Origin of the sequence: Actinomadura soli, assembly GCF_005889715.1 — a bacterium.
Classification (GTDB): Bacteria; Actinomycetota; Actinomycetes; order Streptosporangiales; family Streptosporangiaceae; genus Spirillospora; species Spirillospora soli.
In genome coordinates, this window is record NZ_VCKW01000012.1 from 1 (window position 1) to 57671 (window position 57671).

Here is a 57671-nt window from a genome sequence, read left to right on the forward strand (position 1 = left end):
GCGGGGGCGGCGAGGGCGGCGTTCTGCCAGAGGGTTCCGGAGAAGGCGACGGCTCCCGTCCCGATGACCGAGGTGCGCAGGAAGGTACGACGTTTCATCGGCGATGTCTCCTGACGACTGGGGGTGAGACGATCCGTTGCCGCGGCATCACCGAAGGTAAGGAGGCAGGGCAAAATCTACGTCCGTTCACGGTGAACAACCGCCAGCACGGAAATGGCCAATTTCCGCCCGGATATTGTTCGATCAATTAGTCGTCGTCGCCGATCATCGGCTTCTACGAAATGGTCTAGAAACCGAGGGTGCGGAGCCCTCGATTTCTAGACATTCGCATCGGGTATGGCGCCTCGATCAATTATTTGAATGGGGCGGGTGTGCGCCGGCGGCGCGGGTCGCGCGGGCCCGGAGCAGGTCCGCCACGTCGGTGAGGCCCGTCTGGACGCGCCCGTAGACGCGGGGGTTGAGCAGCACCGTCCCGTCGAAGTCCCCCGCGGACGCGAAGATCGCGACGGGCACGGTCAGCGCCTGGAAGAAGCCGAAGAGGGGCCGCATGGCGTGCTCCAGGACGAGCGCGTGGTGGTCCCCTCCGCCCGTCGCGGCGAGCAGTACGGGCTTGCCGGCCAGCGCGTACTGGTCGACGAGATCGAAGAAGTGCTTGAACATGCCGGGATAGGAGCCGCGGAACACCGGCGCCGCCGCGATCAGGAGGCCGGCGTCCTCGGCGAGCCGGAGCGCGGACTCGACGTCGGGCGGGACGTCGTCGCGCTCGATCGCGCCGGTGAACCCCGCCCCCAGGCGGTACACGTCGATCCGGGACGTCTCGATCGGGAGCATCCCTTTCAGCGTGTCGAGGACGACGTCGACGAGACCCATGGTCTTGGACGGCCGGCTCGGGCTGCCGTTGACGACGACGACCCGCAGGGCCGCGCCGTCCGCGGGGGCGGCCGACGGTTCCGCGTCGATGACGGTCATGCCGCCCTCCCCCCGCGCATGGCGGCCTCGCGGCGCACGACCGGCGCCACCTCGGTGCCGAGCCGCTCGATCGCGTCGAGGTGCTCCTTCTGCGGCATCCCGCCGAAGCCCATCTGAATGACGGCGCGGTTCAGGCCGTACAGCTCGTGGTAGGCGAGCAGCTTGTCGATGATCTCCTGCGAACTCCCCACCAGCAGACCCGACCTCGGCGACGACTGCGCGTCGAAGGCGGCCCGGGGCAGAAGGAGTCCTTTGCCCCGCTGGTGGTTGTTCTCCGCCATGCCTTTCGCGAAATACGGAAACATGACGTCTCTCGCCTCCCGGCTGGTGCGTCCGACGTACCCGTGCGTGTTGATGCTGATCGGCAGCGCGGCCGCGTCGTGCCCCGCGTCGGCGGCGGCCTCCCGGTAGAGGTCGACGGTCTGCTCGTGGAAGGTCAGCGGCCCCAGCAGCAGGGCGAGCGCCATGGGCAGGCCGAGCCGTCCGGTGCTGATCGCGGACGCGGGCGAACCGCCGACGCCGACCCAGATCGGGAGCGTGGCGCCGTCCGCGCGGGGCGCGATGTCGGCGTCCGCCAGCGGCGCCCGGAAGCGGCCCTGCCAGCTGAGCGGGTTCCGCTCGCGGATCTTGAGGAGCAGGTCGAGCTTCTCGCGGAAGAGGTCGGCGTAGTCGCGCAGGTCGTAGCCGAAGAGCGGGAACGACTCGGTGTAGGAGCCGCGCCCGGCGATGATCTCGGCCCGGCCGGCCGACAGCAGGTCGATCGTCGCGAACTGCTCCCAGACCCGGACGGGGTCCTCCGAGCCGAGCACGGTGACGGCGCTCGTCAGCCGGATGCGCTCGGTCGCCTCGGCCGCGGCCGCCAGCAGGATCGTCGGCGCCGACCCGACGAAGTCGCCGCGATGGTGCTCGCCGACGCCGAACACGTCCAGCCCCACCTCGTCGGCGACCCTCGCCTGCTCGATCGTCTCGCGGACGCGCTGCCGCGGGGACGGCAGGCCGCCGCTGACGGGATCCTCCGTGATCTCGCCGAATGTCATGATGCCGATCTCGAATGCCATGTCCGGTCCCTTCTCAGCTGCGGAACGACGCGAACAACCTGCGTGCGCAGACAAATATTCCGGGTTGGCGGCGGAGGGTGCCGTCCGGATACCGTGCCGCCATGGCGACCGATGGTCTGCGGGACCTTGAGCAGGAGGCGTGGGCGGGGTTCCTGTTCGCTCACGAACGGCTCTGGCGCGCGCTGGAGGCGGGGCTGGCTCCGCTGAACGTGAGCATGGCCGAGTACAGCGTGCTGTCCCTGCTCTACGAGGCCGGCCCGGACGGCATGCGCATGTCGGATCTCGCCCAGCGCCGCCTGATGTCCAGCGGCGGGTTCACGCGCCTCGCCGACCGCCTCCAGAACCGGGGGCTGATCGAACGGCGGCGGTCGGCCGCCGACGGCCGCGGCTTCGACGCGACGTTGACCGGCAGCGGCCGGGCACTGATCCGCCGGGCGCGCCGCCGGCACCACGCCGACCTGCGCGAACTGTTCTTCAACCGGCTCGACGACGACCACCTGCGCAGCCTCGCCGAAGTCTGGGCCCGCCTCGACCCGTCCGCCGAAACCGGCCGCGGCGACGGCACGGCACGCGAAAGCGGAAGGGCCTAGGCGTCTCCCCGGCTCCGGCCGGCGCCGGTCCGGCCCGGGTCGTCTACTCCGATCGGGCGGGACGGGCCGCGGGGTCCGGGTCGGGGGCGGTGCCGAGGATCTCCTTGGTGTGCTGGCCGATCGATGGCGGGCCCGTGGAGAACGCCGTGCCGACCACCGGGAGCGGCGAGCCCGGGACGATCACCTCGCCGTCCCCGCCCTCCAGCGGGATCGAGCGGACCATCGCGCGGTGCCGGACGTGCGGGTCGGCCGCCAGCGCGTCCACGGTGAAGATCGGGCTGCAGGGCACGCCGACGTCGCCCATCCGCGCGACGACCTCGGCCACCGGGTGCGCGCGGGTCCACGCCTCGATGGTGCGGTCCAGCTCGTCGCGGTGGTCGAGGCGGGTGTCGGCGGCCGGGGCGGCGAAGTACGGGAGCAGCTCCGGCGCGTCCACCACGCCCGCGAGCGCCGTCCACATCCGCAGGGTCATCGGCGCGAGGTACACGTAGCCGTCGGCCGCGGTGTAGGTGCCCGCGTAAGAGCGCCGCACCTTGCTGCCGACCCGCATCGGGCTCACACCGAGCTGGACCGCCTCGGCCAGGCACGGGCCCAGCAGCGACATCATGCTGTCGAGCATGCTCAGGTCGGTGAACGAGCCCTCGCCGGCGGCCCCCCGGCGGCTGAGGCCGAACATCACCGCGAGGGCGGCGTACAGGCCGGTGACGTGGTCGGGCACGAACAGGCCCGCCTGCATCGGCATCCCGTCGGGCTCGCCGGTCAGGTGCACCAGGCCCGACATCGCCTGGATGATGCCGTCGAAGGCGGGCCGCTTCGCGTACGGGCTGTCGTTGCCGAACCCGCTGGCATGGACGTAGACCAGCCGCGGGTTGACGTCCCTGACCTGCGCATAGCCGAAGCCGAGCCGCTCGGGGATGCCGACGGCGTAGTTGGTGACGACCACGTCCGCCGTGCGCAGCAGCGCGACCAGCGCCTCCTGGCCCGCGTCGGACTTCAGGTCGAGCATGACGCTGCGCTTGTTGCGGTTCAGCGCGTGGAAGTAGACGTCGTTGTAGGACAGGGTCTCGGTGCCGCGGCTGGCGTCGCCCTCCGGCGGCTCCACCTTGATCACGTCGGCGCCCTGGTCGGCGAGGATCTGGCCGCAGAACGGCCCGGCGATGTAGTGGCCGAACTCCAGTACGCGGATGTCGCTCAGGGGCGCGGCGTCCATGGGGTCCCCTCCCTTGTGGCGTGGCCGTTCCGGGGCGGCGCGGCGTTCAGGCTCGGCATCCAGATGCCCTGCTCGGCGGCGAACTCGACGGCGCGCTCGTAGCCGGCGTCGGCGTGGCGCACGACGCCGCTGCCGGGGTCGTTGGTCATCACCCGGTCCACGCGCAGCGCGGCGAGCGGCGTCCCGTCGGCGACCACCACCATCCCGGTGTGGACGGATCGGCCGATGCCCGTCCCGCCGCCGTGCTGCACGCCGACCCAGGTCGCGCCGCTGGAGGCGTTGAGCAGCGCGTTCAGCACCGGCCAGTCGGCGATGGCGTCGCTGCCGTCGATCATCGCCTCGGTCTCCCGGTAGGGGGAGGCGACCGACCCGGCGTCGAGGTGCTCGCGCCCGAGCGCGACGGGCGCGCTGACCTTCCCGTCGCGGACGAGGTCGTTGATGACCCGTCCGGCGCGGGCGCGCTCCCCGTAGCCGAGCATGCAGGTGCGCGCGGGCAGGCCCTGCACGCGGACGTGCTTCGCCGCCAGCCGCAGCCATCGGGTGACCGACGGGTTGTCGGCGAACTCGTCGAGCATCGCCGCGTCGATCACGGCGATGTCGGCGGGGTCGCCGGACAGCGCGATCCAGCGGCAGTGCCCCTTCGCCTCGCAGAACAGCGGGCGGATGTAGGCGACGATGAAGCCCGGGTAGTCGAGGGCCCGCTTGTAGCCGCCGAGGTCGGCCTCGACGCGGAGCCCGTTGCCGTACTCGAACACCTCGGTGCCGCGGTCGAGCAGCGCGCAGAGCGCCTTGACGTGGTCGGCCATGCTCGCGCGGGCGCGCAGGACGTAGGTCTTCTTGTCGTGGGCGCGCAGGTCGGCGGCTTCCTCTGGCGACATGCCGGGCACGGCGTACAGGAGCGGGTCGTGTGCCGAGGTCTGGTCGGTGGCGATGTCGACGGGGACGTCCCGCGCGACGATCTCGGCCAGGACCTCGGCGGCGTTGGCGCGCAGCCCGACCGACAGGGCGCGGCGCTCGTCCCGGGCCGCCAGCACCAGGGATAGGGCGTGGTCGAGGTCGTCGGCCTGGGTGTCGAGGTAGCCGAGCCGCATCCGCCTGGTGATCTTCGCCTGGTCGACCTCCACGCAGAGGGCCGCGCCGCCGTTCATGGTGATCGCGAGCGGCTGCGCGCCGCCCATGCCGCCGAGTCCGGCGGTGACGGTCAGCGTGCCGGACAGCGTCCCGCCGAAGCGCTTGGACGCGACCGCCGCGAACGTCTCGAACGTGCTCTGCAGGATGCCCTGTGACCCGATGTAGGCCCACGACCCGGCGGTCATCTGGCCGAACATCGTCAGCCCAGCGTCTTCGAGGCGGCGGAACTCCTCCAGCGTCGCCCACTCCGGGACGATCATCGCGTTGGAGATGAGCACCCGCGGCGCCCACTCGTGCGTGCGGAACACGGCCACCGGACGGCCCGACTGCACCAGCAGCGTCTCGTCGCCGGCCAACCGGCGCAGCGTGGCGACGATCGCGTCGAAGTCCCGCCAGGACCGCGCCGCGCGGCCGTTGCCGCCGTAGACGACGAGGTCGTCCGGACGTTCGGCGACGTCCGGGTCCAGGTTGTTCATGAGCAGGCGCAGGGCCGCCTCCTGCGCCCAGCCTTTGCAGGTCAGGTCGCCTCCGTGGGGCGCCCTGACCGTCCGCGGTCCCGCCATCGCCTCTCCTCCGATCACGTGGGATGCCACCTACTCGCCCGGCCCGGCGGACCTCGGCCCGAACGGCTCGGGCCGGAACGGGTCGTCGCGGGCGCCGAGGAACGCCCGCAGGCCGCCCTCGGCCTTCGCCGCGTTGAGCCGCTCGCGCTCGGGCCCGTAGGACGAGTGGGCCATCGCGTTGAGCGCGCCGTTGAGCAGCAGGCCGCTGTCGATGCCGGCCGCGCGCAGGCCCTGCATGGTGATGGCCTTGTTCAGCCGCACCGACGCGGCGGGGACCTGCGCGATGCGCCGGCCCAGCCGCCGCGCGGCGGGCAGCAGCTCCTCGGGCGCGACGACCTCGTTGACCACGCCGATGCGCAGCGCCTCGGCGGCGTCGAAGTGGTCGCCGGTCAGCGCGTAGCGGTTGGCGTTCTTCCAGCCGCACAGCGCCGCGAACAGGAAGATGGAGCTGGACGTCATCCGCACCTCGGGCTGCGCGAAGACGGCCCCGGCGGACGCGATCGTGATGTCGCAGGCGAGGGCGTACCAGAACCCGCCGCCCATGCACCAGCCGTTGACCGCCGCGATCACCGGCTTGGGCAGGCTCCAGATCTCCCTGAGGTGGTCGAGCTCCGCCTGGTTGCGCTCGTACCAGCCGCCGATGACGTCCGCCGGGTAGCGCGACGCCGGGTCGGACGCGTTCGCGCCGTCCGTCGTCCCTCCCCCGTCCACGGCCGCCATGTCGTAGCCGGAGCAGAACGCCCGTCCGGCCCCGGTCAGGACGATCGCGCGGACGTCCGGGTCGGCCCCGGCATGGTGCAGGGCGTCGTGCAGTTCCCGCTCCAGGTCGGACGACAGCGCGTTCATGACCTCGGGCCGGTTGAGGGTGATGGTGGCGACTGCGTCGTCCACCTCGTACAGGATCGTTGCGTAGTCCATGGCGGAGCGGTCCTAACGTGTCTGGGGCGGTTGGACGATCCTGAGGTCGAGCACGCGCACGCCCTGCCCGCGCGGCAGCACGGCGACCGGGTTGAGGTCGATCTCCACCGCGGCCTCGCGCAGGTCGGCGGCCAGGCGGGCGACGCGCGGGACGAGGTCGGCGAACGCGCCGGCGTCGGACGGCGGCGCGCCGCGATACCCGGCGAACAGGCGGGCCAGCGGCGTTCCGGCGATCAGCGCGCGTACCTCCGACGGCGATACCGGCGGCAGCGCCAGGGCGGGGTCGGGCTGGAGCTCGACGAGCGTCCCGCCGGCTCCGAGCGCGAGGACCTGCCCGAACACCGGGTCGAGCCCGCACCCGACGAACGCCTCCACGCCGCCGGTGATCATCTCCTCCAGCACGACCTGCGGCGCCGGTTCGCCCAGATGCCGCGCCACGGACGACGTGACGGTCTCGTACGCCTCGCGCACCTGCGACGGCGTGGACAGCCCGACCGCGACTCCCCCGGCGTCGCTCTTGTGCACGACCTTCGGCGACGCGGTCTTGAGCACGACCGGGAAGCCGATGGACTCGGCCGCCGCGACCGCCTCGGCGGCCGAGTCCGCGGCGGCCCGCTTGGGCAAGGGCAGCCCGTACTGCTCGGCCAGCTCCTCCAGCGCCTCGCCGGACACCTGCCTGGACGGCGACGCGTCCAACGCCCGCCGCACGGCCTGCAAGGAGGCCGTCCGGGGCTCGACCGGCTCGTGCTCATCGGCGGTGCGGGCCCGGTGCGTGGCGGCGGTGGTCACGGCGGCGATGGCGGCCATTCCGGCGCGGGTGCCGTGCACGACGGGGATGTCCGAACCGGCCAGCGCGTCGGCGGCGAACGGGTGGAGCCCGCCGCCGTAGTTCGACAGCACCATGACCGGAGTGCCGGAACGCTGCCGGACGCCCGGCAACGTCGCCAGCAGGCGGGTGTAGGACGCGGCCAGCCGATCGCCCAGCGACGGCGGCGCGTCCAGGACGACGGTGAGGAGATCGACCCCCGGATCAGCGGCGACGGCTTCCGCGAGCCGTCCGAACCGCTCGGGCTCGCCGACGAGCTGGCCGGTGCCGTCGAGGGGGTTGGCGATCGTGGCGAAGTCCGGCAGGATCCGCCCGAGGTCCGCGCGGGTGGCCGCCGACAGCTCGGCGAGCCGCACACCACCGTCGACGGCCATGTCCGCCACCAGCCCGATCTCGCCGCCGGACAGCCCGACGAACGCGACGCGGTCGCCCGCCGGGCCGGTGCGCAGTGTCGACAGGCCCACCAGCGCCTCGGTCAGCTCGTCGAAGTCGTCCACCGACACGATCCCGGCGCGGCGGCAGAACGCCTCGTACGCGCGGGCGTCCCCGGCGATGGCGCCGGTGTGGGACGCGACGTTGCGGGCGCCCAGCTCGGTCCGCCCGACCTTCAGGGCCACCACGGCGACGCCGTTGTCGTGCCCCTTCCGGACGGCCGCCATGACCCCGTCGGCGTCGCTGATGCCCTCCACCACGAGGCCGACCGCCCGGGTGGACGGATCCTGGACGAAATAGTCGAGGTAGTCGGCCAGCCCGGTCACGGTCTCGTTGCCGCTGGAGACGACGTAGGAGAACCCCAGCCGCCCGGAGCCCGCCAGCAGGATGCAGCCCGACCCCGACTGCGACACCACGGCGACCGGCCCCGCGGGCAGGTCCGCGCCGAAGTCGGTGCCGGTCAGCCACAGGGCGCGGCCGGGGTTGAACACGCCCAGGCAGTTCGGGCCGACCAGGCTCATGCCGTGGCGTCCGGCCAGTTCGCGCAGGCGGGCGGCCCGCGCGACGCCGCCGGCGGTCTCCTCGAACCCGGAGGCGTAGACGACCACGCCCCGGCAGCCCTTCTCGGCGGCCTCCTCGACCAGCGCGGGCACGGTGTCGCCGGGCGTGCAGACCAGCGCCACGGACGGGGTGTCCGGCACGTCGGCGAGCGTCCGGTACACCGGCACGCCGTCGACGTCCCGGCCGCCGGGGTGGACGCCGTGGACCGCGCCGCCGAAGCCCGCCCGCCGGAGGTTGCCGAGGATGCGGCGGCCGGTCGAGCCCGGACGCGGCGACAGCCCGACGATCACGACGCTCTTCGGGTTCAGCAGGTCGTCCAGCGCGGGCTGGCGGTAGGTCCGCCCGCTACCGCTCATGGGGCACCGCCGCGACCTGCGTCGTGTCGAGGTAGGCCGTCAGCGTGCCGCCGTGCCGGATCGACTCGCGGGCATCGCGGGACAGGGTGGCGCGCAACGTGACGCCCTCGCCCGTGCGCAGCGTGACGCGCACGCCGTTGCCCAGGTACAGGTCGTCGAGGACGTGCAGCTCAAGGCGTGCCGGGGCCGGCCCGGACGGCGTCAGGCTCAGTGCCTCCTCGGGGATGCTGAGCCCGACACGTCCGGCGGACGGCTCCAGCGGCTGCCCGCACAGGACCTCCATGTCGCACCCGGCGAACCCTACGCGCGCCCTGTCGCCGTCGAGCCCGTCCAGGGTGGCCTCGGCGACGTTGTGCCCGCCGAAGAAGCTCGCGACGAAGGCGTTGCGCGGACGGGTGTAGAGCTCCTCGGCGGTGCCGACGGCGTCGATGCGGCCGTCGTGCATGATGACGATCCAGTCCGAGAGCGTCAGCGCCTCCTCGCGGTCGTGCGTGACGTAGACGGTCGTCGCGCCCGCCTCCTTGTGGAGCCGCCGCAGTTCCACCGCCATGCGCATGCGCAGCTCGCGGTCGAGGGCGCCGAGCGGCTCGTCCATCAGCAGGAGCTGCGGGCGGAACGCCAGCGCGCGGGCGACGGCGACCCGCTGCTGCTGCCCGCCCGACAGCTCGCGCGGGAGCCGTCCGCCCAGCTCGCCGAGGCCGACCAGCTCCAGCATCTCGGCCACCCGCCGGTCGCGGTCGGCCTTCGGAAAGCGGCGCATCTTCAGCCCGTAGGCGATGTTGTCGGCGGCCGTCATGTGCGGGAACAGCGCGTAGTTCTGGAACACCATGCCGATCTCGCGCGCCGCCGGTGGCATCCGGGTGACGTCGCGGCCGTCGATGAGCACCTCGCCCTGGTCGGGCGCGAGGAAGCCCGCGACGACCCGCAGGATCGTGGTCTTCCCCGAGCCGCTCGGCCCGAGGACGGTGACGAAGTTGCCGTGCTCGGCGACGAGGTCGATCCCGCGCAGCGCCTCCGTACCGCCGAAGCGCTTGACCAGCCCCCGCAGTTCGAGCCCGGCCGCCGATTCGGCGGGGGCGTCCGGGGCGGGACGGGGTTCCGCCTCCGCCTCCTGCCGCGGTTCCTTCCGTGCCCTGACGTTCATACCTTCCTCCGCAGCAGAAACGCGAGCGAGCCGACGACGCCGGTGCCCGCCATGAGCAGGGTCGCGATCGCGGTGATGTTCGGATCGAGTCCCGTCTTGACGTTGTCGAAGATGGCCTTCGGGAGCGTCACCGTCCCGGGGCCGCCGAGGAAGTTGATGAGCACCGCCTCGTCGAAGCTGGTGATGAACGCGAAGATGTAGGACGCGCCGATCGCCGGCAGCAGCTGCCGCAGGGTGATCCCGACCATCGCGCGCGGCCGGGACGCGCCGAGCGTCATCGCGACCAGCTCGGTCTCCGCCGGGAGCCGGGCCATCGCCGAGCCGAGGATCAGCAGGACGAACGGCAGCCCGTGCACCGCGTACGTCAGCACCAGCGCCGCCATGTTGCTGGTCAGCCTGAACTGGACGAACAGGGTGTAGAGCGCCACGGCGTAGGCGACGCCCGGGATCACGAGCGGGCTCAGGCCGATGGCCTGGAGCAGCCCCTTCAGCGGAAGCCGCGACCGGTGCAGCGCGAACACCGCAGGGACGCCGATCAGCAGCGAGATCGCCGCCGACACGGTGGCCAGCTTGAACGACAGCACCATCGCGTCGATCCAGGTGTCCGAGCCGAAGAACGACCGGTACTGGCGCAGCCCCCACTCCTCCGGCGGGAACTGCAGCACCTCGGCGTTGGAGAACGACAGCACGACGACGCACAGGATCGGCACGCCGAGGAACAGCACCGCGAGCGCGCGGACCAGCAGGTCGGCGGCCTTGGCGCCGCGGGTGAGGGCCCGGCGCCCGGCCGTGTCGCGGACGGCCCGCGGCGCGGTCTCCGGCGGGGCGTGCGAGGTCAGGGTCTCGGTCGTCATCCCAGCGCCCTCCGCAGCCGCTCCCGGCCCACCAGGCGGAGCCCGCCGAGGATGACCAGGCCGGCGACGACCAGCAGCAGCACCGAGGCGACCGCGGCCTGCGCCGGTTCGAACAGGTTGAAGATGTCGTCGGCGATGAGGCTCGCCGTGAACGGCGCCGTGGCGCCGCCGAGCAGGACCGGCGTCAGGTAGTACCCGACGCAGATCACGTAGACGATCACCGTCGAGGCGAGCAGGCCGGGCAGCGCCAGCGGCGCCACCACGTCCCGCAGCGCCCGCACCCGCGAGGCGCCCATGCTCTCCGCGGCCTGGATGAGGTTCAGGTCGATGGTGACGTAGACCGCGTACAGCGGCAGCACCGCGTAGGGCAGCATTTGGTAGGTCATCCCGGCCACGACCGCGAACTGGGTGCGCAGCAGCTGCATCGGCTCGTCGATGACGCCGAGCGATGTCAGGGTCCGGTTGACGACCCCGAAGCGCTCCAGCAGGACGGTGAAGACGTAGATCTTCATCACCGCCCCCATCCACAGCGGCATGAACACGGCGAGCGCGATCACCATGCGGGTCAGCCGGCTCTTGGTCGTGCGCAGCGACCAGGCCAGCACGGCCCCGGCCGCCACGACGATCACCGTGACGATCAGCGAGGTGAGGCAGGTCGTCCAGAGCGTCCGGCGCGCGGCCGGGCTCTGGAAGAAGTCGCCGACGTTCCCGAACCCGTTGGGCTCGCCGAACGCCGTCCGCAGCAGTTCGACGAACGGGTAGACGATGAACACGCCGGCGGCGACGAGGAAGGGCGCGATCAGCCCCAGCCCGGTCAGGCCGGAGAACGTCGACTGCCATCCCCTTCTGCGTGTTCGGCGCGTCATCCGAAGCATGTGCTCATCTCCTGGTCATCTCCCATCCGTGCTCGCCGGGAGCGTGCCGGCGGCCTGGCTGCAAGGCCGCCGGCACGCCGCTCTCAGCCGACGAGGATCTCGCGCAGCGCTTTCCCGAGTTCCTGCTGCTGCTTGGCCCCCGCCTTGCCGTCGACGAGGGTGACGCCGGTCTTGTTGATGGGCAGGTTCTCGATCGCCTCAGGCGACAGGTACTTCTGCATGTCGCGCCCGCCGGTGCCGCTGTAGATCTTCTCCGTGAACTTGGCCTGGGCCTCGCGGTGCTCGGCGTACCACTTGATGAACTTGAACGCGGCCTCCTTGTTCTTCGCGCCCTTGGTCACGCACCAGCCCTCGTCGAAGAGCAGGCCGCCGTCCCAGTGGAGCTTCAGCTGGGGGACCTGCTTCATCGCCGAGACCAGGACGGTGTTGGGCGCCTGCATGATCGCGACCTCGCCGTCCACGACGGCCTGCTGCATCTGCGCCGGGCTCGTCGACCAGACCTGGACGTTCGGCTTGATCCGCTTGAGCGCGGTCATGGCGCGGTTCACGTCGACGGGGAAGTACTGCTGCGGCTGGACGCCGTCGCCCGCCAGCGCGAACAGGCTGGTGAAGATGGGGTTGTTCGCCGTGATGCCCCGCGTGCCCGGGAAGTTCTTCACGTCCCAGAACTCGCGCGGGTTCGTCGGGCACTTCTTGACCAGCTTGGTGTTGCAGCCGATCAGGTTCACCGTGCCGCCGTGGTCGAGGTAGTACGGCTCCGACGGGCCGGGACGGATCGCGCCGTCGGCCACCAGCGGCGTGATCTCCTTGATCAGCGACTCGGGGAACCTCTCCAGGTTGCCGTCCAGGACGAGCTTCGAGGTGTCGCCGCCGGGCGCCTCCAGGAGGTCCCATTCGATGTTGTTGCCGGCGCGCTGCGCGGCGACCTTGGCCGCGAACCCGCCGCCGGGCGTGGCGATGGTGACCTTGATCCCGGTGTCCTTCTGGAACTGGTCGTAGAAGAACTCCTTGTTCGCGGCCGTGAACGACCCGCCCCAGCCGGCGATGACCAGGGTGTCCGAGCCACCGCCCGAGTCGGAGTCCGAACCGCAGGCGGCCGTGACGGTCGCGACGGCCACGGCGACGGACAGCGCCGCCGCTATCCGGCCCCGCCGGCCCCGCCGGTCCCGCTTGACGCCGCTGGCGTGCGTTCTCTGGGAAGACATGTCATCCTGCTCCTTCTTCTGGGGTGGGCGTAGACCCTGCGAACCCCCGGTGCGCACCCCTCTGGTGAGCGGCTCTCGGGTGCGCTGCGTCGGCGGACGCGTCATCGGCGGACGCGGTGGGTGGCACGCGCAGGTGCCAGTCGGTGCGGCGCTGGTAGGCGTCGGCGACGCGCAGCACCGTGCTCTCGGCGAACGGGCGTCCGACCACCTGGAACGACAGCGGGAGCCCCGCCTCGGTGAACCCGCAGGGGACGGCGGCCGACGGGAGCCCGGAGGCGTTCCACGGGCCGTGGAAGCCGGGCCGGAACAGCGCCGCCGCCAGGTCCGCCGTCGCGATCGGCGCGGCGGCCGTGAACGACACCGGCGTGAGGAGCACGTCGACCTTCGCGAAGACGTCCGCCAGCCCGCGCCGGAACAGCGCCCGGACCCGCTGCGCCTGGACGTAGTCGGCGCCGGTGAAGAACGCCGCCCGCGCCAGCAGCTCGCGGGTCGTCCTCCCGTACTCGTCCCACCGGCCGGTCAGGTTCGTCCGGTGGTAGGCGAACGCCTCGGAGAGGAACGTGATGTTGTTGGCGTCGTTCGCCTCCTGCGCGTGCGGCACGACGACGTAGGTGAGCGTCGCGCCCGCGTCCGCCAGCTCGTCGGCGGCGCGCAGCACGGCGGTGCGGACCTCGCCGTCCAGCAGCGGCGAGTCCAGGAAGTACCGGGTCGGGACGCCGACGCGCAGCCCCTCGGCCCCGCCGTCGCGGGCGCCCTCGGCGTAGCGGTCGGGCGGGACCGGCGAGGAGTACGGGTCGCCGGGGTCGTGGCCGGCGATCGCGTCGAGGATCAGCGCGCAGTCGTAGGCGCTGCGGGCCATCGGGCCGACGGTGTCGAGGGTGAACGCGCACGGGACGACGCCGTTCTTCGGCACCCGTCCGAAGGAGACCTTCAGCCCCGTGCAGCCGTTCGCCCCGGCGGGGCCGCGCACCGACCCGCCCGTGTCGGTGCCGAGCCCGCCGAGGGCGAGCCCGGCGCTGACGGCGATCGCCGTTCCGGAGCTGGAGCCCATCGGCGTGTGCTCGGGGTTCCACGGGTTGCGCGGGAACGGGAAGCGCGCCGTGCGCTCGGGCAGGCCGCAGGCGAACTCGTTCGTCGTGGACTTGCCGAGCAGGACGCTCCCCGCCGCGCGCAGCCGCGCCACGGCCGGCGCGTCGGCGCCGCCGCCCCAGCCGGGGTCGAGGACCTCGCTGTTGGCCCGCGTCGGCGCGTCCCGGGTGGCGATGAGGTCCTTGACCACCAGCGGGACGCCCTGGAGCGGCGACCTGTCGCAGCCGCGCGCGAAGTCGGCGTCGGCGCCCGCCGCGGCGGCGAGCGCCTCGTCCTCGGTGACGGTGACGTAGGCGCCCAGCGCGGGGTCGAGCCGGGCGATGCGGTCGAGCATCGTGCGGGTCAGGGCCGTCGAGGTCGTGGCGCCGGTGCGCAGGGACGCGGCGGCGTCCTCGATGGTCAGCGGCAGGGCCGGTGTCGTCATGGGCGTGCGCTCTCGCCTGGTAGCGCGGCGGTCCGCGTCATGGCGACGGGGTCGATCGGCGGGTCGTCGCGCAGCTCCAGGGCCGACAACGCGTCGGCCTTCGCGCGCAGCGCGCGGTAGCCGGTGGCGAGCCGGACGATCTCGTCCTCGGAGAGCGAGAGCCCGGCCGCGCGCAGCGCGGACTCCGCCTCGTCCACGGCGGTGTTCGTGTCGTCCACCGGATGGCCGTCCCTTCGGTACCGTCTGACCTGGAGGGGAAGCTTGTGAGTGCCGAATCGCTGCGCGCCGACGTGACCGGCCGGGTCGGGGTGGTCGAGATCCGCCGGCCGCGCAGACGCAACGCCATCGACGCGGCGACCGCCCTGCTGCTGGCCGAGGCGGTCGCGCGCTTCGACGCCGACCCCGGCGTGACCGCGATCGTGCTGTGCGGCCAGGGCGGCGATCTCTCCTCGGGAGCGGACGTGAGCGAGCCCGCGCCCGACCCGGCGAGCGTCCCGTGGCGGCAGACCCCTCATGCGCGGATGCTCCGTGTCGTGCGCACCACGGCGCTGCCGGTCGTCGCCGCGGTCGAGGGCTGGGCGCTCGGCCTGGGGGCGGGGCTCGCCGGCGCGAGCACGTACGCGGTGGCGGGCGCCTCGGCGCGCTTCGGGTTCCCGGAGGCGCAGTTCGGATACTTCCCGATGGGCGCGGCGCCCAATGTGGTCCGCCGGGTCCGTCCGGACGTCGTGCTGCGCTGGGCGCTGACCGCCCGGCGGTTCGACGCCGCCGAGGCGGCCGCGCACGCGCTGGTCACCGATGTGGTGCCCGCCGGGCAGGCGCTTGCGGCCGCGCGCGACCTCGCCACCGAGCTCGGCTCGGCGCCCCGGCACGTGGTGACCGCGGGGATGGCGTGGCTGCGGCAGTGGGCCGACCACGCCGTCCGGCCGCTGGACGACTGGTCGGAAGAGCACATGACGTTCGGCCAGCCGCCGGTGCGGCCGGAGGATTGAGGTGCCGCCGGGGTCCTCATGACAGCCCCGCCCGCCATCGCCGAAGCGCCGGGACCAGCGGGCGCCCCTCCGCGCCCCGGTTGATCCACAGCCGCCGCAGGCGGCGCTGGTGGCCGGGGTCGGACGGGTCGTCGACGAACCCGGTCCGCGAGTGGATCACCGTGTGGTTGCCGACGAACTCCATGTCGCCCACCCGCAGGTTCACATGGACGGCGGTCCCCGGACGCCGCAGCAGCGAGTCCAGGTACATCAGGCAGGTCATCTCCTCGGCGCCGAGCCGCGGGACGTCCTCGAACCGCATCGCGCTGATGATCCGCTTGGTCGCCAGCGAGCAGGTCAGCACGCCGCCCGCGACGGAGAAGATCGGCCGCGGGCTCCAGCCGGGCTCGCCGTCCGGCTGCTCGCCCTCCCAGTCGGTGGCGTACTCCCGGTGGACCAGGTCGAGCCACTCCGGGTGCTCGCGGAGCAGCGCGTTGTAGACCGTCGCGGCGCTGGCCACCACCCGCGCGCCGCCGCTCAGGGCGGGCGAGAGGCAGAGGTAGCTCACGACGTCGGTGGGATCGGTGTGGAACGGCGCTCCCGCCTTGCTGGCGTAGGTACCGCCGCGCTGGGCGGGGTGGTGGGCGTCCTCAAGGACGCGCACCAGATCGCCCTTCCGGCTCTGCGGGACGATCTCGCCGATGTGCTCGGCGATCGTCCGGTGGATCCGGGACGCCTGCTCGGGCGTGTACCGCGTCCCCAGCGGCAGGCCGCGCAGGACGGCGTATCCGATGCCGTTCTCCAGCCGATCGACCAGTTCGGCGATCAGGTCGGCGTGGACCGTGGCGTCTTCGTCGAGCGCGTTCAGTTCGGCGCCGGTGAGATGCCGGACGTACGGCTCGCCCGACTCGAAATCGGCGGCGGTCCACACGCTCGGGCCCGTGACCGGCCGGGTCGATACCTCGGGGCTCATGCGGACCGCGCCCATTCCAGGCGGGAAATGCCGCTGCGCCAGTAGTGGTACTCAGGGCACACGACCCGTCCGGTGTCGGGGCGGCTGACCCACAGCCGCAGCAGGTGCCGCTGGAACGCCGGGTCGTCGGGGTCGTCCACGAAGCCGGTCCGGCTGTGCACGGTCACGAAGTTGTTGACGAACTGGATGTCGCCGGGCTCCAGCGTCATGTCCAGCGCGATCCCCGGCCGGGTCGGGATCTCGTCGAGGAACAGCAGGCACGCCACCTCGCGGGCGCTGAGGCGGGGGACGTCCGCGAACCGGGTGGCGCTGAGGATCCGGCCCGTGCGGTAGGCGGACGACAGCAGCCCGTCCACGTAGGAGTAGAGCCGCGAGTAGTACCAGCCGGGACTGCCCGGCGGCTCCTCGCTGACCCAGTCGGTCGGGAACCGTTCGTAGAGGATGTCGAGCCACTCGGGGTGCTCGTCCAGGACGATGTTGTAGAGCGCCATCGCGCTGGCGACCAGGCTGATCCCTCCGCTGCGGGCCGGGCGCAGGCACATCAGCCCGACGATGTCGGTCTGGTCGGTGTGGAACGCGGCGGCCGAGGCGGTGGCGTACCCGCGCGCGTTGTGGCCCTTGGCGCCGAGGTTCCGGATGTGCCCGATCAGCTCGCCCTTGCGGTTCTGCGGCACCAGCTCGCCCAGGTGCAGGCCGATCGCCCAGTAGATCTTGGCGGCCTCCTCGACGCTGTAGCGGTCGTGGACCGGCAGGCCCCGCAGCAGGACGAACCCGGTGCCGTGCTCAAGCTCGTCCAGGACGTCGCGGACCTTCTCCGAGAACGACGGCAACGGGAAGTCGCGCTTGGACAGCTCCTGCGCGGACTTCTCCTTGACGCCCGCCAGCGCCCGGTCGAACTCCTCGAGGTCGTCCTCGGTGAACCTGCGGGCGTAGGAGTCCTCGTCGCCGGTGTCGGCCGCCGTCCAGACGCTCCGCCCGGTCACCGGCTCTCTCAAAATGTCAACCATCACAGAACTCCGAACAGAACGATTGGTGATCACGCCGAGCCGCCCCCGGCGGGGGCGCACGGTGAGGACGGCCGTTGCGTGGACGGCCCGGGCGGTGGAGCTTGTGGCCGCCCCGGGCTAGACCACGGTTCCGCGCTCGTCGTGAAGGCGGCCGAGGAGCTTGGCGATGGTGAGCAGCTGGATCTGCGAGGTGCCCTCGTAGATCCGGAAGATCCGGCAGTCCCGGTAGAGACGCTCGATCTCGCTCTCCTTCACGTAGCCGTAGCCGCCATGGATCTGGAGTGCCTTGTCGACGGACTGGAAGCAGTTCTCGCTGGCCACGTACTTCGCGGCCGCCCCGGCCCGCCGGACGTCCCGGTCCTGGTCGCGCAGCGCCGCCGCGTGGTAGGCGTGCAGGCGCCCGGACTGGACGAGCGCGTCGATCTCGCCGAGCATCAGCTGGATCGCCTGCAGCTCGCGGATCGGCCAGCCGAACTGGACGCGCGCCGACGCGTACCCGGCCGCGAGGTCGAGCGCGCGCATGGCGACGCCGTTGGCGAGCGCCGCCACGTCGATCCGCGCGCTGTTGAGGACCTCCAGCGCGACGCGCCCGCCCCCGCCGGGCTCGCCGAGCACGGCGCCCCGCTCGACCCGGACGCCGTCGAAGGAGATCTCGTACGCGTGCTCACCGCGGATGCCCAGCTTCTCGATGGGTGAGGAGAAGGCGAGGCCGTCCGCGCCCGCGGGGACGAGGAACGCGGTGATGCCCTTGAAACCCGCCCCGGGTTCGGTCATGGCGAACACGACGATCTCGTCGGACTCCCGGGCGTTGCTGGTGAAGGTCTTGCCGCCGGTCAGGGTCCAGCCGTCCGGCCCGGCGGTGGCGCGGGTGCGGATGCGGCTGATGTCCGAGCCGGCGTCCGGCTCGGTCAGGGCGAAGGCTACCCGGAGGGAGCCGGTGGCGAGGCCGGGCAGGTACCGCTTGCGCTGCTCGGACGAGCCGAACTGGCGCAGCGTCTCCATGCCGAGGTAGTGGCCGGCGAACACCGACCCCAGGGACGCGTCGGCATAGGCGACCTCCTCCATCGCGAGGACCTGGGTCACCATGTCCAGGCCCAGGCCGCCGAACTCCTCGGGGATCGTGATGCCCATGAGCCCCATCGCGGCGAGCCGGGCGACGAGCTCGGCCGGGTACTCGGCCTCCGCGTCGCGCCGGGCCGCGCCGGGCATCACCTCGTTGCGGCAGAACTCCCGCAGGGTGGCGCGGAACTCCCGCCTCTGGTCGTCGAGCAGGTCAAACATCGCTTGCCTCCCGCCCGGCCCGGACGCGCGACCGTTCACGCACCGCGCCTCCCGTCCTGACGGAACGTTCCAGACCAGGCCGCCGAGCCGTGCGCGGACCGGCCGTGAACGCGATCCGGGGATCGGTGTTCGGCGGTGCTCCTGCGCTGGACAGCTCGACGCTCATCTGCAACCCTGTCATCTAGTAAAAATCGAAGGTCACTAGATGAAAGCATATGACCGGGGGCCTGGCAAGACTCGCTCCCGGGACGACCACGGAGGACAGACAGGGTGTCGACAGACAACGGTCCAGCGCCGACGCGCACGGTGGAGCGGGCCCTCACGCTGCTGGTGGAGGTCGCCACCAACGACGGCCTCGGCCTGGTGGACCTCGCGCGACGGGTCAACCTGTCGCCCGCGACCGCGTCCCGGCTGCTGCGCACGCTGGAGGCGACCGAGTTCGTGCGGCGGGACGAGGACGGCGCGTACCACGGCGCGAGCCGGCTGATCCAGGTGGCGGTGACGTTCATGGGCAGCGCCCCGCTGTACCGGCTCGCCGACCCGCACCTCGCCGCGCTGCGCGACGAGGCGGGCGAGAGCGCCTACCTGGGCGTCGCGGGCCCGCGGAACACGGTGCTGTACGCGCGCATGGCCGAGAGCGGCAAGTCGATCCGGCACAGCGGCTGGCTCGGCCGGACCGTGCCGGTGGAGGACACCGCCATCGGCACCGCGCTGCTCGGGCAGTGCGGCGATCTCGGCTACGTGACCGCGAGCCACGCCCTCGAAGACGGCGTGACGGCCATCGCCGGGACCGTGCGCTGGGCGGACGGCAGCGTCGCGGCGGCGATCAGCGTCGTCGGCCCGACGTTCCGGATCCCGGACGCGCAGGTGCGGAAGATCGGGAACCTGGTCGCCGCGCGCGCCCAGGCGATGTCCCGGGAACTCGGCACGCCCGACGTCGACACCGACCCGGCGACGGGCCGGTCGACCGGCCAGTCCTGAATCCGAGGGGGACCTGATGTCCGAGGAAGCCGCACCGGCCGTGGGCACGCGTTCGCGGAGCGCCCGTCATGTCGCGGGGGCCGGCAACGCCGCGACCGGCCCGCCGTACGCCGCCGACCTGCCGGTCCTGCTGCGGCTGCTCGCACAGGTACGCCCGGCCGCCGACGCGGACCTGGTGTCGCTGCGCTGGGATCCGCAGGCCCCGCCTCCGTCCGCGGAGAACGGCGCGACGGCCGTGCGGCTGGAGGCCACCGTCACCAGGCGCACGCCCGGCCCCGGCCCGGCGCACGCGACGATCCACCAGGCCGTGCGCGTCGTGGACGATCTCGACCGCGTGCGGTCGCGGTCGACGGTGGCCTGGAGCGTTCCGGTCGAGCTGAGCCGGAGCACGGCCGCGGAGTGGGAGGCCGCCGACTTCGCTTCGGTGCGGTGGGGCGGCCGGCTGCGCGAGCGGCTGGCGGGAGACGCCCGCTTCACCGCCGCCGCGCGCAGCTTCGACGGCGCGATCGCGTTCGCCGCCGAGGACCGGCAGGCGCACTTCCGGATCTACCGGGGCGAGGTCATCGACGTCGCGCGCAAGTCCCTGGACGGCGCGACGTTCACCATCGAGGGCGCCGACCTGGCCTGGGCCGAGCTGCTCGCCGCCCCGTCCAACGACTTCATCCGCCGCACCAGCGACGGCCTGTTCCGCGCGATGGGCAGCGGCTACCAGTACCTGCGCATGATCAAGGCCGTGATGATCATGATCGACCACGCGCGCGAGCTGACGTCCGGGAAGACCGTGGAGGCGACCCGTGCATAACGCCGACTATCTGGAACTCGACGGCCGGCTGGCGTTCGTCGAGAGCCGGCCGGGCGCCCGCCCGGCCGTACTGTGCGTCCACACGGCCGGGCAGAGCGGCGTGCAGTACCGGCACGCGGCCGCCGGGCTGGCCGAGCTGGGCTTCGAGGTCATCGTGCCCGACCTGCCGGGGCACGGCCGCTCGGAGCCCGCGCCCGGCGGGCCGGTCAGCGACCTGTCCTGGTACGCCGACTGGTGCATGCGGCTGATCGCCGCGCTGGGGCTGGAGCGCCCCTACCTGCTGGGCTGCTCGATCGGCGGCAGCATCGCGCTGGACATCGCCACGAAGCTGCCCGGCGGGCTGTCCGGGGTGGTCGCGCTCGACCCGTCCGGGGTGCTCGGCAGCGACGGCAGGCCGCCGCCCCGGCCGAGCCTGGAGGACTCCGGTTCCCCGAGCATGCGCGACCGCACCTACTACGGGACGGTCGAGGCGTGCGGGCGGTCCGTCCCGCCCGAGCGGGTCGAGCTGATCGCGCAGATGCACTGCCGCGAGGACTGGCACGTCACCGTCAGCGACATCCACGGCGCGCTCACCCACGACATCCGCGACGCCCTGGCCCGCATCACGTGCCCGGTGCGGATCCTCACCGGCGAGGACGACTTCTTCGTGCCGCCGAGCCGCGTCCGGCGCATCGCGGATCTCGTCCCGCACGCGGCCTTCGAGCTGCTGCCGGGCATCGGGCACTACCCGATGGAGGAGATCCCGGACTTCGCGGCGCGCTTCGAGCGCTGGGTGAAGGACTTCGACGCCGCCGCTCCCGAGGGGGTCGCGCCGTGACGGTGCGCGGCGCGGCGTTCATCGTCGGCGCCCACGAGCACCCGCGCCGCGACATCCCCGACCTGTCGGTGGCGGAGATCCACGCCGAGGTGGCCCTCGCGGCGCTGGCCGACGCCGGGCTGTCCCCGCCGGACGTCGACGCCTACTTCTGCGACTCCGACGCTCCCGGCGTCGGGCCGCTGTCGATGGCGGAGTACCTGGGGACGCGCTGCCGCCACCTCGACACGACCGAGACGGGCGGCGCGTCGTACCTGTCGCACGTCGGGCACGCCGCCGCCGCGATCGCGGCCGGGAAATGCCAGGTGGCGCTGGTCGTCATGGGCGGGCGCCCGCGCACCCTGCGGCTCGCCTCCGGGCCGAGCCTGGCCGGGGCGCCGGAGACGCACTACGAGACGCACTGGGGGATCACGGACACCGTCCACAACTACGCGCTCGCCGCCATGCGGCACATGCACGAGTTCGGGACGACGAGCAGGGACCTCGCCGAAGTGAAGGTCGCGGCATCACTGCACGCGCAGCACAACCCGAACGCCTTCCTGCGCAAGGCCGTCACCGTCGACGACGTGCTGAACTCGCCGATGATCAGCGATCCGCTGCACCGGCTGGACTGCTGCGTCATGACCGACGGCGGCGGCGCGGTCGTCGTGGCGAGCGCCGAGGTCGCCCGGCGGCTCCCGCGCCGCTCGGTCGCCGTCCTCGGGCACGGCGAGGCGGCCAAGGGCACCGGCAACGGGCGTCCCGGCCTGACGTACACGGCGGGGGTCTGGTCGGGGCCGGCGGCGTTCGCCGAGGCGGGGGTGACGCCCGCCGACATCGACTACGCGTCCGTCTACGACTCCTTCACCATCACCGCGCTGATGGCGCTGGAGGACCTGGGCTTCTGCGAGAAGGGGAAGGGCGGGCGGTTCGTCCGGGACGGCGCGCTGGTCGCCCCGCACGGGCGGCTGCCCATGAACACCGACGGCGGCGGGCTGTGCAACAACCAGCCCGACAACAGGGGAGGGATGGCGCGGATGATCGAGGCGGTGCGCCAGCTGCGCGGCGAGGCGGCGGCGGAGGTGCAGGTCCCCGACTGCCGCCTGGCGGTGGTGCACGGCTCGGGTGGACGGCTCGCCACCCGGAGCTCCGCGGCCACCCTGATCCTGGGACGTGAGGACGCGTGAGCACCCCGTTGCCCCCGGCCGATTTCACACCGGCCGGCTTCACACCTGCCGGCGCGGACGAGACCTTCTGGACGGCCACCACCGAGGGGCGGCTGCTGCTCCCCCGATGCGAATCCTGCGCGACGGTCATCTGGTACCCGCGCCCGTTCTGCCCGCGCTGCGGCGGACGCGACGTCATGTGGTTCCCGGCGTCGGGCGAGGCGACCGTCTACTCGTACACGGTGGTGCGCAAGGCGCGCGGCGGCTACCGCGAGCTGACGCCGTACGTCGTGGCCTATGTCGAGCTGGCCGAGGGGCCGAGGATCCTGACCAACATCGTGGGCTGCGACCCGTCCGAGGTGGGCATCGGGCAGGCCGTGACGCTCGTCTTCGACGCCCCCGCGGCCGCCGCCGAGGACGGCGGCGTCCGCGCCCGGCTGTACCGCTTCCGCCCGGCGGATTAGCGCAATTTATTCTTCCCTTCCGGGAGACCGATCGGCGCGACTCCACTATTGGCTCGGCCGGGCTCCGCCTCCGCCGGACGGCCCCGGCAAGTCAATTATGAACATCCTGGTATACTTCAGGATCCAGCGATCGGGCGGGGGATCCGCTCCGGCTCATAAGGGCGGCTCGCCCCCCTGAAGTTCTCCAATGATGCGGAGTGAACGCGGATGTCGGAAGCTGCGTCGGCGCGGCGGTCGAGGCGCCGGCAGATGTCGAAGGACGAACGGCGCGCGGAGATCATCCGCGTCGCCGCCGACCTCTTCGAGAAATTGGGGTACGCCCGCGCCTCCATGGACGACATCGCCGCCGCCGTCGGAATCGGCAAGCCCACTCTGTATCACTACTTCCGCAGTAAGTCGGAACTGCTCTGGTACATGCACGAGGAGCTGATCGACGGCCTCATCGAGTCGCACGGCGCCCGGGTCGAGCAGGGATTGGAACCGGCCGAACTGCTGCGCGGCGTGATCCATGACTTTCTGCGGAACATCGCCACCAGGCGCGGCCAGTGCCGGGTCTTCTTCGAGAACCACCGCGAGCTTCCGGACGCCGATCTCGCCGTCGCCACCGAGAAACGCGCCCGGTACGAGGCGATGGTGCAGGACGTCGTCCGCGACGGCATCGCCGCCGGAACTTTCCGCAAGGTCGACGCCAAATTGTTCAGCCTCGCGATATTCGGCATGAGCAACTGGGCCTACCAGTGGTACCACTCCGACGGAGAGCTCACCCAGGACGAGATCGCCGACGCCTTCTGGGACTACGCCTACCGCGGCCTGATGCCCTGAGGCCAGGGCCCCAGGGCATCAGACCTGCGCGGTGGTCAGGCGGTGCTGACCGTGCCCGCCTCGTCCGGCCCCGGGCCCGGGCCGAGGTCCTGGTCCGCCGTGACCGGGTCCTCGATGTCGTCCCGGTAGGTCTCCGGCAGCAGGAGCACCGACACGAGGGTGACGAGGCACACGCCCGCCATGTAGACCGCGATCGACGCCCATGATCCCGTCCAGGCGTACAGGGACGTGGCGATGAGCGGGGCCAGCGCGCCGCCGACCACCGAGGCGACCTGGATGCTCAGCGACATCGCCGAGTAGCGGGTCGCGGTCGGGAACGTCTCGGCGAAGAAGGCGCCCTGGGGTGCGTACATCGTCGTGTGCATCAGCCCCAGCCCGACGACGAACGCGAACACGATGACGATGGGCGACTCGGTGTTGAGCAGCGGCCAGAAGGCGAACGCCCACACCGTGAGCATCAGCGAACCGGCCGTCAGCATCGTCTTGCGGCCGATGCGGTCCGACAGCGCTCCCGCGACGGGGAGCAGGACGAGCTGGACCCCGGCGCCGAGCAGCACGCCCAGCAGGATCCGGCTCTTCGGCATGTCGAGGATGTCCTCGTTGGTCCCGTAGGCGACGGCGAAAGTCATGAAGAGGTAGTAGGTGACGTTGATGCCGACGTAGGCGCCGCCGATGAGGACGATCTTCCTCGGGTAGCGGCTCAGCGCCTCCAGGACCGGCGAGCGTCCGGCCGGCGGCTTCGGCCGCTTGGCCGGGCCGGCCTCCGCGGCGCGCTGCAGGCGCTTGAACGCGTGGGTCTCCTCGATCCGCAGCTGAATGTAGATCGTCAGCCCGAGCAGGACGACGCTCGCGAGGAACGGCAGCCGCCAGCCCCAGGCGTCGAAGGACTCCGACGTGGTGACCAGGTCCGCGATCAGGAAGGCGAGGTTGCCGACCAGGATGCCCGCGGGCCCGCCGGCGAGCGCGAAGCTGGAGAAGAACCCGCGGCGGTCGGACGGCGCGCTCTCCAGCGCCAGCAGGATCACCCCGCCGGTCTGGCCGCCGAGCGCGATCCCCTGGACGAGCCGCAGCAGCACCAGCAGGAGCGGGGCCGCCGGTCCGATGGCGTCGTAGGTGGGCAGCACGCCGATGAGCGTGGTGCCGATGCCCATCGTCAGGAGCACCATGACGAGGGAGCGCTTGCGGCCGTGCACGTCGCCGAGATGGCCGAAGATCACCGCGCCGAGCGGCCGGGCGACGAACCCGACGGCGAACGTCGAGAACGACAGCAGCGCCCCGGCGAGCGGGCTGTGCCCGGGGAAGAACAGATCGGGGAAGACCAGCGCCGCGGCGGTCCCGTAAATGAAGAAGTCGTAGTTCTCGATGCTCGACGCCGCCAGCGCCGCGGCGGCGATCCTCAGCGTGCCCTTCTTCGGCACTTCTTTCGCGGGTGTCGTTCCGGAGGCCATCCGCGTTTTCCTTTCAACGACGTGGCGGACCGCCCACCGGCGGTCTCCCGGTCACTCGCCGCGCGTGGAAAGTGTTATCGCCCAGGGTTCTCCGCCGCCGGGTCGACATTTTTCCCGCCTCGGCTCAGGTGCGCGCTGATACCCCCGGGGCAGCGCCTTGAGAATCGGCCGCGTCGTCATTGAAAGCGGCGATCCCGATGTCAGCTCACGGCACATCGGATGCGGTCGTCCGGCGCGGTCGCGGTGGTGCGGCCACCGATCCGGACCAACGGCCCGCGCCCGCCTTTTGGACGGTACCGCCGGCCAATCCCCATCCTCCCGACCGACCGGTCGGGCGTACAAGTACGATTGCAGGTGGGAGGGGGCGTGTCAACCCTTACCAGCATGATCCATTACCATTTGTGGTGTTGCCGCCCCGGGGGTGGTCCTCCTAAGATCCAAGATGTCGTTAGAGGAAATTCGGCGAACTCCCTCCCGGCGAATCGCGCTCGGTTCCGCCGGAGAAATGGGCAGGACGATGAGAAGGCCGGTGACCCCGTGAAGTTCGGCATCTACACGCTATTGACCGCGGACGGCGTCCGGCCGGACGTCGTGGCCCGCGCGGCGGAGGAGCGCGGCTTCGACTCCCTCTTCATCGCCGAGCACTCGCACATTCCCGTCAAGCGCGAGACCCTCTGGCAGGGCCGCGCCGAGCTGCCGCACGCCTACTACCGCACCCTCGCCCCGTTCACGGCGCTCGCGGCGGCGTCGACGGCGACGTCCACCATCCTGCTCGGCACCGCCGTCGCGCTCCTCCCCCAGCGCGACCCGATCCACACCGCCAAGGAGGTCGCCACCCTCGATGTGCTCTCCGGCGGCCGCGCGCTCCTCGGCGTCGGCGTCGGCTGGAACCGCGAGGAGATGCGCAACCACGGCACCGACCCGCGCACCCGGGGCGCCCGGCTCGACGAGCAGCTCGCCGCGATCAAGGCGATCTGGACCGAGGACGAGCCCGAGTTCCACGGCGAGCACGTCGACTTCGACCCGATCCACCTGTGGCCGAAACCCGTGCGGCGGCCGCACCCGCCGATCTACATCGGGGGCGAGAGCCCGGCGGCGCTCGCCCGGGTCGTCCGGCACGGGGACGGCTGGCTGCCGCGCGCCGCGACCCCGCCGGCCGAGATCCGGCGGGTCGCGGGCCTCTTCGCCGAGCGGGGCCGTCCGGGCGTTCCGATCACGCTCTGCGGCCTGGACGCCGACGCCCGCGCGGTCACCGAACTCGCCGGCGCGGGCGTGGAGCGGATCGGCCTCGCCCTCCCCACCACGCCGGAGGCCGAAGCCCTCCACGCCCTGGACGACCTCGCCGCGTTCGCCGACGACCTGCGCTAGCACGACGGCTCAGGGGGCGGCGGCGGTCGTGCCGCGCGGGGAGCGGTCCGTCGCGGAGACCGCGCGCTCGACCGCGCGGGCCACGGCCAGGACCAGCGCCTCGGCGTGGCGCGGGCCCACGATCTGCAGGCCGATCGGCAGCCCGGCGGCGGTGCGGCCGACCGGGACGCTGATCGCGGGCTGGTGGGTCATGTTGAACGGGTAGGTGAACGGCGTCCACTGGGCCCAGTCGCTCAGGCCGCTGCCCGGCGGCACGTCGTGCCCGGCCTCGAAGGCGGGGATCGGCACCGTCGGGGTGATCAGGACGTCGTGGCGGGTGTGGAACTCGCCCATCCGGACGGCGAGCGCCAGCCGCTCCGCCTCCGCGGCCAGGTAGTCGCCCGCGGAGTAGGTGAGGCCGCGCTCGATCACGTCGCGCAGCCCGGGGTCGACGTCCTCGGCGCGGGCGTCGAAGACGTCGAGCCACTTGGACGCGCCCGCGCACCACAGCACGTCGAACGCAGGAAGCGGATCGGGGAACCCGGGGTCGGCCGCTTCGACGCGCATCCCGGCGTCCTGGAGCGCCCGCGCTGCGGACGCGACGGCGGCGGCGATCTCGGGGTCGACGCGGACGAAGCCGAGGTCGGCGGAGAAGGCGGCGGACACCCCGCGGACGTCCCGGTCGACCGCCCGGCTGTAGGGGCCGTCGTGGAGCCCGAGATCGTAGGGGTCGCGGTGGTCGGGCGCCGCGAGGACGTCGAGGAGGCGCGCGACGTCGTCCACCGTGCGGGCGATGGGCCCGGCGTGCGCCAGCACGGCGAGCGAGCTGAGCGGGTACTGCGGGACGCGGCCGTGCGTGGGCTTGAACCCGACGACGCCGCAGAACGCGGCGGGGATGCGGATCGAGCCGCCGCCGTCGGTGCCGACCGACAGGGGGCCCATGCCGGTGGCGACCGCGACCGCGCTGCCCCCGCTGGAGCCGCCCGACGTGCGGGACGTGTCCCAGGGGTTGCGCGTGATCCCGGTGAGCGGGTTGTCGCAGACGCCCTTCCACCCCATCTCCGGGGTGGTGGTCTTGCCGAGCAGGACCAGGCCGCCCTCGCGGAGGCGGGCGGCCACCGGGCTGTCGACGTCCCATGCCTGGGCGGGGTCGATGCGCCGCGAGCCGCGGAGCGTCGGCCAGCCGCGGGTGAGGAAGAGGTCCTTGATCGACATCGGTACGCCGTCTAGGGGGCCCAGCGGGGTCCCGTCGCGCCAGCGCCGCTCGGCGGCGCGGGCGGTCTCCAGCGCCTGCTCCGGATCGACCAGGGCGAAGGCGTTGACGTCGGCGTCGCGCTCCCGGATCGCCTCCAGGGCCGCGGTCGCCGCCTCCACCGGGGAGAGCGTCCCGGCGGCATAGGCGGTGACGAGCCCGCCCGCGGTCGGAACATTGCTGAGATCGCCGGCCATCCGTCCTCCTGGGAATTCGAGTGACGATATCTATTCCGCTGCGGATGGCGGCGGAAAGCGCCGCAATGAGTCCGCCGCGGGACGACGATCAGTTGATCGATTGGTTCGGGGATGGCGTCCCGGCCGGCGTCGGCGGACCGGGCTTCTCGGTGCGAGGGCAGGTGTCCATGCAGCTCACGTGCCGGTTGATCGCTATCGACCGACCGGTCGGGCGACTCCAGTTAACCTCGTCTTCGCGGGGCCGTCAACCCCCGGATTTCCGGGATTGACATTGCGCCGGAGATCGTAGTTCCATCCGAAAAGGACGGGCGGCGGATCCCATTCCGCGCCGCACCGGCATACCACCGATCTTGAAATGCGAGGAACGGTTCGTGCCCATTGATTCGAGGATTCAGATCGGGGAGCCGCCGCCGCCCGGCACCCTCCCCCGGCAGATGTTCGCGCAGGTCGTCCGGCAGGACCGGTTCGGCGACCCCCTGGAGGCCTTCCGGATCGAGGAGGTGGCGGTGCCCGAGCCCGGCCCCGGCGAGGTGCTCGTCGCGGTGATGGCGGCGGGGATCAACTTCAACAACGTGTGGGCGGCGCGCGGGGTCCCGATCGACGTGATCGCGGAGCGCCGGCGCAAGGGCGAGCCCTGGGACTTCCACATCGGCGGCAGCGACGCGTCGGGCATCGTCCACGCGGTCGGCGGCGGCGTGGAGTCGGTCGCGCCCGGCGACCGCGTCGTGGTGCATCCCGGCCACTGGGCCCCGGACGACCCGTGGGTCCAGGCCGGGAACGACCCCATGCTCGCCCCCAGCGCCAAGATCTGGGGCTACAACACCAACTTCGGGTCGTTCGCCCAGTTCTGCCTGGCCCAGGAGCACCAGATCCTGCCGAAGGCGCCGCATCTGACCTGGGCGGAGGCGGCGGCGCCGACCCTGGTCGGGACGACCGCGTACCGGATGCTGCTCGGCTGGGACGGCCACCGGCTGGAGCCCGGCGACCTCGTCCTCGTCTGGGGCGGCTCGGGCGGTCTCGGCACGCAGGCGATCCAGCTCGCGGCGGCGCACGGCGCCGATGCCGTGGCGGTCGTCTCCGATGACAAGCGCGGGGAGTACGCCGTCCGGTTCGGCGCGATCGGTTACCTCAACCGGGGCGACTTCTCCCACTGGGGCGTCCCGCCGCACTGGGAGGAGCCGTCGTACGGAGCGTGGCTGAAGGAGGCGCGGCGGTTCCGGAAGGCGCTCTCCGAGATCGCCGGGGGCCGCGCCCCCCGGATCGTGTTCGAGCATCCGGGCGAGGCCACCATCCCGACCAGCGCGTTCGTCTGCGCGCCCGGCGGCATGGTCGTGATCTGCGCGGGCACGTCGGGCTACTCGGCGATGGTCGACCTCCGCTACCAGTGGGTGCTGCAGAAGCGGCTGCAGGGCTCGCACGGGACGAACGACGAGCAGGCCCGCGCGTACAACGACCTGGTCCGCGCGAAGCGGATCGATCCCGCGCTGGGCGAGGTCGTCCCCTTCCACGAGATCGGACGCGCCCACCGCGACATGGCGAACGGGATCGAGGTCTTCGGGAACCGGGTCGCGCTCGTCGGCGCACCGGACGCCGAGGCGGGAGCGTCCGCCTGACAGCAGGGGCCCAGGGGTCTCGGCCGGGCGTTGACATCGGCCCGGGGGCATGGAAAAGTCGAAACCGACCGACTAGTCGGTCGAATGGAGGGTGGACGGCGTATGGACTTCAGCATCCCGGCCGAGCTCAGCATGTTCGTCGACTCGGTGCGCCGGTTCCGCGAGCGGGAACTGATGCCGCTGGAGCCGCGCTTCCTCACCGAGGGCAAGCTCTCCCCCGACGAGCGCCGCGAACTCCAGGAGAAGGCGAGGGACCAGGGGCTGTGGGCCCTGGACGTCCCGGAGGAGTACGGCGGCCAGGGCATGGGCACGCTCGCCGCCTGCCTGGTCGCCGAGGAGCTGTACAAGCATCCGGCGATGTTCGACTTCGGCGGCAGCCCCGAACCGGTCCTCTACGAGGGCGACGACGAGCAGAAGAAGCAGTACCTGTATCCGGTCATCGCGGGCGAGCGGCGCAGCTGCTACGCCTTCACCGAGCCCGGCACCGGCTCCGACTTCGCCCGCATCACCACGACGGCGGTGCGCAGCGGCGACGACTGGGTCATCAACGGCACGAAGATCTTCATCTCCGAGGTGGACCGGGCCGACTTCTGCATCCTGTTCGCCAGCACCGACCCGTCCGCCGGAAGCCGGGGCATCACCTGCTTCCTGGTCGACATGGGCACGCCCGGCTTCGACGCGTCCCGGCCGATCCCCACCATGGGCGACGACTGGGAGCCGTACGAGCTGTCGTTCCGCGACTGCGTCGTCCCGGACTCGGCCCGGCTCGGCCCGGTCGGCGGCGGCTGGGCGCTGGCGTCGGAGCAGCTCACCCACGGCCGCCTCAAGATCGCCGCCTACCAGCTCGGCATCGCGCAGCGGTGCATCGACATGGCCGTCGAGTGGGCGAAGCAGCGGGTGACCTGGGGCAAGCCCATCGCGACCCGGCAGGCCGTGCAGTGGATGCTGGCCGACTCCGCCGTCGAGCTGGACGCGGCCCGCTTCCTGGTCTACCGGGCCGCGTGGATGGCCGACGAGGGCGAGCCGATCCGCAACGAGGCGTTCATGGCCAAGCTCTACGCGACGGAGATGGCCCAGCGCGTCACCGACCGGTGCCTGCAGATCTTCGGCGGGCTCGGCTACAGCAAGGAGCTGCCGATCCAGAGCTTCTACCGGCAGGTGCGGGTGTGGCGGATCGGGCACGGCTCGTCCGAGATCCACCGCTGGATGATCGCGCGTAACCTGCTCGGTCTGTCGTCACGGGACTGAGCGCCGGGAGCCGTCGTGGATCTGATCGGGAACCGCACCCTCGCCGACCTGCTGACCGAGCGGGCCGACCGGCATCCGGACCGCGCCTGCCTCATCGTCGAGGACCGGTCGGGCACGGTCACGGAGTACACCTACCGGGAGACGCTGGACGCCGTCCGCCGGACCGCCGGAGGGTTCGCGGCGCTGGGCGTCGGACGCGGCGACGCGGTCGTGTTCCAGCTCCGCAACTGCGCCGAGTTCGTCTTCGCGTGGTTCGGGCTGGCGTGGCTCGGGGCGGTCATGGTGCCGTCCAACACCGCGAACTCGGCCGCCGAGCTGACGTATCTGATCGAGCGTTCCGAGGCCGTGGGCGTCCTCACCGAGCCGGAACACCTCACGGTGTTCGCCGAGGTCCTGGCGGGCGCGCCCAAGGTCGGGCACCGGATCGTCGCGCGCGGCGGCGGCACGCCGGACGGGTTCGTCCCGTTCGCGGACGTGGCGTCCGGCCCGCCCGCCGACCCCGCCGAGGGCGTGGGCTCCGAGGACGTCGTGGAGATGCTGTTCACCTCGGGCACCACGGCCCGGCCCAAGGCCGTCATGATCACGCACGCGAACTGCCTGTGGGGCGGCGAGCGCGTCTCGCGCGGCGCCGCGCTGCACGGCGGCGACCGGCTGCTGACCGCGCTGCCGCTCTTCCACATCAACGCGCAGGAGATCACCTTCCTGGCGGCGCTGACCGTGGGCGGCACGGCCGTCCTGCTGGAGGAGTACCACGCCAGCGGCTTCTGGTCGCGGGTCCGGCACCACGGCGCGACCTCGGTGAGCCTGGTCGCGATGCAGGTGCGGACCATGCTGGCGCAGCCCCCGTCGCCGGACGACGCCGCGCACCGCGTCCACCGCGCCATCTATGCGATCAACGTCACCGGCCAGGAGAAGGAAGAGTTCGAGCGCCGCTTCGGCGTCGAGCTGATCAACGGCTACGGGCTGTCGGAGGGCGGCACGGTCGTCACGATGTCCCCGGTGTTCGGGGACCGGCGGTGGCCGTCCATCGGCCTGCCGAACTTCGACCGGCGGATCCGGATCGTGGACGAGGACGGGCGCGACCTCCCGGCGGGCGCGGTCGGCGAGATCCTCGTGTCCGGGGTGCCCGGCCGGACGCTGATGAAGGGCTACTTCAAGGACCCGGAGGCCACCGCCGCGACGGTCCGGGACGGCTGGCTGCACACCGGCGACCACGGCTACCTCGACGAGAAGGGCTACGTGTACTTCTTCGACCGGAAGAAGGACGTCATCAAGCGCGCGGGCGAGAACGTCTCCGCGAGCGAGGTGGAGTTCGCGCTGCTGGCGCATCCGTCGATCGCCGAGGCGGCGGTCGTCGCGGGCCACGACCCGGTGCGGGACGAGGAGGTCGTCGCGTTCGTCGTCCCCCGCTCGCCCGGTGAGCCGCCGTCCCGCGACGAGATCACCGAGCACTGCCGGACGCGTCTCGCGGGCTTCAAGGTGCCGACGCGGATCCAGGTCGTCCCCGAGCTGCCCAAGACCTCGATAGGCAAGGTGGAGAAGAAGCTGCTCAGGCGGCAGCTCTCGGAGCCGGCTCCGGGAGGTGGGCGATGAGCGCGCTGGACGAGGTGTGCGAGCGCGTGCGAAAGCAGGTCGGGACGGTCGTCCGCGACAGCCTCGGCCGCGTCTCCGCGACGGAGTTCCAGCGGTTCGCGGTCGCCGCGGGCGAGACCGACCCGGTGTACTTCGACGACGCGGCGGCCCGCGCCGCCGGGCTTCCCGGCGCCGTCGCGCCGCCGCTGTTCCTCAGCAGCGTGCTCGGCTGGGGCGCGGGCCCGTCCGACGGCGAGCTGGGCGCCGACGGCACCGGCGACGAGACCGCCGGGCTTCCGCTGGCCGGGCTCCGGCTGATGGGCGCCGGTCAGGACCTCGACTTCCACAACCCCGTCTATGACGGCGTGCGGGTCGTCCGCGAGACGTCGGTCGAGGACGTGGCGCTGAAGGACGGCCGCTCCGGCCCGTTCCTGGTCATCACGAGGCTGCGCCGGTTCCTGGACGAGTCGGGCACTCCCCTGCTGAGCTGCCGGGACAACCTCATCGCCCGCCCGGAGGCCGGCGAATGACCTCACGGAACTTCGAGGACGTCGCCGTGGGCATGGAACTCGACCCGGTGACGATCCGCCCGACCGCGACGCAGCTGTTCCGGTTCAGCGCGGCGACCTGGAACGCGCACCGCATCCACTACGACGCCCGGTACGCGGCGTCCGAGGGGTACCCGGACGTGCTCGTCCAGTCCCACCTGCACGGCTGCTTCCTGCTGCGGACCGCGCTCGGCTGGGCGGGCCCGGCTGCGCGGCTGCGCTCGTTCGGCTGGCGCAACCGCGGCATCGCCGTGCCCGGCGACACGCTGACCTGCACCGGCACGGTCACCGCCTGCCGGGTGGACGGGTCAGGAGCCGGAATCGTCGAATGCGCCCTGGAGGAACGCAAGGACGACGGGACGCTCTGCGCCCCCGGAACCGCCGTCCTGGAACTCCCGAGAGAGGACGTCCGACCATGACCGTCCAGCAGGACACCGACACCACCACGACATCGCGCCGGCTGTACCGGACGATGGCGCGGATCCGGCAGTTCGAGGTCGCCGCGTCCAAGCTGATGGCGACGGGACGGCTGCCCGGGACGCTGCACGTCTCGATCGGCCAGGAGGCGGTCGCGGCCGGGGTCTGCGACGTCCTGCGCCGCGACGACCACATCACCACCACGCACCGGGGCCACGGGCACTGCCTCGCCAAGGGCGGCGAGCCGAAGGCGATGATGGCCGAGCTGCTCGGCCGCGAGACCGGGTACTGCGGCGGCCGGTCGGGGTCGATGCACATCGCCGATCCGGCGGCCGGGATCCTCGGCGCGAACGCGATCGTCGGGGCGGGCATCCCGATCGCGCTCGGCGGCGCGTTCGCGGCCGCCCGGCAGGGACGCGGCGGCGTCGCGGTGGCGTTCTTCGGCGAGGGCGCGGTCGCGCAGGGCGTCTTCCACGAGTCGCTGAACCTCGCCGCGCTGTGGAAGCTGCCCATCGTGTTCGTGTGCGAGAACAACCAGTACGTCGAGCTGACCCCGGTCTCCGTGCACCTGGCCGCGAAGCACGTCGCGGACCACGCCGCCCCGTACGGGATCCCGGGCGCCCGGGGGGACGGAAACGACGTGACGGCCGTCCGGCGGGCCGCCGCGGAGGCGGTCGGGCGTGCGCGCGAGGGCGGCGGCCCGTCCCTGCTGGAGTGCCTGACCTACCGCTGGCACGGCCACTTCGAGGGCGACCCGCAGCGGTACCGGGACGCCGCCGAGGTCGCGGAGTGGAAGGCGGCGGACCCGCTGAAACGCCTGGCGGCAACCGTCTCCGGCGACCCTTCACAGGCCGCCGGGTTCACGGCCATCGAGGACGCCGCGCGGCGGGAGATGGCGGACGCCGTCGCCGCCGCCGAGGCGGACCCCGTCGCGTCGGCCGGGTCGATCACCGCGCACGTCTATCGCCGTCCTGTGCCCGGAGGTGCCCTCGCATGAGCACGGTGAAGTACTGGCAGGCGGTCAATACCGCGCTGCACGAGGAGCTGGAGCGGGACGAGTCCGTCCACCTGTTCGGCGAGGACGTCGGCATGCCCGGCGGCCCGTTCGCGGCGACGCGCGGGCTGCGGGAGAGGTTCGGCGAGTGGCGGGTCCGCGACACCCCGATCAGCGAGTCGACGTTCACCGGCATGGCGGTCGGCGCGGCGATGGCGGGGCTGCGGCCGATCGCGGAGGTCATGTACTTCGACTTCATCACCCTCGCCATGGACCAGCTCGTCAACCAGGCCGCCAAGATGTCGTACATGTCGGACGGCGCCTTCGCGGTGCCGCTGACGGTCCGGACTCTCTGCGGCGGCCACCGCGGCTCGGGCCCGCAGCACTCGCAGAGCCTGGAGGGCTGGCTCGCCGCCGTCCCCGGGCTGAAGGTCGTCTGGGGCGGCACCCCCGCCGACGCGAAGGGGCTGCTCAAGGCCGCCGTCCGGGACGACGACCCGGTGATCGTCATCGAGAGCCTGAGCCTGTGGACGCGGCGCGGCGAGGTCCCCGACGACCCCGACCACGTGGTGCCGATCGGCGCCGGGCTGATCCGCCGCCCCGGCGACGACGTGACGCTCGTGTGCTGGGGCGACACGGTCCCGTCCGCCCTGGAGGCCGCCGAGGCCCTCGCCGCGCGCGGCGTCGGCGCAGAAGTGCTCGACTTGCGGACGCTGAGCCCCGTAGACGAGGCGCTGATCCTGCGCTCGCTGGACAAGACGGGGCGGCTCGTCGTCGTCCAGGACGCGCAGGGCCCGTGCAGCGTCGGCTCGGAGGTCATCCGGCTGGCCGCCACGGACGGGTTCGCGTCCCTGCGCGCCCCGGCCGCGCAGGTCTGCCCGCCGTTCGCGCCGGTGCCGTTCGCGCCGGACCTGGAACGCGCCTACTACCCGGGGCCGGACGACGTGGTGTCGGCGGCTCTCGGCACGATCGAAGGGAGGGATGCATGACGGACGTCGTGGTGCCGAAGTGGGGGGCGACCATGGACGAGGCGACCATCGTCCAGTGGCTGAAGGGCGTCGGTGACCGGGTGGCCGAGGACGAGCCCATCGCCGAGATGGAGACCGACAAGGCGACCGCCGAGATCGTCAGCCCGGCCGCCGGGACGGTCGCCGAACTGCTCGTGGCCCAGGACGCCGACGTCGTCGTGGGCCAGGTCATCGCCAGGATCGACACCGGCGAAGGAGCGGCGCCGTGAAAGGGACGCTCGCCGAACGGATCGCGGAGTTCACCGCGGGCCTCGACCTGTCCGCCGTCCCGCCCGACGTCGTGGAGAAGGCGAAGGTCACGCTGCTGCACGACCTCGGCGTGGGCCTCGCGGGGCACCGTCTCGCCGGGACCGGCTTCGCGTTCGCCAAGGAGAACGGCGCCTGCGACCCGTCGCGCGGGGCGCGGCTCCCGGTCGACGGGACGGCCGTGACCGTCGAGTCCTGCGCGCTCGCGACCGGGGCGCTCATCCACGCGCGCACGCAGGACGACACCCAGGTCTCGGTGTCCACCCACCTGGGATCGACCACGCTGCCCGCGCTGCTCGCCCTCGCGGACCGCGCCGGCCTGGACGGCCGCGACCTGCTCACCGCGATGATCGCCGGGTACGAGGCGGCGTCGGTCATCGCGGAGGGGCGCGCGGGGCCGTCCACGGCCCGCGGGTTCCGCGCGACCAGCGTCTACGGGCCGCTCGCGGCGGCGGCCGCGTCCGCCCGGCTGCTGGGCCTCGACGCCGGGCGGACCGTGTCCGCGCTCGGGCTCGCGGCGGCGTTCGGCGGCGGCACGAACCAGACGTGGCTCGCCGGCACCCAGGAATGGCGCTACCAGGTCGGGGCCGCGAGCCGCAACGGCATGGTCGCGGCGCTGCTCGCCGCGCGCGGCATCACCGGTGCACCGGACGCGCTCGACGGAAGCGCCGGGCACCTGCGGGCCTTCTCCGGCATCGAGGACGCACCGGCGGCGGACCGGCTCGGCGACGACTGGCGGATCCGCCGCGTCACCTACAAGCCGTACCCGGTCTGCGCGATCAACCAGGTCCCGGTCACGGTGCTGACCGGGCTGGCGCGCCGCCACGGCGTCAAGGCGGACGACGTCGCGTCCGTCATCGCCGAACTGTCGCCGGACGACGCCGCCTACCCGGGCATCGACGCCCAGGGCCCGTTCCGCGACGTGGGCGGCACCCTGATGAGCCTGCCGTACTGTCTGGCCGTGGCCCTCCGCAACGGCGGCATCGAGCTGGACGACCTGCACCGCTTCGACGACCCCGCCCTGATGGACCTGACCCGCCGGATCACGGTGGCCGCCGCGGGCGACGTCCCGCAGGGCGGCTGCCGGATCACCGTCACCACCCGCGACGACGGGGAGCGCACCGGCGCGTTCGCCCCCGACGAGACCACGTTCAACTGGGACCGGGACGAGACCGCCGCCCGGCTGCGCGCCATGGCCGCCGAGACACCGCTGCCGCCCGCCCGGCTGGACGGTTTCATCGCGGTCGCCCTCGACCTCGACCGCCGTCCGGTCCGCGACCTGGTCGGCGCCACCATCGCCGATCCGAAGGAGTGATCAACAGATGCGAGCCACCCTCATCTACGGCCGGGGCGACGTCCGGGTCGAGGAGGTGCCCGACCCCGTCCTCGCGGCGCCGACGGACGCGATCGTCCGGGTGACCCGCGCCTGCGTCTGCGGCAGCGACCTGCACCGGTACCGCGGCATGGAGCCCGTGGCCGAGGGGCTCCGCATCGGCCACGAGTTCATGGGCGTCGTCGAGGACACCGGCGCCGACGTCCGCTCCGTGAAACGGGGCGACGTCGTGCTCGTCCCCTTCCTGTGGACCGACAACAGCTGCGACTTCTGCCGCGACGGCCTGCACGGCTCCTGCCGCAACGGCGGGCGCTGGGCGATGAACGGCCTCGACGGCGGGCAGGGCGAGGCGGCCCGCGTCCCCCAGGCGGACGGCACGCTGATCAAGCTGCCGGTCGGCGCCGACGACCCGGTGATCCCCTCGGTGATGGCGCTGTCGGACGTCCTCCCGACCGGCCATCACGCGGCGGTCACCGCGGCCGTCGGGAAGGGCTCCACGGTCGCCGTCATCGGCGACGGCGCGGTCGGGCTGAGCGCGGTGCTGTCGGCGGCGCGGCTGGGCGCGGAGCGGATCGTCCTGCTCGGCCGCCACCGCGCCCGCACCGACCTCGGCCGCCGGTTCGGCGCGACCGACGTGGTCCCGGAGCGGGGCGAGGAGGCCGTGGCCGCCGTCCGCGCGCTGACCGGCGGCGACGGAACGCCCCACGTGCTCGAATGCGTCGGCAACACGGCCGCGTTCGAGACGGCGCTGGGCGTCGTCCGCGACGGCGGCACGATCAGCCGGGTGGGCGTCCCGCAGTACGCCGAGGCCCGCCTGGACTTCGACGTCTTCATGCGCAACATCACCATCACCGGCGGCGTCGCCCCGGCGCGCCGGTACATCCCGGAACTGCTGGCCGAGGTGCTCGACGGCACGATCGCGCCGGGCGAGATGTTCGACCTGTCCGTCGGGCTGGACGACGTGCCCGCCGGGTTCAGGGCGATGAACGACCGCGAGGCCCTGAAGGTCCTCGTCCGCCCCTGACCACCAGGCGGAGCGCCCAGGGGCGGTCAGCTCGTGAGGAGTGTGCCGACCAGGCCCGCGACGGCGATTCCGACCAGGACAGCACGGTCACCGCCGCCCCGGGCTCGGGCCCGAGGGACTTGGTGATGCTGGAGGTGTGTTACCGGGCGTAACGGGTGGGGTACGGGACGATCAAGACATTGACTGATCGACAAAGGCGATTCACGCTGGTCACAACTGATCGATCAGTGTCCCCTCCCCCCTCGTTCATCAGGAGACCGGATGCTGTCGCGGGTGACGTCCCGCGCGGCGGCCGCCCTGGTTGCCCTCGTCATGCTCGTCGGCGTGCCTTTGCACGCGGACGCGTTCGGCGCGGGCTCCTCGGTGAGCCGCAACGCGCAGGCCAAGCACATTCCAGCGCCCCAGAGCTATTTCGGGTTCGCCATGGGCACGACCGGCAAGCTCGCCGGGTTCGACAAGATCAAGCAGTACTTCCGGCTCGTCGCCGACCGGTCCGACCGGGTGACCTACCAGGTCGCGGACAAGACGACGATGGGCAACGACTATCCGGTCCTCTTCGTGAGCTCGCCGCGCAACCTGCGGAACCTCGACCAGATCGTCCGGGACAACCAGCGGCTCGCCGAGCCGCGCGGGATCTCCGAGCAGGAGGCCCGGCGGCTGTCCGAGCGGAGCAAGCCGGTGTACCTCCTCGAGGGCACCCTGCACTCCACCGAGGTCGGCAATACGCAGGCGCTGGTGGACATCGTGCACCGGTTCGCCACCGAGGACTCCGACTACACCGAGACCGTGCTCGACAACGCGGTGCTGATGGTGATCCCGTCCGGCAACCCGGACGGCCAGCACCTCGTGGTCGACCACTTCAACAAGACCGCCGGAACCGAGTACAACCGCGTCTACCCGGACCTATACCACAAGTACGTCGGGCACGACGACAACCGCGACTGGTTCATGTTCACGCAGCGGGAGATCCGCACGCGGGTCCGGCTGGAGCAGGCGTACCGTCCGGTCGTCGGGCACTACATGCACCAGGCCGGGACGACGGGGCCGCGGCTGTGGACGCCGCCCTACGACGAGCCGCTCGGCAGCGGGGTCGACCCGATCACGCTGCAGTCGGCGACGTCGCAGGGCCAGCAGGCGGCGCGGGCGCTGACCGCCGAGGGCAAGAAGGGCGTCGGCACCGACGACGCGTACGGCATCTTCTGGAACGCCGACGTCATGGGGTTCTCGACGTTCCTCGGCACGTCGCTGTTCCTGACGGAGATCGCCAGCGCACGGGACCTCGCCTACCCCTACACCTCGCCGGACGGCAGGCCGCTCGGCTCGCAGAACCGGTCCATGCGGATGCTGCAGCCGTACGACAAGAACAGCTGGACGCTGGAGCAGATCGTCGCGTACGCGAAGACCGCCGCCTACGCGGGGATCGAGAACGTCGCGAAGAACCCCGAGTCGTGGCTGTTCAACAACCTGTACCAGACCAACCGCAACGGGGCGGCGCTGCCGGACGTCGAGCCGGGCACGCCGCACGCGTACGTGATCCCGGCCGGCCAGCGCGACCCGTTCGCGGTGCTGGAGATGATGCGGATCTTCGAGTTCGGACGGGCGGAGATCGAGCAGGCGAGGGCGCCGTTCACGGCGGGCGGCAAGACGTACGCCGCGGGCTCGTACGTGCTGCGCACCCGCCAGCCGCTCGGCCGCTGGATCGACCAGCTCCTCAAGATCGACAAGTATCCGGAGCAGGCGGCGCGCAAGTGCGGCCAGTGCCCGCTGATCATGCCGTACAGCGAGACCACCGACAACCTCGGCCTGCTGCTCGGCGTGGACGTCGACCCGGTCGAGCAGGCGTTCACCGCGTCGCTGCAGCGGGTGCACCGGGTGCTGCCGCAGCCGGTGCGGATGCCTGCGGAGCCGCGCGGCGCCTACCTGGTGGCGCCGGAGTCGTACGGCGTCGCGCACGTGCTCTCCCGGCTGCAGAAGGCGGCGGTGCCGACGTTCCGCTCGGCTGAGAAGTTCGAGGCCGCCGGACGGACGTTCGCGCCGGGCACGGTCGTCGTCCCGCCCACGGCGGCGGCGAGGCAGGCGCTGCAGGGCGTGTCGGCGGACACCGGCCTGCAGGTCCACGGCTCGGACGAGCTGCCCAAGGTGGACGGCTTCACGCTCAAGCAGGGCACCAAGGTCGGGCTGATCCGCGGCGCGAACAACATGCCCGGCGGCTGGATGACGTGGATGTTCGACCATTACGGCATCGACTACAAGGTCGTCTCCGCGGACGACTACGGCGACCTGGCCGGGAAGTACGACACGATCGTCCTGGCCGACGGCGTCTCCAGGAACACCATCGTCAACGGCCTCGACCCGGCGAAGAACCCGCCCGAGTTCAGGTGGGCGCGCGGCGTCGGCGAGGAGGGCTGGACGCGGCTGGCGGACTACGTCTCCGGCGGCGGCAACCTGGTCGCGATCGGCAGCGCGGCGGAGACGGCGCGGCAGCTCCTCAAGCTGCCGATCGAGAACGCGGCCCCGTCCGACCCGGCCAAGCTCAACGCGCCGGGCGCGCTGCTGCGCGCGACGTACGACCCCGAGGTCCCGGCGGCGTGGGGGATGCCTGAGTCCGGCGCGGTCTGGTTCAACCGGGACGCGGCGTACAAGCTCACCGGCGACGGTCAGGTGGCGTCGAGGTATCCCGGTGAGGGCGACCTGCTGGTCAGCGGGTACGCGGCGGGCACGGAGACGCTGAACGGCCTCGCCAACGTCGCGACGTTCGAGGTCGGCAAGGGCCATGCCACGGTCGCGGGCAGCGAGATCACCTTCCGGAGCTGGCCGCGGCAGACCTGGCCGATCGTCGTCAACTCGATCTATCAGGGCCCGTCGAAGCCGGGCCGATCCGGCGAAACGGACGAAAGGAACTGACGCCGTCGATCGCGGCCGGCGGAACAGCGCGTCCCACCGGCCGCGATCGTCGCAATTTTTCGCGCCATCCTCCCGCTTCACCACCGGTTCCGGTGAAGCTGGACGGGGCTTGGCGGAAATAGTGTCTTGATCACCATTCCTCGGCACCGGGACAGATGGCATGATCGGCAAAGCGAAACCGACGCTGATAGAGCCACTGGACAACCATTCTGGTAACGATTCAGGCGGGGCGGGTACAAATCATGCCGGTCGGGCTGGATGCTATGGGCATGGGCGGGACCCGTGGTCTACGGACCTGTCTGGCCGAGAGCGTGGTAGAGCAGCTGAACGGTTGGCCGGCGCTGAGATTGTGCCGTGCCGACTGCGGCTTCGGCCGGGCATTCGCATGCGGCGGCGATCAGATCATCCATCTGCACGGACGTGATCAGGCCGAACTGTATCTGACCTGGCCCTGCGTCCGGCGAATGCACAAGACGCTCCGGGAGTGCGCCTCGGTGCGCACCCGTCCCGGCAGCGGCTGGGTGGGCGTCTGGCTGGGCTGCGACGACGACGTCGCGCTGCTGGTCTCCCTGGTCAGCATCGCCATCAAGGCCAACCTGGCGACGCTGGACACCGTCCAGCCCCGGTTGGGCCCGTGCTCGCTGGGCTACTCCCACCTGGCGGAGCAGTTCATGCCCCAGCCGCCCCCGGGGCGCGGGGGCTTACCGATGACGCCGTCGGGGAATCCCGTGGAGCGCGAAGAGCACGTCATGCGCGAGGTGACCGACCGCCTCCTGCGCAGGCTCGGCGGCAGCCTCCAGCCCACGCAGGTGAACCAGGTGATCGACGCGGTCTACCGCCGCTTCGACGACCGGCCCGTCCGGGACTTCGTGCCCGTGCTGGTCGAGCGGTTCGCCCGCGAGAGGCTCACCCCAGGACCGACTGCCGACCCGCCCGGCCGAACCGGCTGAACCGGCCGGGCCCGGTTTCAGGCGCGGCGCCAGAACGAGGCCGGAAGGGTCTGGATCTCGGCGGCGGCCTGCTCCAGCTCTTCGGCGAACGCAAGCAGCGACGTCTGACCGCCGCCCGCCATCTGCCGGATGATGGCGGCCTGGCGGCGGGCCCGTCCGATGACGTCGTCGGCGAAAGCGGTGCGGTCGCCGTCGTAGCCGTAGCTGTCCAGCAGGACGTGCAGCCGCCGCGACCGGTCGTCGAACGCGGTGAACCCCTGGAACTCGGCGACGTGCCGGGCGTGCAGCGGCACCCACGTCAGCGCCAGGTGGGCCAGGTCGAACTCCCGCGGCGACGGCCCCGCGGTGTCCCAGTCGACGAACCCGACGAGACCGCCGCCGTCCCACACCGCGTTGTACGGCGAGGCGTCGTGATGGCCGATGATCAGGCCGGGCTGCCAAGCGCCGGCGAGCCAGGTCGCGCCGTCCGGCGGGACGAACGCCGCCGTGATGTCGTGCAGCCGCCGCATCCACGCGGCGACCTGGCGGAGCGCCTCGTCCGAATGCGGCCACGCGGGCCAGGGGTGGCGCTCGCCGATGGTGTCGCCGTGCAGGAACGTCAGGACCTCGCGCCCCTGCTCGTCGAAGCCCAGCACCCGGGGAGCGCCCTCGAAACCGGCGGCCTCCAGATGGCGCAGAACCGCGTGCACGGTGGACGTCCACGGATTCGCCCGCCGGTGGACGGTGTCGCCGATCCGGACGCCGCCCACGTGCCTGCCACCGGGCAGCGGTTGCTCTTCCACCCGGGCGTTGTATCCCACCGGCCCCGGCCCGCGCACCCGGATTTCCGCGAGAGCGGTCCCCTATCCCTCGGGGGTCAGCCTTCTTCGGCCACGCGGGCCGGTGGGCGCCGCTCGCCGGGGAAGACGGCGGCCAGCCGGCTCGGCACCTGGCTGCGGTGCTGGTCCGACAGCTCGACGACGGCGGCCCGGTCGCCGCGGCGGAGCGCGTCGACGATCGAGGCGTGCTCGTGGACGATCCGCTCCCGCGCCTCCGCCTCGTACAGGTACACCGACCGGTACGCCTCGGTGAGCGACCAGATGCGGCGCAGCTCGTCCACGATCAGATCGAGACCGGACGTCCGGAAGATGTAGAAGTGAAAGTCGTTGTTGAGCCGCTGAATGGTCAGCACATCGGCGTCGTCACCGGCCTGCTTGATACGGACGTTGATGTCCTCCAGCTCGTCGAGCTGCTCGGCCGTCAATTCGGGCAGGGCCGAGATGACCTCGCGCTCCAGCACCCGCCGCATCAGGTACGCCTGTTCGAGATCCTGGACGGTGAGCCGTTTCACCGAATAGCCGACATTGCGCTGGTAGTCCAGCACGCCCTCGCTCTGCAGAATCCCCAATGCCTCCCTGACCGGCGCCCGGCTGACGCTCAGCCGCGACGCCATGTCCTCCTGCCGGATCTGCTGGCCCGGCAGGAGTTCCATGACGGTGATCATCTCGCGGATGCGCGCCACCGCCCATCGGACGGAGCCCGCATCGGACGTCGACTTGGCCATTTCTCGGGAGCTCTCCGCGTTACCGGAAGGCCGAGATCCCGGTCACGGAGCGCGCGATGCTGAGCGTGTGCATTTCCTCCGTGCCCTCATAGGTCATGACCGTCTCCAGATTGTTCATGTGCCGCATCACGGTGTGGTCGAGCGTGATGCCGGCTCCACCGAGAAGGCTCCGCGCGGTACGGGCGACCTCTGCCGCGGCTCGGACGTTCGCCAGCTTACCGAAACTGATCTGTTCCGGTTCGATCTCGCCGGCGTCTTTGAGCCGCCCGAGGTGGAGGGCGTTCAGCGCCGCGCTGTTGACCGCGACGACCATTTCCGCCAGTTTCGCCTGCACCAGTTGGAACGACGCGAGTTGGCGTCCGAACTGCGTCCGCGCGGTGCAGTGGCGCAGCGCTTCGAGATAGCACGCGCGGGCCGCCCCGACGGCGCCCCAGAGAATGCCGAAGCGCGCCTCGTTCAGGCAGGTCAGCGGGCCGGACAGGCCGCGGGCGCCGGGCAGCGCGGCATCGGCGGGGACGCGCACGCCGTCGAGCGCCAGCTCCGCCGTCACCGACGCGCGCAGGGACAGCTTCCGCTCGATCTTGGCGGCGGTGAAGCCCGGCGTGTCCGTGGGGACCAGGAAGCCGCGGATGCGGCCGCCGTCCGGGCCGCCGGGGTCGGCGGGGTCGGTGGCCTTGGCCCATACGACCGCGACGTCCGCGAAGGTGCCGTTGGTGATCCACATCTTCGACCCGTTGATCACCCACGCGTCGCCGTCGCGGACGGCGGTCGTCCGCATCGAGCCGGGGTCGCTGCCGGCCTCGGCCTCGGTCAGCCCGAAGCATCCGATGAGCTCCCCGGTCGCCATGCCGGGGAGCCACCTCGCCCGCTGCTCCTCGCTGCCCCAGCGGTGGATGGCGGTCATCGCCAGCGATCCGTGCGCCGACACGAAGCTGCGGAGCCCCGAGTCGACCGCTTCGAGCTCGCGGCAGGCGACACCGTAGGCGGTGGCGCTCAGCCCGGCGCAGCCGTAGCCGGTCAGGTGCATGCCGAACAGGCCGAGCTTGGCCAGGCCCTTCGCGACCTCGATCGGCAACCCTCCGGTCTCGTACCACTCGCCGACGTACGGCGCGAGTTCCGCCGCCGCGTACGAGCGGACGGTGTCGCGGACGGCGCGCACGTCGGCGTCCAGCTGGTCGTCGACGGCGAGGAAGTCGCCTGGATCGATCGCCATCTGAGTCGTGTCTCCCTTCGTTCCCGGGCTAGGCGCCGGGGCTTCGCTCGAATTCCTGGAACCGCTTTTCCGAGGCGCGTTCGCACCACTTCCGGTATTCGGTGAATCCGCCGGCGTAGGCCACCGCCTGCCGTTTGGCGCCGGGGGCGATCCGCGACATCCACCAGCTGTCGGTCTGCGGGATCAGCGTCTGCTCGTACACCCAGTCGACGTGGCGCGACCAGGCGTCCTCGGCGTCGGGTCTCGGCTCGACCCGCGACCCGTCCTTTCCCAGGTGGTCGATGAGGCGGCCGATGAATTCCGATTGGTAGTCGGCCAGCAGCGGCGGCGAGAAATGGGCGCACGGGCTCTGGTGGCCGTTGATGAAGAACAGGTTCGGGAACCGCGTCGTCATCATGCCCAGGTGGGTGCGGACGCCCCAGGCCCAGTGTTCGCGCAGCGGCAGCCCGCCGCGGCCTCGGACGTCCATGCGCAGGACGGCGCCCGCCCCGCCGTTGAAGCCGGTGGCGCAGATGAGCACGTCGAGCGGGTGCCGTTCGCCGCTCGCCAGCACCAGGCCGCCGGCGTCGCACCGCGCGATCGGGTCCGACCTCACGTCCACGAGGACGACGTTGTCGCGGTTGAACGCCGCGTAGTAGCCGGATTCGCCCGGCGGGCGCCGGGTGAACGGACGGTAGGCCGGGATGAGCAGGTCGGCGACGTCGGGATCCTTCACCGTCTCGCGGATCTTCCTCTCCAGGAAGGCGCGGACGGCGTCGTTGGCGTCCTCGTTGCGGGCGAGGTCGCGGAAGATCCGTCCCCAGTGGGTGCCGCCGGCCTCCCACAGCTCCTCGAAGGCGGCCTCGCGCGCCTCGGCCGAGAGGTCGAGCGCGCCGCGCGTCTCCGGGAGCATGACGCGCTTGCCCACCAGCACCATGCCCGGCCCCCTGGTAGTGTGCTCCAGCCGCCGGATCTCCGCGTAGTTCTCCTTGACGAACCGCTCGTACTCTTCGGGCATCGGCTCGTTCTGCAGCGGCACCGCCCAGCTCGCGCTGCGCTGGAACACGGTCAGCCGCGCGGCCGTCCGCGCGACGGTCTGGACCACCTGGACGCCGCTCGCGGCCGTGCCGATGACGCCGACGCGTCCGCCGAGGTCGACGTCGTCGTGCGGCCACGCCCCGGTGTGGATCAACCGGCCCTGGAACTGGCCGAGGCCGGGGATGTCCGGCAGCTTGGGCGCGGACAGGAAGCCGGTCGCCATGACGCAGTAGCGGCTCTGGACCTGCTCAGGTTCGCCGTCCTCGCCGTCGTCGACGGTGAGCGTCCACAGCCCCGTGCCGTCGTCGAACGTCGCGCTGAGCACACGGCGGCCGAACTCGATGTCGCGGCGGAGGTCCAGCTTCTCGGCCACCCACCGCAGGTACCGCAGGACGTCGTGCTGCGCGGCGTACCGTTCCGGCCAGTGCCATTCCTGCTGCAGCTCGTCGGAGAACGCGTAGGAGTACTCGACGCTCTCGATGTCCACCCGCGCGCCCGGGTACCGGTTCCAGTACCACGTGCCCCCGACGTCCTCGCCGGACTCCAGCACCTTCACCCGCAGGCCGCGTCCGCGCAGCCGGTGCAGCGCGTTCAGCCCGCTGAACCCGGCGCCGACGATCAGCACGTCGTACTCGGGATCGGTCATCTCATCGCCTCCACCGTCCCGGATCACGAGGTCGCCGGCTTCGCCCACTGCAAAAACTCTTGCAGGACGCGGTTGAATTCCTCCGGCGCGATCTGCGGCACCGCGTTCTCCAGGACGTGGTAGTCCGGCCACGACGCCGGGATCTCGACGCCGGGCCGCAGCGGGGTGTTCAGCCCCTTGGACGCGATCAGCCGCTGCGCCTCGGGCGTGAGCATCCAGGACGCCCACAGCTTCGCCGCCTCCATGTGCGGAGCGCCCTTGATGACGGCGGAGGACCCGTACAGGAGTGACGACAGCCCGGGCACGGCCTTGAAGGCCACCGGAGCACCGGCCTGCGCCTTGAGCAGGTGGCGCATGTGCGACGCCCAGGGCATCATCGTCGTCTCGCCCGTGACCAGCCGGTCGTAGTAGGGCCGGGTGGAGTCGACCAGCTTGCCGTTGCGCTTCAGCCCGCGCATCTGGTCGAGGGTCAGCTTGTTCGCCTTGTAGATCGGCATCAGCGACTGGGCGCTGATCACGCCGAGGCCCGGGTCGTCCAGGACGAACCCCTTCAGCTTGCCCGAGACGAGGTCCGCCATGCTCGCCGGGATGTCGGCCTCGGACATCTTGTCCTTGTTGTACATGAAGCCGTAGACGTCGCCGTAGGGCACGTAGAAGCGCTGCTTGGAGTCGCGGTACCGGGCCGGGAGGTCGTCGACGGTCGCCGGTTCGAACGGCTGCAGCAGCCCCTTGTCCGCGGAGACGCTCACCGACTCCAGGCCCAGCATCAGCGCGTCGCCGACCTGGCGTCCGCTCGACACCTCCGACTGGACGGCGCTCACCGTCGCCCCGGGCGGCTGCACCTTCGGCACGATCTTGATGGACGGGTACCGCTTGGTGAAGTCCTGCCAGATCGGACGGAACAGCTCCGCGTACGCGCCGTAGACCACCACCTGGTTCTGGCCCGCCTTGGCGGCGCTCTTGCAGAGTTCGGCGAGCGCGCTCGCGTTCTCGGCGTTCCCGGCCCAGGCGGTGTCGCCCGACGCGCTGGACGTGCACTGCTTCGACGCCTCCGCCGTCCCCGCGGTGCCGCCGCACGCCGCCGCGGTCAGCGCGAGCACGGCGACCGCCGCCGCGCCGGTGACGCTCCGCCGGCCGCCGGGGCGGGCGAGGACGGCGACCCTCCTGCGGCCGCCGGGGTCGTCCGGGCAGGCCGCCGATCTCCAGCCGAATTCAGTCATGGCACTCTCACCTCGACGTTGGAACGGGGATTTCTCCGGGCGGCGCCCGCCGTCACCGTGAGCACCGCGGAGCGGAGCACGAGGTAGGCGATCCCGAGGGCACAGATCAGCGCGGTCAGCAGCACGAGCAGCGCACACGCCTGCGTCGGCACGGCCGAGCTGTAGAAGAGGCTGTAGGACAGCGTGGCGACGTTCGAGTGCGTCGCCGGGAGGAGCATCAGCGGGACGTCCAGCACCCCGGCCATGATCACGCTGCACACCAGCCAGCCGGCGAGGAAGCTGCGCAGCATCAGCGGCAGCACGATGCCGCAGAACGCCCGGAGCGCGGACGCCCCCGACGCGCGGGCCGACTCCTCCAGGTCGGCGCTGATCTGCACCAGCGCCCCGGCCGCCGACCGGCTCGCCACCGGCACCAGCAGGATCACCAGGCCGATCACGCAGAGCCACGTCGTCCCGTACAGCTGCCGCAGCCCGGGCACGGCCAGGTAGCCCCAGGTCAGCGCCGCCGCCAGCACGACGCCCGGCAGCACCAGCGACGCCAGGCTCAGCAGGTCGACGTACCGGCCGAGCCGCCGGCTCGTCTTGGCGCCCGCGTAGACGAGCAGCGTCGCGAACACCATCGTGCCGAGCCCCGCCGCGACCGACAGCGACAGCGTGAGCTGGAAGGCCCCGACCGTCTGCGGGTCGTCGAACACGGCGGTGTAGTTCGCCAGGGTGAAGCGGCTGTACATGCCCAGCACGCTTTGGAAGGACGTCAGCACCACCTGCGACGCCGGGAGCAGCACCCCCACCAGGACGAGCACGGCGATGGAGGCGGTGCCGAGGTATCCGGCGCGCCCCAGCGCCCACCGGGTGGACGCGTAGTCCTTTCCGGTGACGGTCGCGAAGCTCCGCTTGCTCGTGTACCGCCATTGCAGCCAGATGAGCACCACCATGGCCAGCATCATGATCATCGAGATGCCGCTGGCGGCGGAATAGCGGGCGGGGGTGGACGCCGCGATGTAGAAGAAGATGCGTGTCGACAGCGTGTCGACGCCGGCGTTCTCGCCGATGATCTGCGGGACGTCGAACGTGCCCATGCAGTAGATGCCGACGAGGATTCCCACGCCGAACAGCGTCGGCGCGAGGGAGGGCAGGTCGATGGAGAACAGCGTCTTCCAGCGGCTCGCGCCGGACGTGAACGCGGCCTCCTCGTAGCTGCTGTTCAGCGTCGAAACGGGGCCGAGCAGAAGGAAATAGCAGAACGACGACAGTTTCAGGCCCTGGACGAATATCAGCCCCGGCCAGGAGTAGACGTTCAGCGGGGAGGCGCCGAAAAGGGCCTCGAACGGCTTGTTGAGCAGGCCGACTTCCGGGTTGCCGAGCAGGCTCCAGCTGATGGCGTACAGCAGGGTCGGGAGCGCGAGCATGAGCAGCATGACCGGCGTGATCAGGCCCCGGGCCGGAGTCGTCGTGCGCGCGGAGAGGAACGCGAAGTACCCGCCGGCGAGCAGGGCCACCGCCGTCGCGCCCACGGCGAACAGGATCGAGTTCAGCAGGGCGTCATAGGTGCGGGCGTCGCCGAAGACGTCCGGGAAGGCGGACAGCGTCCACGAACCGCTCTGCCCTGGCGGCGCGCTCCGGAACGCGCCGACGAGCAGCATCAGCAGGGGCCAGCCGAGCAGCAGTGTCGCGAAGCCGACCAGGATCAGGGCGGGTGCGCGGCGGCCCGTGAACCAGGGGCGCGTTCGTATGCCGGTCGCGGCCGTCACAAGGCACGTCCCTTGGCGGCGGCGGGCTCGTCCATGGCCCGGTCGTCGGCGGGCTCATCGGTCGGCCCGTCCGTCGTCGGGATCAGTGCGATCCGGCCCGGCTCGATCGAGATGACCGCGTCGCCCGCGGGACGGGCCCCGCCCATGATCTGCTTGGCGACCAGGGGCGAGCCGAACGCGGCGACCTCGTGCTCGGTCGCGGTGCCGAGGAAGGTCGAGCGCAGCACCTTCGCGTCCAGCCGGTTCGGACGCCCCGCGGAGTCGTCGAAGACGATCGCCGTGCTCCGGACCGCGAGCCAGACCCGGTCGCCCGCCGCGAAGCCGGCGGCGCGGGCGCAGGTCAGGCCGGTGTCCCAGCCGTCCGGCCGCACGCGGGCGGTCCCGTCGCCGGCGGTCTCGACCCGGCCCGGCAGGATGTTCTCGTAGCCGAGGAACTCCGCCGCCCAGCGCGAGGACGGAGCGTCGAACACCTCGCGCGGCGACCCGATCTGGACGGCGCGGCCGTCGTGCATGACCGCGATCCGGTCGGACATGCTGACCGCTTCCTCCTGGTCATGCGTGACGTAGACCATGGTCGACCCGGTCTGCTCGTGGATGCGCTTCAGCTCGACCCGCATCTGCGTCCGCAGCGCGGCGTCGAGGTTCGACAGCGGCTCGTCCAGCAGGAGGACGCTCGGCTCGCGGACGAGCGCCCTGGCCAGCGCGACGCGTTGCTGCTGCCCGCCGGACAGCGCCGACACGGACCGGGACGCGTAGCCCGCCAGCCCGACCAGTTCGAGGGTCTCCATCGCCCTGGCATGGGCGGCCTGCTTGCGCTGGCGCTTCAGGCGGAGCGGGTAGCTCACGTTCTGGATGACCGACATGTGCGGCCAGAGCGCGTAACTCTGGAAGACCATGCCGATGTCGCGCTTGTGCGGCGGCAGCTCGTAGCCGCGCGAGCGGTCGACCACGGTGCCGGCGCCGAGCCGGATGCTGCCCTCGTCCGGCGACTCCAGGCCGGCGACGCAGCGGAGCGTGGTCGTCTTGCCGCAGCCGCTGGGGCCGAGCAGCGCGACGAACTCGCCGTCGCCGATGTCGAGGCTGACCCGGTCGACGGCGGTGACGCCGCCGAACCGCTTGGTCAGGTCGTCGATCCTCACGATGCTCATGGCGCGCCGCCGATCGCCCGGTCGTCGGTCAGCCCGAGGCGCTCGCGCAGCCAGTGGACGATGCGCTCGTTCTCCGCCCGCGCCCCCTCGACCCGCTCCGGGATCTTGAGGAACTCGTGGTCGGCGTTCGGGACGACCGACAGCGTCACCGGCACGTCGGCGTCGGCGAGGCGTCCGGTCATGGCGAGCGAGTCGCCGAGCAGGGCGTCCTCGTCGCCGCAGGAGACGTACGTGGCCGGCAGGACGTGCAGCTCCGGGCTGTGCACCGGGCTGACCAGGGGGTCGCGGAGCCGTCCGCTGAAGTTCGGGCCGAGGTAGGCGGCGAGCGTGATCTCGGGCTCCCCCGCGTAGTACCGCGGGTCCGAGATCCACCGGTGGGCGTCCAGGAGCCCGAACAGCAGGACGAGCCCGCTCAGCGCGACCGGCAGACCCGCGAGATCACCGCCGCGGACGTCGGTGCTGAAGGTGCCGTGCACGCCGGTGCCGGGGCCGGACCCGTGCAGGACGAGCGCCGTCCCGGCCGCGAGGTTCGCGCCCGCGGAGCTTCCCGCGATGGCCATCCGCGCCGGGTCACCGCCGTACGACGCCGCGTTCTTCGCGGTCCAGCGCGTCCCGTACACGCAGTCCTCCAGCGCGCGCGGGAACGGGTGCTCGGGGGCGAGCGCGTAGCCGACGCTCACCACGAGGAACCCCTCCGCGGCGATGGACGCGCAGTACCGCCGGTCCATCGAGGGCGAGCCGGTGTACCAGCCCCCGCCGTGCACGTACACCAGCACGGGGTGCGGGCCGGGCCGGCGGGGCTGGTAGATCTCCGCCGCGAGGCCGCCGTCCAGCCCGCCCAGCTCCACGTTCTCGTGGAGCAGCACGCGTGCGGCCTCGTCCTCGGAGAGCGCGGGCGGAGCGGGCGCGCGGCGCCTGCTCACCAGTTCCTCGACCGACCGCGGCGGAGGGATGTCCGGCACCGGCTCCCCGCGGAACAGCGACTGCCAGTGGGTCTTACTGGACTGGGGCATGTCCCTCCTCTGCTCGGTCGGCGGCCTGCGCCGGTTCCGCAACCCGCTGCGCGGGCTTCATGGCGACGAGCGCGCCGCGTCCTACCAGGTCGGCGATCGCCGCGTCGTCGTAGCCGAGTTCGCGCGCCACCTCGACGGTGTGCTCGCCAAGGCACGGCGGGTGCCGCGTCGCCGCCGTCGCGCGGTCGCCCATGTCGACGGGAGACCGGGCCATGCGGAGCCGTCCCGCGGACGGGTGGTCCACCGATTCGAAGAAGCCCGTCGCGACCAGATGCTCGTCGTCGAACAGGTCCTGAATGGCGTTGACCTTGCTGGACGCGATATCGGCGCGTTCGAAGACCTCCTGCCATTCGGCGGTGGTGCGCCTGGTCAGGTGGTCGTCCATCAGGGAGTACAGATCGTCGATGTGCACCGTGCGGGTCCCGATGGTGCGGTAGCGCGGGTCGTCCGCGAGGGCCGGTTCGCCGATGGCGGCGAAGAACGACCGCCACTGCTCGTCGGTGTAGACCATGACGGCGAGGTAGCCGTCCCTGGTGCGGAACGGTTTGCGGTACGGGGACTCGGTGCGCGGATAGCCGGTCGGGCCGCTCGGCGGATCGAAGATCCAGCCGCCCTGCTGCTCCAGCAGCATGAACGACGCCATCGACTCGAACATCGGCACCTCGATCGCCCGCCCGCGGCCGGTGACCGTCCGGCCGTGGACGGCCGCCAGAACGGCGGCGGCGCCGAATATCCCCATCGTCTTGTCGGCGGCGGCCGACCGCCAGTACGCGGGCCTCTCACCGTTTACGCCTTGGACGGCCGCCATTCCCGACGCGCCCTGGATGACGTCGTCGTAGGCGGGCCGGTTCTCGTACGGGCCGCCCGAGCCGAAGCCGCGGAACGCGCAATAGACGAGCCGCCCGTTCAGCGCCAGCATCCGCTCGGGCGTCAGGCCGAGTCTCGCGGCCGCGCGCGGGCGGAGATTGTGCACCAGCACGTCGGCCGATTCGACCAGGCGGGCGAAGACGTCCCTCGCGGCGCCGTCCTTGAGGTCGATGGCGATGCTGCGCTTCCCGCGGTTCGCGTTCAGGAATATCGGCCCCATTCCGGGGACCTTCGCGTCGCCGACATAGCGGAGGACGTCGCCCTCGGGAGCCTCGGCCTTGATCACGTCGGCGCCCCACTGCGCCAGGATCGCCGCGCAGTAGGGCCCCATGAACGTGGTGCTGAGGTCCACGACCCGGAGGCCGGCCAGCGGGCTCGGCTCGTTCCCCGTCAGGACCACGGTTCCTCCACGGTGGGATTGCTTCCCAATATTGGCTCCAATATCGCATGCAGAACCACCCCACACAAGACCTACGGCGACAACGTGCCTGCTTACGAGGGGTATGGACGGGCGGTCAGCCCGGGTGTCAGGAGATCCAGCCGCCGTCGCGCGCCTCGTCGAGCGCCTTGTCGGCCTCGCGGCTGTCGAGCATCTCCAGGCCGCGGACCGCCCAGAACCGGAGCGACTCGTCCGTGCCCTCCAGCTCGTCGCGGAACACCTCAAGCGCCTTCGCCGAACGGGCTTCGGCGATGAGTTCGAGGAGCCGGCAGCGCAGGCCGTGGTCGTCGCGCTCGGCGGCGAACTCCGCGATGAGGTCATCGACGTACGTGTCGGCGTGCTCGCGGAGGAAGTCGAACGCGTTCTCCCGCGTCTGCGGCTCCGTGGCCCGCATACGTTGCATGGCGTGCTCGAAACGGCGCCGCGACATGTCCCCGACCTTACTGACGCCCACCGACAGACCTCAACGGACCGCACCACCTGGCGGAATTCCTGAAAAGGCCAGCATGGGGCTGGAGCCGGGCTCAATCCTTTGCACGATTCCCACAACTCGGGCCGCCCAGCATGCGACGTCTCCGACATGGCGCCGCGGGGCCCGAGGCGGGAGGGTAAGCATGGTCGGGGGTCCCCCGTGTCCCTGCGCCGGCATCGTGGTCTAGAGGAGGGCTCGGTCCGTTGTTCAGTCGTGTCGCCATCGTCAATCGTGGTGAGGCCGCCATGCGCCTCATCCATGCCGTACGGGACATCGCCGCGGAGACCGGGACGCGGATCGAGACGGTCGCCCTGCACACCGACGTCGACCGCGCCGCCACGTTCGTCCGCGAGGCGGACCTGTCCTACGATCTCGGGCCCGCGTCCGCCCGCCCCTACCTCGACCTGGAGGTGCTGGAGCGCGCGCTGGCCGACACGGGGGCCGACGCCGCGTGGGTCGGCTGGGGCTTCGTCGCGGAGGACCCGGCGTTCGCCGAGCTGTGCGACCGGATCGGCGTGACCTTCGTCGGGCCGAGCGCGGACGCGATGCGCAAGCTCGGCGACAAGATCGGCGCGAAGCTGATCGCCGAGGAGGTCGGGGTGCCGGTCGCGCCGTGGAGCCGCGGCGCGGTCGAGACGCTGGACGCCGCCCTGGCCGCGGCGTCCGACATCGGCTACCCGCTGATGCTGAAGGCGACCGCGGGCGGCGGCGGGCGCGGCATCCGGGTGGTCACGAGCGCGGACGAGCTGACGGACGCCTACGAGCGCACCAGCCAGGAGGCCGCGCGGGCGTTCGGCAGCGGCGTCGTGTTCCTGGAGCGCCTGGTCACCGGCGCCCGGCACGTCGAGGTCCAGGTGATCGCGGACGGCCAGGGCACCGCGTGGGCGCTCGGCGTCCGCGACTGCTCGGTGCAGCGGCGCAACCAGAAGGTCATCGAGGAGTCGGCGTCGCCGGTGCTGTCCGCCGGGCAGGCCGCCGAGCTGAAGGCGTCCGCCGAGCGGCTGGCCGTCGCCGTCGGCTACCGCGGCGCGGCGACGGTCGAGTTCCTCTACCACCCCGGCGACCGGCTGTTCGCGTTCCTCGAAGTGAACACCCGGCTCCAGGTCGAGCACCCGATCACCGAGGCCACCACCGGGTTCGACCTGGTCAGGGCGCAGTTGTGGGTGGCGTCCGGCGGGCGGCTCGAAGGCGGCCCCCCGGCGGAGCGCGGCCACGCCATCGAGGCCCGGCTGAACGCCGAGGACCCCGACCGCGACTTCGCGCCCTCCCCCGGCCGCATCGCCCGGCTCGACCTGCCCGCCGGGCCCGGCGTCCGGGTGGACACCGGCGTCCGCGAGGGCGACACGATCCCCGCCGACTTCGACTCGATGATCGCGAAGATCATCGCCTACGGCCGGGACCGGGACGAGGCGCTCGGCCGCCTCCGCCGGGCGATGGCGCAGACCACGGTGATCATCGAGGGCGGTGCGACGAACAAGAGCTTCGTGCTCGACCTGCTCGACCGGCCCGAGGTGATCGAGGCCCGCGCGGACACCGGCTGGATCGACCGCGTCCGCGCCGAGGGCGACCTCGCCGCGCACCGGCACTCCGGCGTCGCGCTGATCGCCGCCGCGATCGAGACCTACGAGGACGAGGAGCGCGCCGAGCGGCGGCGGCTGCTGTCGACGGCGTCCGGCGGGCGGCCGCAGGTCCGGCACGAGAGCGGCCGGCCGCTGGACCTCAAGCTCCGCGGCGTCGCCTACCGGCTGCGCGTCGCGCGGGTCGGCGCGCACCGGTTCCGCGTCGGCGTCGAGGCGGGCGAGGACGTCCGCACCGCCGTCGTGGAGCTCGACCGGTTCGACACGCACACCGGGCAGATCGTCGTGGACGGCGTCCGGTACCGGCTGGTCACCGGCACCCACGGGCCGATCCACATGGTCGAGGTGGACGGCGTCACGCACCGGGTCAGCCGGGACGAGGGCGGCGTCGTCCGCTCGCCCGCGCCCGCGCTGGTCGTCGCGACGCCCGCGAAGGTCGGCGCCGAGGTCGAGGCGGGCGCGCCGGTCCTGGTGCTGGAGAGCATGAAGATGGAGACGGTGCTGCGGGCGCCGTTCAGGGCGCGGCTGAAGGAATGCGTCGTGTCCGTGGGCAGCCAGGTGGAGACCGGGGCGCCGCTGCTGCGGCTGGAACCGCTCGCCGACGACTCCGGGGACGGGGCGCTCGCGGAGTCGTCCGCGCCGGTCGACCTTGACCTGGCCGCCGCGCCCCGGACGGCCTCCGCGCGGGAGCGCGCCGCCCGCTGCCAGGAGGATCTGCGCAGCCTGCTGCTGGGCTTCGACGTCGACCCGCACGACGAGCGCCGGGTCCTGGACGACTACCTCGACGCCCGCCGGACGGCCACGGAGGGGGGCCACCGCCCGCTGGCCGACGAGCTGGGCCTCGTCGAGGTCTTCACCGACCTCGCCGAGCTGAGCCGCAACCGGCCGGCCGGCGACGGCGCGGGCGCCGGACCGGGCGGCGACGGCACCGGCGACGGCAGCCACGTCCACAGCGCCCGCGAGTACTTCCACACCTACCTGCAGAGCCTCGACGTCGACCGGGCCGGGCTGCCGGACGGTTTCCAGGCCAGGCTCGCCAAGGCGCTCGGCCACTACGGCGTCACCGACCTGGAGCGCTCGCCCGGGCTCGAAGCGGCCGTGTTCCGCGTGTTCCTCGCGCAGCAGCGCACGTCCGCCGACGCCACGATGATCGCGACGCTGCTGCGGACCTGGCTGCGGGAGCCGCCGCCGGAGCAGGCGCTGCGCGAACCCGCCGGTCTCGCGCTGGAGCGGCTGGTCGCCGCGACGCAGGTGCGCTTCCCGGTCGTCGCCGACCTCGCCTACGGCGTGGTGTTCGCCTGGTTCGCGCAGCCGCTGCTGCGCCGCAACCGCGCCCGCGTGTACGCCGACGTCCGCAGGCACCTGCGCCACCTGGACGCGCACCCCGACGCGGCGGACCGCGCCGGGCGCATCGCGGAGATGGTGCGCAGCACCGAGCCGCTGGTGCGGCTGCTCGGCCGCCGGCTCGTCCGCCAGGACCGGGACAACGCGGTCATGCTGGAGGTCCTGACCCGGCGCTACTACGGCAACAAGGGGCTCACCCGCGTCCGGACCGGCGAGGTCGCGGGCTGCTCGTTCGTGATCGCCGAGCGCGCGGGCTCGTCCGTCGTCACCTCCGCGGTGAGCTTCGAGGCGCTGGGCGGCGCGCTGCGCGGGCTCGCGGAGCTGGCCGCCGGCGAGGACGCGGTCGACGCCGACATCTACCTCTCCTGGGAGCGCCAGCCCGAGGACTTCGACGCGATGGCGGCGGCGCTGCAGGAGGTCGTCAACGCGCACCCGCTGCCGGGGCAGGTCCGCAGGCTCACCGCGACGGTCGCCGGGAGCGGCGGCGCGGTGATGCACCACCACTTCACGTTCCGGCCGTCGTCCGGCGGCGGGATGGCGGAGGAGCGGCTGATCCGCGGCCTGCACCCGTACATCGCGCAGCGGATGCGGATGGAGCGGCTGAGGAGGTTCGACCTCACCCGGCTGCCGTCGTCGGACGAGGAGGTCTACCTGTTCCGGTGCGTGGCGCGCGAGAACCCGTCGGACGAGCGCCTCGTCGCGTTCGCGCAGGTCCGCGACCTGGCCGGGCTGCGCGACCACGACGGCAGGCTCCTCACGCTGCCGACCGCCGAGTACACGGTCGCGTCCTGCCTCGACTCGATCCGCAACGCGCGGTCGCGGTGGCCGTCGAAGAAGCGCCTCAGCACCAACCGGATCGTGATCTACGTCTGGCCGCCGAGCGACATCACCCGCGCCGAGCTGGAGATGATCGCCGGACGGCTGCTGCCGATGACCGCGGGCGCCGGGCTGGAGGAGATCGAGATCATCGCGCGGCGGCGGGACGCGCGGACCGGCGAGCTGCACAAGATCGCCGTGCGGGTCTCGTTCGACGCGACCGGAGGCACGGAGCTGACCGTCGGCGAGCCGTCCGAGGAGCCGGTCGAGCCCGTGGACGACTACCGGCAGAAGGTCCTGCGCGCGAGCGCCCGCAACACCGTGTACCCGTACGAGCTGACCGGCCTGCTGGGCGACTTCGTCGAGCACGACCTCGACGACGACCACGCGCTGGTGCCCGTCGACCGTCCGAAGGGACGCAACACGGCGGCGATCGTCGCCGGTGTCGTCACCACGCCGACCCGGCGGCACCGGGAAGGCGTCACCCGGGTCGTGCTGCTCGGCGACCCGACGAAGTCGCTCGGCGCGCTGTCGGAGCCGGAGTGCCGGCGCGTGATCGCCGCGCTCGACCTCGCCGAGCGGATGCGGGTGCCGCTGGAGTGGTACACGCTGTCGTCCGGCGCGCGGATCTCCATGGAGTCCGGCACGGAGAACATGGACTGGGTCGCCGCGGCGCTCAAGCGGATCGTGGAGTTCACCCAGGACGGCGGCGAGATCAACGTCGTGGTCACGGGCATCAACGTCGGCGCGCAGCCGTACTGGAACGCCGAGGCGACGATGCTCATGCACACCAAGGGCGTCCTCGTGATGACGCCCGACTCGGCCATGGTGCTCACCGGCAAGCAGGCGCTCGACTTCTCCGGCGGCGTGTCGGCCGAGGACAACTTCGGCATCGGCGGCTACGACCGCGTCATGGGGCCGAACGGGCAGGCGCAGTACTGGGCGCCGAACCTGGCCGCCGCGCGGGACGTCCTGATGGCGCACTACGACCACACCTACGTCGCGCCCGGCGAGGACGGGCC

Annotated in this window: 49 protein-coding genes (1 of these 49 running past the window's edge); 22 read left to right on the forward strand and 27 right to left on the reverse strand. The window is 72.2% G+C overall.

Features of this window, described 5'->3' with window-relative positions; genetic code table 11:
* Window positions 1–348: 348 nt before the first annotated feature.
* Window positions 349–969: an NAD(P)H-dependent oxidoreductase gene (locus tag ETD83_RS03800; RefSeq protein ID WP_205717474.1), complete on the reverse strand. Its 621-nt coding sequence runs from the start codon at window positions 967–969 to the stop codon at window positions 349–351.
* A complete protein-coding gene (locus ETD83_RS03805) occupies window positions 966–2027 on the reverse strand; it encodes an LLM class flavin-dependent oxidoreductase (protein WP_138643631.1) in 1062 nt (353 codons plus the stop codon). The genes ETD83_RS03800 and ETD83_RS03805 overlap by 4 nt, the downstream gene beginning before the upstream one ends.
* Before the next feature lie 101 nt (window positions 2028–2128).
* On the opposite strand from ETD83_RS03805, the gene ETD83_RS03810 reads away from it, so the two are divergent.
* A complete protein-coding gene (locus ETD83_RS03810) occupies window positions 2129–2617 on the forward strand; it encodes a MarR family winged helix-turn-helix transcriptional regulator (protein WP_205717475.1) in 489 nt (162 codons plus the stop codon).
* Window positions 2618–2660: 43 nt separating this feature from the next.
* On the opposite strand, the gene ETD83_RS03815 is transcribed toward ETD83_RS03810, so the two are convergent.
* The 10 genes from ETD83_RS03815 to ETD83_RS03860 all read right to left on the reverse strand — a co-directional run bounded on the left by ETD83_RS03815 (window position 2661) and on the right by ETD83_RS03860 (window position 14423).
* Window positions 2661–3827: a CaiB/BaiF CoA transferase family protein gene (locus tag ETD83_RS03815; protein WP_138643632.1), complete on the reverse strand. Its 1167-nt coding sequence runs from the start codon at window positions 3825–3827 to the stop codon at window positions 2661–2663.
* A complete protein-coding gene (gene hutU / locus ETD83_RS03820) occupies window positions 3809–5521 on the reverse strand; it encodes a urocanate hydratase (protein ID WP_138643633.1) in 1713 nt (570 codons plus the stop codon). The genes ETD83_RS03815 and hutU overlap by 19 nt, the downstream gene beginning before the upstream one ends.
* 30 nt (window positions 5522–5551) lie before the next feature.
* Window positions 5552–6439, reverse strand: a complete 888-nt coding sequence (locus ETD83_RS03825; protein ID WP_138643634.1) for an enoyl-CoA hydratase/isomerase family protein — start codon at window positions 6437–6439, stop codon at window positions 5552–5554.
* A 12-nt stretch (window positions 6440–6451) separates the two neighbouring features.
* The gene (locus ETD83_RS03830) at window positions 6452–8614 is read right to left on the reverse strand and encodes an acetate--CoA ligase family protein (protein WP_138643635.1); all 2163 of its coding nucleotides are present in this window, start codon (window positions 8612–8614) and stop codon (window positions 6452–6454) included.
* On the reverse strand, window positions 8604–9758 hold the full coding sequence (locus ETD83_RS03835) for an ABC transporter ATP-binding protein (protein ID WP_138643636.1): 1155 nt from the start codon (window positions 9756–9758) through the stop codon (window positions 8604–8606). The genes ETD83_RS03830 and ETD83_RS03835 overlap by 11 nt, the downstream gene beginning before the upstream one ends.
* Window positions 9755–10612 carry an ABC transporter permease gene (locus tag ETD83_RS03840; protein ID WP_138643637.1) on the reverse strand — a complete coding sequence of 286 codons (858 nt, stop codon included), beginning with the start codon at window positions 10610–10612 and terminating at the stop codon, window positions 9755–9757. The genes ETD83_RS03835 and ETD83_RS03840 overlap by 4 nt, the downstream gene beginning before the upstream one ends.
* Window positions 10609–11478: an ABC transporter permease gene (locus ETD83_RS03845; RefSeq protein ID WP_171064004.1), complete on the reverse strand. Its 870-nt coding sequence runs from the start codon at window positions 11476–11478 to the stop codon at window positions 10609–10611. Before ETD83_RS03845 ends, ETD83_RS03840 begins: the two co-directional genes overlap by 4 nt.
* Before the next feature lie 92 nt (window positions 11479–11570).
* On the reverse strand, window positions 11571–12692 hold the full coding sequence (locus ETD83_RS03850) for an extracellular solute-binding protein (protein ID WP_171064005.1): 1122 nt from the start codon (window positions 12690–12692) through the stop codon (window positions 11571–11573).
* Window position 12693: 1 nt separating this feature from the next.
* Window positions 12694–14205 (reverse strand): amidase, encoded by a 1512-nt coding sequence (locus ETD83_RS03855; protein ID WP_205717476.1) that lies wholly within the window; start codon window positions 14203–14205, stop codon window positions 12694–12696.
* Window positions 14202–14423 (reverse strand): hypothetical protein, encoded by a 222-nt coding sequence (locus tag ETD83_RS03860; RefSeq protein ID WP_138643640.1) that lies wholly within the window; start codon window positions 14421–14423, stop codon window positions 14202–14204. Before ETD83_RS03860 ends, ETD83_RS03855 begins: the two co-directional genes overlap by 4 nt.
* 45 nt (window positions 14424–14468) lie before the next feature.
* Between ETD83_RS03860 and ETD83_RS03865 the strand changes: the two genes are divergently transcribed.
* A complete protein-coding gene (locus ETD83_RS03865; RefSeq protein WP_171064006.1) occupies window positions 14469–15194 on the forward strand; it encodes an enoyl-CoA hydratase/isomerase family protein in 726 nt (241 codons plus the stop codon).
* Window positions 15195–15210: 16 nt separating this feature from the next.
* On the opposite strand, the gene ETD83_RS03870 is transcribed toward ETD83_RS03865, so the two are convergent.
* The 3 genes from ETD83_RS03870 to ETD83_RS03880 form a co-directional block, all read right to left on the reverse strand.
* Complete coding sequence (locus ETD83_RS03870; RefSeq protein WP_171064007.1) at window positions 15211–16146, reverse strand: TauD/TfdA family dioxygenase; 936 nt, start codon at window positions 16144–16146, stop codon at window positions 15211–15213.
* Window positions 16143–17153, reverse strand: coding sequence for a TauD/TfdA family dioxygenase (locus ETD83_RS03875; RefSeq protein ID WP_138643643.1), 1011 nt, complete (start codon window positions 17151–17153; stop codon window positions 16143–16145). Before ETD83_RS03875 ends, ETD83_RS03870 begins: the two co-directional genes overlap by 4 nt.
* A 117-nt stretch (window positions 17154–17270) precedes the next feature.
* On the reverse strand, window positions 17271–18434 hold the full coding sequence (locus tag ETD83_RS03880) for an acyl-CoA dehydrogenase family protein (RefSeq protein WP_138643644.1): 1164 nt from the start codon (window positions 18432–18434) through the stop codon (window positions 17271–17273).
* A 270-nt stretch (window positions 18435–18704) separates the two neighbouring features.
* Here ETD83_RS03880 and ETD83_RS03885 point away from each other — a divergent pair, with 270 nt between their 5' ends.
* The 6 genes from ETD83_RS03885 (at window position 18705) to ETD83_RS03910 (ending at window position 23462) form a co-directional block, all read left to right on the forward strand.
* A complete protein-coding gene (locus ETD83_RS03885; RefSeq protein WP_138643645.1) occupies window positions 18705–19415 on the forward strand; it encodes an IclR family transcriptional regulator in 711 nt (236 codons plus the stop codon).
* A gap of 16 nt (window positions 19416–19431) precedes the next feature.
* On the forward strand, window positions 19432–20217 hold the full coding sequence (locus ETD83_RS03890; RefSeq protein WP_138643646.1) for a hypothetical protein: 786 nt from the start codon (window positions 19432–19434) through the stop codon (window positions 20215–20217).
* Complete coding sequence (locus ETD83_RS03895; protein WP_138643647.1) at window positions 20210–21034, forward strand: alpha/beta fold hydrolase; 825 nt, start codon at window positions 20210–20212, stop codon at window positions 21032–21034. The genes ETD83_RS03890 and ETD83_RS03895 overlap by 8 nt, the downstream gene beginning before the upstream one ends.
* The gene (locus ETD83_RS03900) at window positions 21031–22197 is read left to right on the forward strand and encodes a thiolase domain-containing protein (protein WP_138643648.1); all 1167 of its coding nucleotides are present in this window, start codon (window positions 21031–21033) and stop codon (window positions 22195–22197) included. Before ETD83_RS03895 ends, ETD83_RS03900 begins: the two co-directional genes overlap by 4 nt.
* Complete coding sequence (locus ETD83_RS03905; protein WP_205717477.1) at window positions 22194–22640, forward strand: Zn-ribbon domain-containing OB-fold protein; 447 nt, start codon at window positions 22194–22196, stop codon at window positions 22638–22640. Before ETD83_RS03900 ends, ETD83_RS03905 begins: the two co-directional genes overlap by 4 nt.
* A 249-nt stretch (window positions 22641–22889) precedes the next feature.
* Window positions 22890–23462, forward strand: a complete 573-nt coding sequence (locus tag ETD83_RS03910; RefSeq protein WP_205717478.1) for a TetR/AcrR family transcriptional regulator — start codon at window positions 22890–22892, stop codon at window positions 23460–23462.
* 35 nt (window positions 23463–23497) lie between these two features.
* On the opposite strand, the gene ETD83_RS03915 is transcribed toward ETD83_RS03910, so the two are convergent.
* Entirely contained in the window at window positions 23498–24910 is a 1413-nt protein-coding gene (locus tag ETD83_RS03915) for an MFS transporter (RefSeq protein ID WP_138643650.1), read from the reverse strand.
* Between the two features lie 537 nt (window positions 24911–25447).
* On the opposite strand from ETD83_RS03915, the gene ETD83_RS03920 reads away from it, so the two are divergent.
* A complete protein-coding gene (locus ETD83_RS03920) occupies window positions 25448–26278 on the forward strand; it encodes an LLM class F420-dependent oxidoreductase (RefSeq protein ID WP_138643651.1) in 831 nt (276 codons plus the stop codon).
* Window positions 26279–26287: 9 nt separating this feature from the next.
* Here the strand turns inward: ETD83_RS03920 and ETD83_RS03925 are convergent, their stop codons facing one another.
* Window positions 26288–27706 carry an amidase gene (locus ETD83_RS03925; RefSeq protein WP_138643652.1) on the reverse strand — a complete coding sequence of 473 codons (1419 nt, stop codon included), beginning with the start codon at window positions 27704–27706 and terminating at the stop codon, window positions 26288–26290.
* A gap of 371 nt (window positions 27707–28077) precedes the next feature.
* On the opposite strand from ETD83_RS03925, the gene ccrA reads away from it, so the two are divergent.
* From ccrA to ETD83_RS03985, 12 genes are all read left to right on the forward strand, one after another.
* Window positions 28078–29319, forward strand: a complete 1242-nt coding sequence (ccrA, locus tag ETD83_RS03930; protein ID WP_205717479.1) for a crotonyl-CoA carboxylase/reductase — start codon at window positions 28078–28080, stop codon at window positions 29317–29319.
* Between the two features lie 102 nt (window positions 29320–29421).
* The gene (locus tag ETD83_RS03935; protein ID WP_138643653.1) at window positions 29422–30567 is read left to right on the forward strand and encodes an acyl-CoA dehydrogenase family protein; all 1146 of its coding nucleotides are present in this window, start codon (window positions 29422–29424) and stop codon (window positions 30565–30567) included.
* 15 nt (window positions 30568–30582) lie between these two features.
* Window positions 30583–32160, forward strand: a complete 1578-nt coding sequence (locus tag ETD83_RS03940; protein WP_138643654.1) for an AMP-binding protein — start codon at window positions 30583–30585, stop codon at window positions 32158–32160.
* Complete coding sequence (locus tag ETD83_RS03945) at window positions 32157–32669, forward strand: FAS1-like dehydratase domain-containing protein (RefSeq protein ID WP_138643655.1); 513 nt, start codon at window positions 32157–32159, stop codon at window positions 32667–32669. Before ETD83_RS03940 ends, ETD83_RS03945 begins: the two co-directional genes overlap by 4 nt.
* On the forward strand, window positions 32666–33106 hold the full coding sequence (locus tag ETD83_RS03950) for an FAS1-like dehydratase domain-containing protein (RefSeq protein ID WP_138643656.1): 441 nt from the start codon (window positions 32666–32668) through the stop codon (window positions 33104–33106). Before ETD83_RS03945 ends, ETD83_RS03950 begins: the two co-directional genes overlap by 4 nt.
* Window positions 33103–34101 carry a thiamine pyrophosphate-dependent dehydrogenase E1 component subunit alpha gene (locus ETD83_RS03955; protein WP_138643657.1) on the forward strand — a complete coding sequence of 333 codons (999 nt, stop codon included), beginning with the start codon at window positions 33103–33105 and terminating at the stop codon, window positions 34099–34101. Before ETD83_RS03950 ends, ETD83_RS03955 begins: the two co-directional genes overlap by 4 nt.
* The gene (locus tag ETD83_RS03960) at window positions 34098–35087 is read left to right on the forward strand and encodes an alpha-ketoacid dehydrogenase subunit beta (RefSeq protein WP_138643658.1); all 990 of its coding nucleotides are present in this window, start codon (window positions 34098–34100) and stop codon (window positions 35085–35087) included. Before ETD83_RS03955 ends, ETD83_RS03960 begins: the two co-directional genes overlap by 4 nt.
* Entirely contained in the window at window positions 35084–35335 is a 252-nt protein-coding gene (locus tag ETD83_RS03965; protein ID WP_138643659.1) for a biotin/lipoyl-containing protein, read from the forward strand. Before ETD83_RS03960 ends, ETD83_RS03965 begins: the two co-directional genes overlap by 4 nt.
* The gene (locus tag ETD83_RS03970) at window positions 35332–36687 is read left to right on the forward strand and encodes an MmgE/PrpD family protein (protein WP_138643660.1); all 1356 of its coding nucleotides are present in this window, start codon (window positions 35332–35334) and stop codon (window positions 36685–36687) included. Before ETD83_RS03965 ends, ETD83_RS03970 begins: the two co-directional genes overlap by 4 nt.
* A 7-nt stretch (window positions 36688–36694) precedes the next feature.
* Window positions 36695–37729 carry a zinc-binding dehydrogenase gene (locus tag ETD83_RS03975; protein ID WP_138643661.1) on the forward strand — a complete coding sequence of 345 codons (1035 nt, stop codon included), beginning with the start codon at window positions 36695–36697 and terminating at the stop codon, window positions 37727–37729.
* 261 nt (window positions 37730–37990) lie between these two features.
* Window positions 37991–40633, forward strand: coding sequence for a M14 family zinc carboxypeptidase (locus ETD83_RS03980; RefSeq protein WP_138643662.1), 2643 nt, complete (start codon window positions 37991–37993; stop codon window positions 40631–40633).
* Between the two features lie 269 nt (window positions 40634–40902).
* Window positions 40903–41583, forward strand: a complete 681-nt coding sequence (locus ETD83_RS03985; RefSeq protein WP_230420656.1) for a three-helix bundle dimerization domain-containing protein — start codon at window positions 40903–40905, stop codon at window positions 41581–41583.
* 17 nt (window positions 41584–41600) lie between these two features.
* On the opposite strand, the gene ETD83_RS03990 is transcribed toward ETD83_RS03985, so the two are convergent.
* The 10 genes from ETD83_RS03990 to ETD83_RS04035 form a co-directional block, all read right to left on the reverse strand.
* Window positions 41601–42365, reverse strand: coding sequence for a phosphotransferase (locus ETD83_RS03990; protein WP_138643664.1), 765 nt, complete (start codon window positions 42363–42365; stop codon window positions 41601–41603).
* Window positions 42366–42439: 74 nt separating this feature from the next.
* Window positions 42440–43126 (reverse strand): GntR family transcriptional regulator, encoded by a 687-nt coding sequence (locus ETD83_RS03995; RefSeq protein WP_138643665.1) that lies wholly within the window; start codon window positions 43124–43126, stop codon window positions 42440–42442.
* Between the two features lie 19 nt (window positions 43127–43145).
* A complete protein-coding gene (locus ETD83_RS04000; protein WP_138643666.1) occupies window positions 43146–44339 on the reverse strand; it encodes an acyl-CoA dehydrogenase family protein in 1194 nt (397 codons plus the stop codon).
* 28 nt (window positions 44340–44367) lie between these two features.
* The gene (locus ETD83_RS04005; RefSeq protein WP_138643667.1) at window positions 44368–46002 is read right to left on the reverse strand and encodes a flavin-containing monooxygenase; all 1635 of its coding nucleotides are present in this window, start codon (window positions 46000–46002) and stop codon (window positions 44368–44370) included.
* Between the two features lie 23 nt (window positions 46003–46025).
* Window positions 46026–47222 carry an ABC transporter substrate-binding protein gene (locus ETD83_RS04010; RefSeq protein WP_138643668.1) on the reverse strand — a complete coding sequence of 399 codons (1197 nt, stop codon included), beginning with the start codon at window positions 47220–47222 and terminating at the stop codon, window positions 46026–46028.
* A complete protein-coding gene (locus ETD83_RS04015; RefSeq protein WP_138643669.1) occupies window positions 47219–48973 on the reverse strand; it encodes an ABC transporter permease in 1755 nt (584 codons plus the stop codon). Before ETD83_RS04015 ends, ETD83_RS04010 begins: the two co-directional genes overlap by 4 nt.
* Entirely contained in the window at window positions 48970–50121 is a 1152-nt protein-coding gene (locus ETD83_RS04020) for an ABC transporter ATP-binding protein (protein ID WP_138643670.1), read from the reverse strand. Before ETD83_RS04020 ends, ETD83_RS04015 begins: the two co-directional genes overlap by 4 nt.
* Entirely contained in the window at window positions 50118–51134 is a 1017-nt protein-coding gene (locus tag ETD83_RS04025) for an alpha/beta hydrolase (protein WP_138643671.1), read from the reverse strand. Before ETD83_RS04025 ends, ETD83_RS04020 begins: the two co-directional genes overlap by 4 nt.
* Window positions 51118–52401 (reverse strand): CaiB/BaiF CoA transferase family protein, encoded by a 1284-nt coding sequence (locus tag ETD83_RS04030; protein ID WP_205717480.1) that lies wholly within the window; start codon window positions 52399–52401, stop codon window positions 51118–51120. The genes ETD83_RS04025 and ETD83_RS04030 overlap by 17 nt, the downstream gene beginning before the upstream one ends.
* Before the next feature lie 127 nt (window positions 52402–52528).
* The gene (locus ETD83_RS04035; RefSeq protein ID WP_205717481.1) at window positions 52529–52894 is read right to left on the reverse strand and encodes a HEAT repeat domain-containing protein; all 366 of its coding nucleotides are present in this window, start codon (window positions 52892–52894) and stop codon (window positions 52529–52531) included.
* Between the two features lie 221 nt (window positions 52895–53115).
* On the opposite strand from ETD83_RS04035, the gene ETD83_RS04040 reads away from it, so the two are divergent.
* Window positions 53116–57671: the 5' portion of an ATP-binding protein gene (locus ETD83_RS04040; RefSeq protein ID WP_138643672.1), read on the forward strand. 940 nt of this gene lie beyond the right edge of the window; 4556 of the gene's 5496 nt are visible here — the first part of the coding sequence; the start codon lies at window positions 53116–53118; the stop codon falls past the right edge of the window.

What these genes read in the sequence shown, in the direction of transcription:
- ETD83_RS03955 (WP_138643657.1), top strand. Translation starts at nt 33,103, where the DNA reads ATGACCGTCCAGCAGGACACCGACACCACCACGACATCGCGCCGGCTG.
- ETD83_RS04020 (WP_138643670.1), bottom strand. Translation starts at nt 50,121, where the DNA reads ATGAGCATCGTGAGGATCGACGACCTGACCAAGCGGTTCGGCGGCGTC.
- ETD83_RS03880 (WP_138643644.1), bottom strand. Translation starts at nt 18,434, where the DNA reads ATGTTTGACCTGCTCGACGACCAGAGGCGGGAGTTCCGCGCCACCCTG.
- ETD83_RS03950 (WP_138643656.1), top strand. Translation starts at nt 32,666, where the DNA reads ATGACCTCACGGAACTTCGAGGACGTCGCCGTGGGCATGGAACTCGAC.
- ETD83_RS03965 (WP_138643659.1), top strand. Translation starts at nt 35,084, where the DNA reads ATGACGGACGTCGTGGTGCCGAAGTGGGGGGCGACCATGGACGAGGCG.
- ETD83_RS03980 (WP_138643662.1), top strand. Translation starts at nt 37,991, where the DNA reads ATGCTGTCGCGGGTGACGTCCCGCGCGGCGGCCGCCCTGGTTGCCCTC.
- ETD83_RS04005 (WP_138643667.1), bottom strand. Translation starts at nt 46,002, where the DNA reads ATGACCGATCCCGAGTACGACGTGCTGATCGTCGGCGCCGGGTTCAGC.
- ETD83_RS03810 (WP_205717475.1), top strand. Translation starts at nt 2,129, where the DNA reads ATGGCGACCGATGGTCTGCGGGACCTTGAGCAGGAGGCGTGGGCGGGG.
- ETD83_RS03890 (WP_138643646.1), top strand. Translation starts at nt 19,432, where the DNA reads ATGTCCGAGGAAGCCGCACCGGCCGTGGGCACGCGTTCGCGGAGCGCC.
- ETD83_RS04000 (WP_138643666.1), bottom strand. Translation starts at nt 44,339, where the DNA reads ATGGCGATCGATCCAGGCGACTTCCTCGCCGTCGACGACCAGCTGGAC.
- ETD83_RS03855 (WP_205717476.1), bottom strand. Translation starts at nt 14,205, where the DNA reads ATGACGACACCGGCCCTGCCGCTGACCATCGAGGACGCCGCCGCGTCC.
- ETD83_RS04025 (WP_138643671.1), bottom strand. Translation starts at nt 51,134, where the DNA reads ATGCCCCAGTCCAGTAAGACCCACTGGCAGTCGCTGTTCCGCGGGGAG.
- ETD83_RS03960 (WP_138643658.1), top strand. Translation starts at nt 34,098, where the DNA reads ATGAGCACGGTGAAGTACTGGCAGGCGGTCAATACCGCGCTGCACGAG.
- ETD83_RS03925 (WP_138643652.1), bottom strand. Translation starts at nt 27,706, where the DNA reads ATGGCCGGCGATCTCAGCAATGTTCCGACCGCGGGCGGGCTCGTCACC.
- ETD83_RS03850 (WP_171064005.1), bottom strand. Translation starts at nt 12,692, where the DNA reads ATGTCTTCCCAGAGAACGCACGCCAGCGGCGTCAAGCGGGACCGGCGG.
- ETD83_RS03935 (WP_138643653.1), top strand. Translation starts at nt 29,422, where the DNA reads ATGGACTTCAGCATCCCGGCCGAGCTCAGCATGTTCGTCGACTCGGTG.
- ETD83_RS03875 (WP_138643643.1), bottom strand. Translation starts at nt 17,153, where the DNA reads ATGGTTGACATTTTGAGAGAGCCGGTGACCGGGCGGAGCGTCTGGACG.
- ETD83_RS04010 (WP_138643668.1), bottom strand. Translation starts at nt 47,222, where the DNA reads ATGACTGAATTCGGCTGGAGATCGGCGGCCTGCCCGGACGACCCCGGC.
- ETD83_RS03840 (WP_138643637.1), bottom strand. Translation starts at nt 10,612, where the DNA reads ATGACGACCGAGACCCTGACCTCGCACGCCCCGCCGGAGACCGCGCCG.
- ETD83_RS03915 (WP_138643650.1), bottom strand. Translation starts at nt 24,910, where the DNA reads ATGGCCTCCGGAACGACACCCGCGAAAGAAGTGCCGAAGAAGGGCACG.
- ETD83_RS03995 (WP_138643665.1), bottom strand. Translation starts at nt 43,126, where the DNA reads ATGGCCAAGTCGACGTCCGATGCGGGCTCCGTCCGATGGGCGGTGGCG.
- ETD83_RS03825 (WP_138643634.1), bottom strand. Translation starts at nt 6,439, where the DNA reads ATGGACTACGCAACGATCCTGTACGAGGTGGACGACGCAGTCGCCACC.
- ETD83_RS03910 (WP_205717478.1), top strand. Translation starts at nt 22,890, where the DNA reads ATGTCGAAGGACGAACGGCGCGCGGAGATCATCCGCGTCGCCGCCGAC.
- ETD83_RS03835 (WP_138643636.1), bottom strand. Translation starts at nt 9,758, where the DNA reads ATGAACGTCAGGGCACGGAAGGAACCGCGGCAGGAGGCGGAGGCGGAA.
- ETD83_RS03975 (WP_138643661.1), top strand. Translation starts at nt 36,695, where the DNA reads ATGCGAGCCACCCTCATCTACGGCCGGGGCGACGTCCGGGTCGAGGAG.
- ETD83_RS03830 (WP_138643635.1), bottom strand. Translation starts at nt 8,614, where the DNA reads ATGAGCGGTAGCGGGCGGACCTACCGCCAGCCCGCGCTGGACGACCTG.
- ETD83_RS03845 (WP_171064004.1), bottom strand. Translation starts at nt 11,478, where the DNA reads ATGACGCGCCGAACACGCAGAAGGGGATGGCAGTCGACGTTCTCCGGC.
- ETD83_RS03870 (WP_171064007.1), bottom strand. Translation starts at nt 16,146, where the DNA reads ATGAGCCCCGAGGTATCGACCCGGCCGGTCACGGGCCCGAGCGTGTGG.
- ETD83_RS03800 (WP_205717474.1), bottom strand. Translation starts at nt 969, where the DNA reads ATGACCGTCATCGACGCGGAACCGTCGGCCGCCCCCGCGGACGGCGCG.
- ETD83_RS03945 (WP_138643655.1), top strand. Translation starts at nt 32,157, where the DNA reads ATGAGCGCGCTGGACGAGGTGTGCGAGCGCGTGCGAAAGCAGGTCGGG.
- hutU (WP_138643633.1), bottom strand. Translation starts at nt 5,521, where the DNA reads ATGGCGGGACCGCGGACGGTCAGGGCGCCCCACGGAGGCGACCTGACC.
- ETD83_RS03805 (WP_138643631.1), bottom strand. Translation starts at nt 2,027, where the DNA reads ATGGCATTCGAGATCGGCATCATGACATTCGGCGAGATCACGGAGGAT.
- ETD83_RS03815 (WP_138643632.1), bottom strand. Translation starts at nt 3,827, where the DNA reads ATGGACGCCGCGCCCCTGAGCGACATCCGCGTACTGGAGTTCGGCCAC.
- ETD83_RS03985 (WP_230420656.1), top strand. Translation starts at nt 40,903, where the DNA reads ATGGGCGGGACCCGTGGTCTACGGACCTGTCTGGCCGAGAGCGTGGTA.